The organism is Spirosoma pollinicola (assembly GCF_002831565.1).
GTDB classification, from domain to species: Bacteria; Bacteroidota; Bacteroidia; order Cytophagales; family Spirosomataceae; genus Spirosoma; species Spirosoma pollinicola.
Window position 1 is genome coordinate 1268773 of record NZ_CP025096.1, and the last position, 57671, is coordinate 1326443.

Below are 57671 nucleotides of genomic sequence, written 5' to 3' on the forward strand. Positions count from 1 at the left end.
CTTACGCCGTCCTCAAATCACTGTTCAGTCAATATGCGGGCTGGCAGGAATTTGGCCGATTGTTTGCCGAATATATAATGGTGGCTTTGGAAGAGCGAATGGCGGGCCTGTTGATGCTCAGCCCCGAAGAACGCTATCTGGCCCTGCTGGAAGGCGATCAGCGGCACCTCCTCCAACGAGTACCCCAGCACTACATTGCCACCTACCTGGGCATTACCCCCGTCAGCATGAGTCGAATTCGTAACCGAATCATCCCTAAATAACGTAAATAGGGGGCAAAATGGAAACTAAATCGTTAATAGTTAAGAGGTTGATTTGTTGGCTATTTTTTGTCATCCCGAGGAACGAGGGATCTTCGGTGAAATGGAAAACTTAGCCTCACCCGAAGATCCCTCGTTCCTCGGGATGACAAAAATCAGCCTTTCCTTCATCACCTAAGTTCCATTATTCACGTTAAATAAGGGATGGCCGAACCGGTTGCCGGATGATCCGACTACGGGCGAACCGGCGGCCTAACCGAACTGACAGCCCGACCGAATCGCAACGGCGAACCGGCAACCCAACCGAATCGCGGCCCGACCCGTTCTTATCTTTTGTTATCGTCCTGGCCCGAGGTGGTCCGGTAGCTTTGTTGCAGACAAAAACACAAAGCTATGCAGCCGATAAAAGAAGACAATCAGACAACATTCGTTAGCCAGGAAGTCGAGTTGCCGGGTGTCATTGAACCCAGTGGATTCATCGTTCGCAATACCCCGCTGAACAAACCAGCAGCCGGTCAGGTGATCGTTCGGGTAGAAGCCAGTGGCATCTCCTTTGCCGAGCAGGCCATGCGCCGGGATCGCTATCCGGGCCAGCCGGCGTTCCCCTTTGTGCCGGGTTACGATCTGGTCGGCACGGTAGTAGCTATTGGGCCGGACGTTGATGCCTCGTTGATGGGCAAACGGGTGGCCGCCCTGACCAAAACCGGGGGCTGGGCCAGCTATTCCCTGCGTGCGGCCAACGAGTTGCTGCTCGTTCCGGCTGGAGTTGACCCGGCCGATGCCGAAACACTGGTTGTCAATGGGCTCACGGCCTGGCAGATGTTGCATCGGAAAGCCCGTATTCGCGCGGGTCAAACCATCGTCGTGCATGGCGCCAACGGCGGTGTCGGTACCACCCTTGTACAACTGGCCCGGCACGCTGGCGTACGGGTCATCGGACTGGCTTCGCGTCGACATCACGCCACCCTGAAAGAACAGGGCGTTGAACCCATCGATTATAACGACTCAAACTGGGCCCATCAGATTCGGGAACTGGCGCCAGATGGGGTCGATGCCGTTTTCGACAATGTAGGTGGTGCCGGTATTACGCAATCGTTTCGCTTGCTCAAACAGGGTGGCACCCTGGTTAGCTACGCCATTGCTTCAGCCATGCTGACTCAAAAGTCGATGCTCCTTAACTTCATCGACCTGATTGCGCACCTTACCTGGTGGAACCTGATGCCCAATGGTCGCCGGGCCTTGTTCTATGACGTCATGGCGGGTCGGGGTAGTCAGGCGTTTCAAAGCCGCGCACAGGACGATTATGCCCAGATCATGAGCTTGCTGGCCAGTGGTGTGCTTTCCCCCCGCATTGCCGCCCGTTTTCCGCTTGACCACATTCGGCAGGCCATGGAACTGGCCGAATCCCGAACCGCATATGGCAAGGTAATTCTCATTCCTAATCATTCTCAAAACGCCTGAATCAGCCGACGTCATGAAAAACACATTCCTACAAAAACACCATATCTTGATTACCGGCGGCAATGGCCTGGTCGGTAAGTCGTTAACGCAGGACTTGCTCCGTGAAGGGCACCGGGTTAGCCACCTGAGCCGTACCCCATCCATCATTCCGGACGTCACGACCTACGGCTGGAACGTGGTGGATCAGCAGATTGATGCGCATTGCCTGGACGGGGTCGACACGATCATCCATCTGGCGGGCGCGGACATCGCCGATGAGACCTGGACGCCCGCCCGCAAGCTGGAAATCAGCCGCAGCCGTACCGAATCGATCCGGCTCCTCTACCGATTGATGGGCCAGCGGCCTCATGCCGTCAAATCGGTTATCTCGGCCTCGGGCATCGCGTTCTACGGGGACCGATCCGATGAAATCCTGACTGAGCAAAGCGATCCTGCCCCCGATTTTCTGGGTACGGTCTGCCAGGAATGGGAGGCTGCTGTTGGTGAAGGGAAAGCCCTGGGCCTGCGCGTGGTTATATTTCGTACGGGGGTCGTCCTCACCAAAGAGGGTGGGGCGTTGGCTTCGTTGGTGCCGATGATCCAGTCGGGTTTTGGGGCAACTATCGGCAGCGGTCGCCAGTGGGTTCCCTGGATACACCTGCAGGATGTGGTGGGGCTGTATGGTCTGGCGGTTCGGGACAGTTCACTGGCGGGTGTGGTCAACCAAACCGCTCCGGGTCTGCTCACCAACCGGCAATTTATGGAAGCTCTGGCCCGGCACTTTCACAAACCGCTTTGGATGCCTTCCATTCCCGCTTTTATGCTCAAACTGATGATGGGGGAGCGCAGTGCTTTTGTGCTCAATAGTGCCAGGGCTGTCCCACCCGAACGGCTTCTGCAAGCCTACCGCTATCAGTATCCTACTCTTGATCAAGCACTAAGCGCCATGTATGCGTAACAGGCGGAGGATTCAATGGGCCCAGGATCTAACCCAAAAGACTACTGGAACGGGCTGGCCATCTTCACCCTAAGAACCACGTTTGCCCATTTTTTTTTCGTCGTATGACTCGACTCGTTCGTATGCTACTAACTTCATTTGACAGATAGTAAAAAGTCAGTGTCTCGAAAAAAACTCCAAAGTGAGACCTGGGAGAGTATCCACGTATAGGCCGTTTAGTAGAACGGCTTATTTTAAGAACTGTCAAAGGCCCACAGTAGGTGCCGCACCGGCGGACCGTGCCGACCCGGGTCTGACCGTCGCCAACGCGGTACTAACCGTAGCATACAATTAGCGAGGCATTTCAGTTTACTTCTTAAATTTACAAGGGTAATCTTAATCCCGGTTAAGTTGTCCCTTATTTGCTTCAAAAGAGTTATATCTGAATGCCGAATTAACGTATAAGGATCTTGCTGAGGTAAAAGCTGACCTACTTTCTCCAGGCTTAAGGAGTCCGTTGATTCTTTTAAGAATTTGGCAAATATCAACTGTGCCAGCAGGGGACGTATCGACGGTAGCTCTTAATTAAGCGTTGATAAACAATACGCTTGCTGGAGAGTTAAAATTCAGAGCTGGACAAGCTCAGACTTATAACTCGTTACCAATAATGAAAATAGGAATCATTGGCGCTGGCTTCATCGGCAGTGCCCTTGCCGTTCGGCTCACGGGCCTCGGCCATTCATTGGAAATTGCTAACTCCCGTGGCCCTGAAACATTGGGTGAAGTGGCCGAAAAAACCGGTGCTACTCCCGTTACCTCCCAGGAAGCGGCTCATTATGGCGAAATCATCGTGGTGACCATTCCTCTGAAAAATATTCCCGATCTACCCAAAGACTTATTTGAGGGTGTACCTGCTGAAGTGCCCGTCATTGATACCAGCAACTACTATCCCCTGTTGCGGGATGGACATATCGCCGAACTGGAGCAGGGTGAGCTGACTGAAAGCGAATGGGTACAGCAGCACCTTGGCCGGCCTGTCATCAAGGTGTTCAACAACATCTTAGCTGACCACCTTGAAAAATTGGGACAGCCCGTTGGGACACCCGGCCGTATCGGTCTGCCGGTGGCTGGCGATGACCCTGTAGCCAAGCAAAAAGTAATGGCCCTGGTGGAGGAACTGGGCTTTGATGCGGTGGACAATGGTCATCTGCATGAATCATGGCGGCAACAGCCTGGCACACCCTGCTATGCAGCCGATCTACCCGCCAATGAGCTACGGCAACAATTAGAAAGTCTGGGCACAGAGCGTACGAAGGATCAACATGCGCAATTTTTGGCCAACCACGCTGCGCTGGAAAAGCAAATGGCAGCGCAGGGCATCGAGCTGAAATAGCCACCGATCAAACCCGCTTCCCTTAATGCATTGACTTTCATAGGAAGCCGCACACAGTTCTTACTGGTGCGGCTTTTTACTAACCGGAATTTTAACTACAGTCAATGGTAAAGGTGATGAAACTCCAGGTTCTCACCCTATGCTACTGATGACGTTGGGCAGTTATTAAAAACACCCGTCTCGCAATAACCCTCGTGCTTGAGACTAAGGAGCGTTTATGTATCTGCTTCTTAAATAGGGCGTTTAGGGAGATTGACAGATTTGCTCTATTTTTCACACAGCAAACATGAACTTGATGACAAATGCAGTTTGGAATGATTGTCTTCCTGCTATGTATAGGGAGGCCTTGCTTGGCTCAAACTCAGCAAAGCGTCAGTTTTACCAACGGTAATCAGGTATTAGCGGGCACGCTCACGATGCCTCCAGGAACGGGCGTTCATCCGGCGGTACTTATTGTCTTGGGCAGTGGGTCTAGCAACCGAGATGGGGAGGTAGAGGGACTTAGGCCCTTCCAGGCAATGACGACCGAACTGGTCAAAAAGGGGTTTGCTGTGTTACGCTATGATAATCGGTCTAAAGGTCGCTCACCAGGTAAGCCAATTGACGAGTCTACTACTACAGAATTGGCTTCAGATGCTCAAGTAGCTTACAGATTCTTAAAGGGTCGTAAAGAGATAGATTCAGGACGAATTGGAATTATCGGGCACAGTGAAGGAGCGACTATTGCCGCTATCGCTGCGTCAAGGATTCCGAAAATCAGATGTTTGCTCGCTCTCAATGGGGCTGCTTTGCCTGGCTATGAAGACATTTTACTAACCACCGAGGAGCGGCTACGAGAAGCAGGTACATCCGATGATACGATTCGTTCCTATCTAACCAACATGCGGCTTTACTTAGGTCGTCCTGCTTCTACTCCATTGGGAAAAAGAAGGGTAGCCACCCGGCATATCGTTCGGTTTGAGATTAACAGACTACCTGTCGACCAACGCGCTAAGATTACAAAAGCCGACATCGAATCGGCAGTAGATAGCCAACTGCATGAGGTGCTATCTCGTTGGGAACAGCACTACTTAAGCCTGAATCCTGCCAATTATTATCAGAAATTGCGTTGCCCAGTCAGTTTAATTTTTTCAGATAGTGAAGTGGAAGGTCTGCTCTCGAAGCGACTGTCCGAATTCAGAAAAGTGTTTAACAGGGTTAATCAGGCTCCTCCAATACGGCAAATCAAGCACGCAGACCATAACTTAATTACAACAGATCAGCGACCCAAAGCAGTCTCATCGGCCTTTATTAAAGCAGTAGTAGAGGAGGCAGGCAAATTGATTTAGCTCTGTAGTTATCTCAGTTAAACGCTCCCCAGTGAGACGATATAACTTTAGTCTTTCCTCAGATGCAACAATAGCCAGCATCTCCGCTGGCTATTGTTGCATTATCCTTTTCAACGTCTTTCTATCGCTGACCAAAAACAAAGTAGACGCCTGCACCTAGCAAAAGCATCTTCCCCGTATCCCCTTCGGTAAAAACAATATGGTACCCTGCATCCGCATTTATACCAAAAGAAGGTGCAACAGCATACTGTAATCCGACCTTCGGAGCTACGCCAAACTTACTATCATTGTCTGCTGATTTTAAGGTCTGAATTCCGTTGGTAATTTCAACGGTAGCAGCCGCTCTATACAACCCGGCTTCCAGACCGACATAGGGACGCAAAGCTGACTCGGAGAAAAAGTACTCTGCCTGACCGGTCACCATTAGAAGATTCCCAGAGGCTTTGACCGATCCATTTGTCCCACTCCCGGGATCAAAAACGAAACTTGCCGAATTACTTTTGGTAAAGTAGCGACCATTCAATCCAATGGCCAAATTCGGGTTAACAAAGTAGCGAACCGTAACGCCACCCCCCCAAAGGCCGTCAGAGAAGGAAGACCCTTTTTCGGTCGCGGCTAAAAAGTTACCATTCACGTTCGCTTGAAACTGAGCCTGAGCATTATTGGACAAAAGCAGAGCCCCAACAACAAGTAAAGTGGATGTAATTACTTTCGTAATGTTTTTCATGATGAGTAGATAACGTTGATTAAAAATAGATTAAAGTTTGCGAAGATAGACGGCAATACTTATATGGCCAAAGACTTTTCTCACTTTAACGCTCCCCAAAATGAGATGCACCAAGGCTCATGACTTAGTGGTAAAATTGGCTGCTTGGATAGTTGCGCAGGGCAAATCCATGGAACGCGACCTGAAAACGGGCGAAACCCACCACGGCAAAGTCGCTCTCAGGAAAGGACAATTTCCGGATGCCATGAATCAGCACGGCATCGACGGTTTACACATTCAACCAGTAAGAAAGCTTGACGACCAGGGCCCGGTTTTTGCTGGCCAACGAACCGGGAAGGTAATTTTCCTGGTACACAACAAACAGGTCCGAAACGGGTGCGTAACGCCATTGCAGCCGGGCATTCAGGTTGATGTTGTTGGTCTGGTTATTGAACTGCATAAACGTGGTCAGAAATACCTGGCGGCTGAAAGTCAGATCGGCGCGGGGACCAAGCAGTAAGTAACGCACTGATTTGTAAGGTTCCGGCAAGCGAATGTCATTGTACTCTGCCGATAGGCTTAAAGTACCATAGGGCTGGAACCGGTACTGGGTCGTAGCCACAATGTTGGCGTTGGTACCATTAAAGTAGCGACCCATGTTTCCCTCGATCTGGGCGTTCAGGCGTTTGCGCTTGTCGGAGCCATAGTGCCAAAAAAATCCCCGAACCTGATAGCTTGTGTTTTCGGCTAATTGGCGACCATCGGAGTTGGTTGGATCGTAGGCGAAAAACAGGTACGTGTAGCCTGTAAAGTACCCGGCATAGGCATCGGCTGTATTCCTGAATTGTACCGAGTAACCATAATTTGTTTCACGGTCAGTAATACGGCCACCCAGATTCTGGATCAGGCTACCGCTCAGGTAGGTTCCATGCGAAATGACTCGGCGCGTTCCCGGGACGTAAAACGTCGTTGTCGTTTCACCGCCGTACCGCCAGTAGCCCAGGCGAGGCACGTAGCCAATATCATTAATCAGGTAGTTCGTGCCGACATAATCATAGGAGCCAATGGCCGAAAAATTTCGACTGGTGTAGCCCAGGTTAGCCCCGTAGGTATGGGCATCCATGAGTTTATAAGGCTTGATGGCCTGGTGATAAAAGAGCTTTCCCGTCCAGCGGTTGTTGGCCGTCTGGAGCGTATAGTCCAGTCCGCCGATGCGCGTAAACCGGCTGCTGTCCGATTGCTGGCTCATGCTCTGGCGGTTCACTAAAATCGCGGCTATATTCGATCGGCCCAACACCTGGCGTTGGACCACACCCACCGTATAGTTTTCGCCTGGAATGCCTTTTTCGGCTTGGCTAGCCGTTTGGGTGTTCAATAGCCCAACGCGCCAGTTTTTACTCACTTTACCGCTAAGCCGGACCCCATAAAATAGCGGATTTTGCACGATAATGCCCGCGCTTGTGTCGCGCCCGATGCCGATCCGCCGACTGAAAAACGGCCGTGACCGCGTCGAGCCAAAGTTGGCAAACAGATCCTGATTCTCAATAAAAAACTGCCTTCGTTCGGGGTAAAATAGTTCGAATCGACTCAGGTTTGTGACCTGCTGATCAGCTTCTACCTGCGAGAAATCAGGGTTAACGGTTAAGTCCAGGTTCAGCGAGGGGGTAATTCCGATTTTAGCGTCGAAGCCAATGCCCCCGGCAAAATTCTGCGTTCCACCTTCATTGCGGCCGTCGATGAGACGGCCACTGAGGTAGGGAATAATAGACAGATTGGGACCCGGCGCGGGAAGTGGTGTGGCGAAACGAATGGTATCGGCGAAGGCCAGTGACGAGGGCGATTGCGCAACGGGTACCCGTTTCCAAGCCGATCGCTGGTTGTTTTTGACATCGTTTCGGACAAAGTTGGCCAGAAAATAGCGCGCCCCGGCTCGGTATCGAATTGTCTTAAGCGGAATCATCATTTCGCCCTGCCATCGGTCGGCAAATACTTTCACCGCCGATCGCCATTTGTTGTCCCATTCGGGTGCCACCTGTTCGCCGTTGTAGATTTGCCCTTCCCGCTCCACGCCCAAGGGTGTCAGCTGAAAAGTAAAGCCATTAACGCGATCGCCGAAAGAGTCGAAATAGACGGAAAAATTGTCATTGGTATCCCACATAAAATCCCGTTTCAACGAGCTGGCAATAAACGATTTCTCCCGATTTTTATCGTAGCAGACAACGGCCAGATATAAAAAATGAGTATCGTAACTCATCCGGACTTCGGTCCGGTTGTAAGCCGGAAGGGTATCGTTGGGGAAATTCTGTGTGAAATTACCGGCGATAGTGGCCCGTTGCCAAGCTGCTTCAGACAGGTCTCCGTCGATGCGGATCAGAGAATCGGTAGGTGCGACAAGGAGGGACTGGCCCGAACTCTTAACTGACAATAGTAGAGCCGTGAACAGCATAAAAAACCTGCCGATAGATGGAATCATAAAATGGAGTTTATAATGCAGACAAAGCTACGGCGGTTACCGCCATTCGCAAATCGCTCCAGATGGAGTGGAGTCTGATTTGACTCATTACTTCAACTCGATGACTTCAGCCACGTCCAGTTCTTGTTCCGGCTTAGTCACTCTGGCTCGCAGTTCACGGGCTTGATCCACACGCTGTGACGGAGGGCAAGGGACAGCTGGGTTCTTTTAAATGGGCGGTCGATTGGGTTGTTCAGCGGCCGGTTGTTAGTTTAATCAATCGGGATTACTATATATATGAATCTGCAAAATTTCGAGCTAGTTGCATGTTCGTTTATTGATAAAATATAATAATCAACCTAATGTCGAACGCTACTTACTGATTTAAATTTTTGAAATATTTCTAGCAAAACATGGAAAAACTAAGGTGATTGACTCGTTGGCAACGTTCCCGGTAACGATTGCATAGAAAAGAACAATAAAATATTTGTTAAATTTAATAAATGGATGGACATTAAAAGAGGAAATATCATTCTGCTGAAAGGCATAGAATACGGTGTTTATTGTAAAAGTACAAAAACGAACACTATCGTATTTTTGCTTGCTTTTCCTGGGTACTAGTTGAATCCTGTAATATCTTTCCTCCAACTATTGTGAATTATAAATCGCTACCTGACGAACTATTGGTTATCTATCTCAGGAACGGAGATCAGATGGCCTTTCGAGAGATTTACCAGCGCTATTGGAAAAAACTGTACAATGTTGCCCGACGCAAAGTTCAAGATCTGGAGGCTGTGGAAGAGCTTGTCCAGGATATTTTCCTTCGCTTATGGGAACGCCGTGGGTCGTTACGAATCGATCGGTTAGATGCCTATTTGTTTACCGCTATTCGATACGCTATCATTAATCATATAAAGGCAACGCTGGTTCAGGAAAAATACGCGGGCTATGCGTTTGCCTCCTACAACGAAGCATTATTTACGACAGACGATCAGATGGATCTGGACGAATTGATGAATGCCGTGGAGCAGCATTTGACTGATTTACCAGAAAAGACCCGTCAAATATTTCGCCTGAGTCGCCTGGAATGCCAGACCGTCAAAGAGATTTCTTCCCAACTGAAAGTTCCGGAGCGGACGGTCGAATACCACATCAGCAAGGCCATCAAAACGCTCCGTCATTACCTCCGCGATTACCTGTTGATCGGTCTATTTATGAATTTGTTTCTGTGAGACTGGATGGTGACGCCTACCGCCGTATCATTATGTACTATAATTTTTTCTAGGAATATACTCTTTTTTAAGCTCTTATATTGCATTTTTTAACTAATTAATAAAACTATTTGCGGCATTCGACCTGTCTGGTTGACTTACTCAGTAGAAACTAGGACTACAGGTCAAATGAGCCGGAAGAAGTTTGGGCAGCTTTTACAAAAGTATCTACGCGGTGAATGTACACCCCGGGAAAAGCTTTTTGTTGAACATTGGTACGGCCTGCTGGAGACGGAAACCGGTGAGTCAGGTCAGGAAATCGATTTAGCTGAGTTGGAAGGTCGTCTGTGGAATCAGATACAACAAAAAATGGATACCAACGAACTGGCTGACGAGACGCCGGTTATACCAATCCGAACAGTTAGCTATCGTTGGCTAGGTATTGCGGCATCGCTCATTTTGGTTGGTATCTGGTTCTATGCGAAGAATCCCATTGATCTGAAATCCATTTATCCGCTCACCGCCAATTCGCAAACGGACTGGATTGAACGGTCGAACAAGTCGGCCCAACCTCTGGCGATACGCCTGGAAGATGGGAGTACCGTTCAACTGGCGCCTAAAAGTTCGCTTCGATTTCCTAAACGCTTCGCCGTCGAAAACCGAACGGTGTACCTGACGGGTGATGCATTTTTCTCGATTCAAAAGATGCCATCCCGCCCGTTCTATATCCACACCGATAAGGTTGTGACAAAAGTATTGGGCACCAGCTTCTTCATTCGAACGCTGCTGACTAACAGCCAAGTACGAGTGGAAGTCGTTACGGGTCGGGTTACGGTCTACAAAGAGGAAGAGGAGAAGGAAGCCTCACCAAATAGGGTTGTTCTGAGTCCCAATCAGACGGCTACGTTTTACAGTAGAGAGGATCACCTGGTAACGGGACTCGTCGACTCCCCCAAACTTATTAAGCCAGTAGTCAGTGACCAGAAACCATTGACGTTCCAGTTTGACGATGCACCGCTGGCGGAGGTTCTGGCAACGCTCGAACAAGCGTATGGAATCAATATCGACGTTGTAAACGATCAGCTGAAAAACTGTCCGCTTACCGCCGATCTGACTAATCAGCCACTCTACACGCAACTGGATATCATCTGCGCAGCACTAAAATCCACGTACGAAATTAAGGGAACCACAATCCTGATCAATGGGAAGGGGTGTATCTAGGAACCAATTCATCAGTACAATAAACGACTTTTTCGTAATCCACTTGCCTATGACCTGACTGTCTTCAATACACGCGTTTTCATAAAAACGCTGGTCATGCGATCAACATGAACCAGCGCCGAATTGCTCCAAATACGATCGGCGGACAGACTGCGAATCATACGCCGATTGAATGGATTATTTTGTCGATTGACCATCTAACAAAACCCTTAAAGGTATGAAAAAAAGAGAACCTGTACGTACAGGCTACTCGCCGAGCCGACCTGCTACCCGGCTGATGCGGTTTCTGAATTTATCGCTTGCTCAACTCTTTCTGCTGGTAGCCTGTATGAATTTTTCGTTCGCCTTCAATAGGGATGGACAGGATTTGATGAACCGAACGGTTACGCTCAAGGTCGAAAACCAGCGGCTCCGCGTAGTGCTATCGCAAATTGAACAGCAGACGGCTGCCCGTTTCGTGTATAGTTCGAAGTCGATCAACATCAATCAGCCGATAACGATTGCCGTTACCGAAAAACGCCTGAACGAAACGTTGATCGATTTACTTAAGCCGCTGAAATTGACGTATCGACTGGTGGGTGGGCAAATTGTGCTGGAAGCCGATTCTGAATCACACACACGTATCGGCGTAGGTAGCGAAGCGGCTGACCGCGCGATATCGGGTACCGTAACCGACGAGAAAAAAACAGGGTTACCGGGCGTAAGTGTTGTTGTAAAAGGGTCTAATCGCGGTTCGACAACGGACGCAAATGGACAATTCAAGTTAACGATACCGGATGGAGATGGCATAGTACTGACCTTTTCGTTTGTCGGTTATCAAAGTCAAGACGTGCCGGTGGGTAGTCAGGCGAGCATCAGCGTATCAATGACCCCCGACGTTTCTGCACTGGACGAAGTTGTCGTGATCGGGTATGGTGCTGTTCGTAAAAAAGATTTGACCGGCTCCGTTGTTCAACTCAAAGGCGAGCAACTTAAGGAAGTGCCGACATCCAATGTTCTGGAAGCGGCTCAGGGAAAAATTGCCGGTGCCGACATCACCCGAAGTAGTGGTCAGGCGGGTGCCCGGGTGAACATCTCGATTCGCGGCAACCGCTCCATTGGTGGCAACAACTCCCCGCTGATTATTGTGGATGGTATTCAGTACAGCAATCTGGAGGATATCAACTCCAACGATATCGAGACGATGGATGTGCTGAAAGATGCCTCGTCTACCGCGATCTACGGTTCGCGGGGGTCGAACGGGGTTATTTTGATCACCACAAAAAAAGGTCGTTCGGGCAAACCAGACATATCGTTCAATGCCTATTCCGGAATTTCGCAGGCAACGATGTATCCGAAGGCGATGGACATCACTGCGTTCCGGGATTTCAAACGGGAAGCCTGGCGGGCGGGTGGCGTCTGGAAAAGTCCGGCCGATGATGCCGCTATTTTTACGAATGTGGCTGAATATGATGCGTTACAAAAAGGCCTCTGGACTGACTATCAGGATGCGCTGATTCATAATGGCCTGCAACAGGATTATCAGGTCGGAATTCGGGCCGGTACCGACCGATTAAAGTCGTATGTATCAGTTGATTATTTCAATGAAAAAGGAATTCTGAAACTGGATGAGCTGAAGCGCTATACCGGACGACTCAATGTTGATTTTACGATTAACGACTGGATGAAAATCGGTCTGCAAAGTCAATTGACCTATTATAACCAGAGCGTTCGGCGAGATCCGCTTAACCAGGCCAATAAAATCAGCCCGCTTGGATCACTGTACGATGCCAATGGCAATTTTAACTACATCATGCTGGATGGCCAAACAGCTAATCCACTCTCCGACGAACAGCCCAACGTATTCAATAACACCGTGTTGACAACCCGGGTGTTAACGAACGGCTACCTGGAGTTGACGCCTTTGAAAGGCCTGATGATTCGGAGTACTCTAGGTGTGAATCTGTCTTCTATTCGGGATGGAGCGTATTCATCGCCGAAATCCATTGACCGCTCCCTCACGGGTAAATCACTGGCGACTTATAACACCAGCAGCAGCCGGAGCCTGAACTGGGAAAACGTAGTGACCTACCAGCGAACGTTGGGCCAACATGCCGTTACCTTAACAGGTATTGCCAGCTACCTGAGTAATTCATCCGACAATTCATCGGCATCGGGTGTTAACCAGTTGTTGCCGTCGCAGTTGTTCTATTCCATCGGCAGTGCCACGGAGGAAATCAAGATCAATTCAGCTTATACGCAAAACAACCTGGTGTCGTTTGCTGGTCGGTTAAATTATGCCTACCGGGATCGGTACCTGCTCACGGTGACGGCTCGTGAAGACGGTTCATCGAAACTGGCCCCGGGTAACAAATGGACGTTCTTCCCATCGGCGGCCCTGGCGTGGCGCATCATCGAAGAGAAGTTTATGCAGGGTGTCAAGGGGTTTAGTGATCTGAAGCTACGGGCTAGCTACGGTGTGGCCGGTAATGATCCATCGGGTCCGTATGCTACGCAAACGACGCTGACCCGGATCGCCTTTGGTTATGATGAAGCGGCAGCCCCCGCCTACACGTTCTCCCGGAACGTGGGTAATATGGCCCTGGGTTGGGAACTGTCGTATACGAAAAATATAGGCCTTGATTTCGGATTGTTCAATGGTCGAATCAACACCTCCGTCGATTATTACGATACCCGCACGCAGGACCTATTGCTGGACCGTGGTCTGCCGCCAACAACCGGGGTGACGACGGTGAAGCAAAACATTGGCAAAACCCGCAACCGGGGTGTCGAAGTTACACTGGGAAGCACCAACATACGAACGTCAAGCCTAAGCTGGACCAGCAACGTCACCTTCACCAGAAATAAGGAAGAGATTACCGAACTGGTGACGGGCAGCAATGACATTGGTAATGGCTGGTTTGTCGGTTCGCCCATCAGCGTGTATTACGATTACGAAAAACTGGGTATCTGGCAAACTTCCGAAGCTGATCTGGCCACGAAACTCTCGCCAACCCAGCTACCCGGCGAAATAAAAGTCAGAGACCAGAACGGCGACGGAAAGATCGACGCCGTCAATGACCGGATTATTCTGGGAACACCCCGGCCCAAATGGAGTGGCGGTTTCGACAACACCGTCAAATTCAAAGGATTTGATCTGAATGTATTCCTATATGCCCGTATCGGACAGATGATTAACTCCGATCGCTCGGCCCGCTTCGATCAACAGGGTGTTGGCAACAGTACGGCAGGTCTGGACTATTGGACACCCGAAAATCCGACCAATGCCTACCCACGGCCCAATAAGAATGGTGGTCTGAAATACCTGTCGACTCTAGGCTACGTAGATGGTACTTTCGCCCGGATTCGGAATATTACGCTGGCCTACAATGTGCCGGTTAAAGTATTGCCAAAGGCCATTCGTGGGGTACGGCTTTATGTGACGGGCAAGAACCTGTTCACGTTTACCAGGCTGAACTACGACCCGGAGCGGGGTGGTTCTGAAAACTTCCCTATGACCAAGCTCTATGTATTTGGCCTGAACGTCAATCTATAACCCGAAAATAGTAAATCGATCATGAAGGCATTCCTAAAAAAAACGGGGTTATTGACATTGTCTCTGCTAACCCTTTTCTCGTGTAAAGACGCACTGGAAGAATATAATCCCAGTGGGTTGACCGCCGAAACCGTGTATACGACACCCGAAGGATTCGAAACACTAGTCAATGCGGCCTATTCATATCAACGCTGGTGGTATGGGAAAGAAGAAGGGTATAATATTGCTGAAACGGGAACCGATATCTGGACGAGTGGAACAGGGGAAGTTTACCGCGATTTGACCCAATACCTCAATCTTCAGGGAAGCAATACTGCTTTGGCTAACGAATGGCGGGAGTTTTACGCTGCGATCAATCTTTGCAATGGCGGCATAAGCCGGATCGACAAAGCTGGCCTGTCGGCTACGTTACGACCCATTCGTGAAGGCGAACTGCGGTTTCTTCGGGCCTTTTATTACTGGCACATTGTTGAGACCTGGGGTGGTGTACACTTCACGACGCAGGAAACGAATGGCATTGTCTCTACGGCTAACCGGACACCCGTAGAAACGTTTTACAATCAGATTTTTGAGGATTTAAAGATAGCCGCAGCCAATCTGCCCATTACACAGCCACAGTACGGCAAAGTGACGAAAGGGGCCGCACAGGCGTTTCTTGCCCGTATGTATCTAACGCGCGGCATGAATAAAGAAGCGCTGGAAATGGCGCAGGCTGTCCTGGCGAATACGAACTACAAGCTGGAAGCCAACTACGCCGACCTGTGGAAAATGAGTAATCTGAAAACCAAAGAAGCCATCTATGTAGTGGATTACTCGGTGAATCTGGCGCTTAATGATCTGGTCAACACAACATTCAATCCCTACGGTCACGGGCGGGGAAGTAACAACGCACACCTGCTGTTTCTGATGAAGTACGATGACCGGCCCGGCATGACGCGTGACATTCAGAACGGGCGGCCGTTCAACCGCTACATGCCAACGCGCTTCCTGCTCGACCTCTATGGCGATAATGACGCCCGCTACGAAGGTTCATTTAACGAGGTTTGGTTTGCCAACGCCACTACGCGCCCGGCGGGTATGAATCTGGGTGATACGGCCGTTTATTGCAGCCGAAAAGAAATTCCGGATGCTTTTGAAGCGACACGTAAATACCAGACATACGATCGGAGCAAGATTTATAACGCCAACGGAACGGCAAAAGATAATTTGCGCTACCCCAGCCTGTCGAAATTTATGGACCCTACCCGCGCCAGTCTGAACGAAGCTCAGAGCGCCCGCGATGTGTTTGTAATCCGGCTGGCCGAAGTTTACCTGATTGCTGCCGAGGCTCAGATGAAACTTGGCAACTTGCAGGCTGCGGCTGATTATATCAATGTACTGCGCACCAGGGCCGCAAAATCCGGTAAAGCAGCCGCTATGCAAATTACGCCCGCTCAGGTAACCCTCGATTTCATTCTGGATGAGCGCGCTCGTGAGCTGGCTGGCGAGCAAATACGCTGGTTCGACCTGAAACGTACCGGTAAATTGCTGGAACGCATTCGGGCCAATGCTCCCGACAACGCGGTCAATCTTCAGGATTTTCAGGTGTTACGGCCAATTCCACAAACACAGTTGGATGCCATTACCAACAAGACGGAGTTTACGCAAAATCAGGGCTATCAATAGGATTTATCTGGAAGCGTACTGGCAGGCCAAGCCGCCGGCACGCTTCTTTTTTTCGAAAAGTGCAGGTAGACTATAAAAGACAATGACTAGACGTTATCAATTTCTCAGCCTCGTATTCGCCACTCTGGTTCCGTTTGCTACTCAGGCCCAATCAACACCAACCTATAGCTGGGCGAATCTCCCGAAGATTGCTCAGCCAACGTTTCGGAAAGACACAATATCGATTCTCTCGTATGGTGCCAGACCCGATGGCGTGACGCTGAATACGAAGTCGATAAACACGGCCATAGCCGCCTGTAGTCAAAAAGGAGGGGGCGTTGTCGTGGTGCCGGGTGGCTTGTGGATGACCGGTCCCATCGAGTTGAAAAGTAATGTCAATCTGCATCTGAATAAGTCGGCTTTGTTATTGTTTACCCCCGACAAAAGCCAATATGCGTTGGTAGAAGGCGTATACGAAGGAAAGCGCGCGGCCCGGAATCAATCGCCGATCTCAGGCACGAATCTGGAAAATATCGCTATCACCGGACAGGGAATTGTGGATGGCAATGGCGATGTATGGCGGGCCGTCAACAAAGGGCAACTGACAGAAAATCAATGGAAGGCGAAAGTAACCTCAGGCGGGGTGCTGAAAGACGATGGCACGACCTGGTATCCCAGCGAGCAGTTCAAAAAGGTGAGCACCGAGAGCCGGAGTATGCTCTTATCTTCTGAGAAGCCGCTATCGAGTTTCGAGGACATGAAAGACTTTTTACGACCAAATCTGGTCGTGCTGACCAGTTGCAAAAAAGTGCTGCTGGAAGGCGTTACGTTCCAGAACTCGGCCGCCTGGTGTATGCACCCTCTGATGTGCCAGGATCTTACGATACGGAATGTAACCACCAAAAACCCAGAATACGCCCAGAATGGCGATGGGATGGATATCGAGTCCTGCAAGAACTTTCTGATCGAAGGCTGTACGCTTGATGTGGGCGATGATGCCATCTGTATCAAATCCGGTAAGGATGAGGAAGGACGCAAGCGGGGCATGCCAACCGAGAATGGGATCATCCGCAATAACACGGTCTATAACGGACATGGCGGGTTTGTGGTGGGTAGTGAAATGAGCGGTGGAGCCCGATACATTTTTGTGTCGAACTGCACGTTTATGGGTACCGACAAAGGGTTGAGGTTCAAATCAGTACGTGGTAGGGGCGGGGTGGTAGAGCATATCTACGCTAAAGATATTTTTATGAAGGATATCGGTGGGGAGGCCATCTTCTTCGACCTGTATTACTTCGTCAAATTCGCCACAGACGGACAGCGCGATGAACGTCCGGTCGTCAACGAAGGAACGCCGGTTTTTCGGGATATGAAGTTTGAGAACATTGTCTGCAATGGCGCGAAGAAAGGCGTATTTATTCGCGGACTGCCCGAAATGGCGGTTAAAAATATAACGATGGAAAAGATGGTGCTGGAAGCCGATAAAGGGGTGGAGCTGATCGATGCGAGCGGTATCCGTTTTACCAATGTCCGGCTTATCACCAAAAGCACGAAGCCCGTTATTCTGGTCGATAACAGCAGTAACTTGACTTTCGACACCATTCAATACGACCCTCAGGCCAGTCTGCTGTTTTCTGTACTTGGCGAACGTAGCCAGAACATTCAGGTAAAAAATACAGATGTAGCCAAGGCCAAAACCAAAGCCGAGTTTAGCAAGGGCGCGCTGGAAAAAAACCTGATTCTGTCCTCGATCAAATAAACTATTGACTATGAGATTATTTGGAAGGGTATGGACGTTGTTTGGCCTGCTGACGCTTTCCGCGTACACCCCACCACCCGGCAAGATTACCGTGTATCTGATTGGCGACTCGACCATGTCCATAAAACAGGTGAAAGCCTATCCCGAAACGGGTTGGGGAATGCCCTTCGCCTATTTTTTCGATGAGAGTGTAACCGTCGACAATCGGGCGCAAAACGGCCGTAGCACCCGAACGTTTATCGAAGAAAATCGCTGGCAACCGGTGGTCGACAGCTTACACCAAGGCGACTATGTGCTGATTCAGTTCGGCCACAATGACGAGGTGAAAACCAAGAAAAGTTATACGACGGAAGAAGAGTTCAGGAAAAATCTGATTCGATTCATCACCGAAAGCCGGGCCCGAAAAGCAATTCCCGTACTCATCACACCCGTTGCCCGGCGGCAATTCGACGCGAGTGGAAAGATTGAAGGAACGCATACCGTCTACTCTGAACTAGTACGTGCAGTGGCAACCGAGTCCGCAACGCCATTGATCGATTTAGACCGGCAAAGTCAGGAGTTGCTGCAAACATTCGGTGTCGAAAAGTCCAGACTTCTCTTTCTCCAGTTAGAGCCGGGAGAACATCCTAACTATCCTGAAGGGAAGGAAGATAACACTCATTTTAGTGAACTCGGTGCCCGTAAAATGGCCGGATTAGTGCTGGCCAGTATGAAGTCTCTGAAACTGGAGCTGGCCAATCGAATTGTAAATCGTCAAACGAAGTAATTCAATGTCAAATAGACTCCGTTTACTAGTTGCCCTGTTGCTAATGGCAAAAGTTGCTGTTTCCCAGACAGCCCCGCAGGCTTCCCCTACGTCTCCCGCTTCGGTTACCGTGGCCCAGGACGGGAGCGGTAACTTCAAAACCATTCAGGAAGCCGTCAACAGTTTCCGCGATCATATGCAGGTGCGGGTTACACTCTACGTCAGGAATGGAGTATATACCGAAAAGCTGGTCATTCCGTCCTGGAAACCGAACATCCATATCATTGGCGAAAGCAGGGAAGGGGTGATTATAACGGGCGACGATTATTCCGGGAAAGCTTTTCCGGGCGGGAAAGACGGGACTGGCAAGGACCAATACAGCACGTACACATCGTATACGGTCTTCGTCGATGCGCCGGACACGAAACTGGAAAATCTGACCATCCGCAACACGGCCGGAAGAGTTGGCCAGGCCGTGGCACTACACGTTGACGGGGATCGGTTTACCTGTAAAAACTGCATTTTGCTGGGTAATCAGGATACCCTTTACGCGGCAGCCGAAGGCAGTCGTCAGTATTACGAAAATTGCTTCATTGAAGGGACAACCGATTTTATTTTTGGCAAATCGATATCCGTCTTTCAGTCCTGCACCATCAAGAGCCTATCGGACTCGTTTATTACGGCGGCTGCTACGCCCGATTATCAACGCTACGGGTTCGTTTTTCTGGACTGCAAACTAATCGCTGATGCAGCTGCCCAAAAAGTTTATCTGGGGCGTCCCTGGCGCTATAAAGCCAGAACTATTTTTATACGGACAGAGATGGGAAGCCATATCCTGCCAGTAGGTTGGGATAACTGGGGTAATGCAGCAAACGAACAAACGGTGTTATACGCCGAACAGGGTAGCACAGGTCCGGGTGGGAATTCGTCGAAGCGGGCCGTGTGGTCAAAGCAGCTCTCGTCGAAAGAAGCCCAGCGCTACACGTTAACAACCATCTTTTCAGGACCGTCGGCCTGGTTGCCGACTGCCAAATAAGCTTGCCTTTATGAATTCGATCCCACTCGCCGGACTATTTTTCCTGTCAACACTTCCGGTTGCTGCACAGGCCATCCGGTCCAAACCCGTTTCAATAACGCCATCGGTGTCGAACGTATGGGTTTCCGATCAGGGCAACGGTACCTATAAGAATCCCGTTCTGAACGCCGATTATTCGGACCCGGACGTATGCCGTGCAGGCAACGATTTTTATCTCGTAGCATCCAGCTTCGATGCCATTCCCGGCTTACCCATTCTGCACTCGAACGATTTGGTAAACTGGACTATAATCGGTCATGCCCTGAAACGCCAGCCGCCAATTGACCATTTTGAGCAAACGCAGCATGGCAACGGGGTTTGGGCACCGTCTATCCGATACCATAACAATGAGTTCTATATCTATTATCCTGACCCGGATTTTGGTATCTATCTAACCAAAGCGACCAATCCGGCTGGTCCCTGGTCGGATCCGGTTATAGTTGAAGGGGGAAAGGGGCTTATTGACCCGTGTCCGCTCTGGGATGATAATGGCGATGTGTATCTGGTACATGGATGGGCGGGCAGCCGTGCCGGTATCAAGAGTATTCTCACCGTCAAAAAGCTGAATGCCGCAGGTACTGAGGTTCTGGATGAAGGCGTCGTTGTGTATGATGGTCACGAAACGGACCCAACCATCGAAGGACCAAAGGCATACAAACGCAATGGGTTTTATTATCTGTTTGCGCCAGCCGGCGGTGTTTCAACGGGTTGGCAACTGGTGTTACGGTCAAAAAATATCTATGGTCCTTACGAACGGAAAGTTGTGATGGATCAGGGGAAAAGCCCGATCAATGGACCGCATCAGGGAGCCTGGGTGACAACGAATGCTGTCAATGGCAAACCCGCCGAAGACTGGTTTTTGCATTTTCAGGACAAGGAAGCCTACGGTCGGGTTGTACATCTGCAACCCATGAAGTGGGTAAATGACTGGCCGGTTATTGGCATAGATATAGATGGTGACGGCAAAGGAGAACCGGTACTAACGTATAAAAAACCGACCGGTCCGCCGGTACGGGTTTCCATACCCTCGGTTAGTAAAACCTATCCCATGGCTACCCCCGCCGAATCGGATGAGTTCAACAGCCCAAAGCTCGGCTTCCAATGGCAGTGGCAGGCGAATCCAAAAGGTATCTGGCATACGGTCGGCCGGCGATCCGGGAGTGACTATGGATTTCTGCGGTTGTATTCCTATAAAGCACCGGAAGACGCGAAAAACAATTGGGATGTGCCAAATCTGCTGATGCAGAAATTTCCTGCTGAAACGTTCATGGCTACCACGAAGGTGCTTTTCAAGCCAAACCCAAAACTAGAGAATGAAAAGGCTGGCCTGATTATCATGGGATTGAGTTACGCCAATCTGGTGCTAAAAAGTAGTAAGGAAGGTCTGACCCTGGTGCATGGCGTCTGTAAAAAAGCCGCCGACGGAAAAGCGGAAGTCGAGACAGTGATTACGCGAATCAATCCGGGTACGCCCGTATACCTGCGGGTGGAGGTGGCCGAAGGAGCGAAATGCCAGTTCAGTTATAGCCTTGACGGCACAAGTTTTACGAAAACCGGTGATGTATTTCAGGCCGAAGTTGGCCGATGGATTGGGGCTAAGATGGGCATCTTCTGCACTCGGAAAACGCAGATCAATGACTCGGGCTACGCCGACTTCGACTGGTTCCGGGTAGAGGCAGTTTCCAGCACAAAGCTCTGATAGTAAGTATATATTGGATTCGTTAAACAACAACCTGTCGAATGAAACAAACGGTAATTACCACAACCCTTTTACTGGTTCTATTGACGATTTCTGTTTGGGCACAACCCACGAAAAAAACACCAGTTTCCGATAAACCCTGGTCGGTCCGGATGGCCGATTCAGATATGATACGCAACCCCAAAGGATGGATGCTCGACTTTTCGAAAGTGCCCCGCTGGAACTACTGTCATGGTCTGGTATGTAGTGCGCTCGAACAGGCATGGAAAGAGTCGGGCGATGAAAAATATTACGCATACATTAAGGAATACGCCGACGATATGATCAATCCAGACGGTACGATAAAGACCTACACGCTGGAGCAGTACAACATCGATGCCGTTAACTCCGGCAAGTTCCTGTTTGCGCTATATGAAAAAACGCATGACCCAAAATACGAGAAATCCCTTCGATTACTGCGGAGCCAGATGCTGACTCATCCGCGCACAAGCGAAGGTGGATTCTGGCATAAAAAGCATTATCCTCACCAGATGTGGCTCGATGGATTGTATATGGCCTCACCGTTTCTGGCTCAGTATGCACAGGTCTTCAACGAACCTACGTTGTTTGCCGACGTAGCCAATCAAATTCTCCTCATCGACAAACACAACAAAGACCCGAAAACGGGGCTGTATTACCACGGCTGGGACGAAAGCAAAGAACAGCGCTGGGCAGATAAGGAAACCGGAAAATCGCCCCACGTTTGGGGGCGTGGTATGGGCTGGTACGCGATGACGTTAGTCGACGTTCTGGATTATTTTCCTGAAGACCATCCGCAACGAAAACAAATTGTCGCTATTGCGAATCAGCTGGCACAAACACTGGCCAATTATCAGGACCCACAAACAGGACTCTGGTATCAGGTAATGGATGTAGGCAAACAGGATGGTAACTATCTGGAATCTTCCGGCTCCACCATGTTCGTTTATTTCCTGATCAAAGCTGCAAAAAAGGGCTACATTGATCAGAAGTACGCACGTGTTGCCCGGAAAGGATACGATGGTATTCTGTTGCATTTCATCAAAACGGAGCCTTCGGGGCAAATCACCATAACGGATGCCTGCGCAGGCGCTGGTTTGGGCGGTACACCCTATCGTGATGGCTCGTATGACTATTATTGTAAAGAAGCGAAACGGGACAATGATCCTAAATCTGTTGGGCCTTTTATCATGCTGGCTCTTGAGTTTGAAGAAATGAACGCGAAGAAGCAATAACAGTCTGTTCGTGAGTATTATCGATTTTAACCCAAAATCCTCCCGCATAAACAACGTTTTAATGCATGAACAAGAATCTCACCAGTAGCCTGTTGTCTGCCCTTTTTGTGCTGATTTATCTGCATGCTGCCGCGCAACCATCCTCCGATCAGTACCCGTCCCGGCAGTTGTTATTGCGCGACGAAGGTCTCTCCAAATTGAATTATATCGACCTGACTCATCCTGAACGAAACTATTTTGTCACCATTCCGGCGGGTCGGGATCTACAATTGGTAGGGAAAGGACGGGTGATGATTGGCACCGGCAAAGGGTATGAGGAGCGGGATATTAAAACGGGCGATAAAGTAGCCGAATTGACCACATTCGACGGAACCATTGCTGCCCGTCGCTTACGCAATGGTCATATAATGCTGGTTGGCCTGAACTGGCAGGGGAAGAAAGGCATTGTACTACTTGAACTGGATCAGAATAACGTGGTGCAACGAACCATCAATTACCCCGATTTCACCTATGTCCGACTGATACGGGAAACCATTGATGGTAATTTTCTACTTACGGCCAATGACCTGGTGTTTGAAGGCAAACCCGATGGAACTGTCGTTTGGCAGGCTCAGCTTACGAAACAAGTCAAAGCACAACACGCCTGGCAGGCCCAGCGATTGGGCAACGGTTATACGCTGGTGAGTGGAGGCTACTCGGCCAATTTCCAGCGATTCGACAAAAAAGGTGTTTGGGTAGATAGCATTAGCGGTCCGCCCATAGTAAATCCACATTTTTTTGCTGGTTTTCAAATACTCAGGAATGGAAATTGGGTCGTCGCTAACTGGCAGGGGCACGGTCCCGATCATGGAGCCGGTGGGACGCAAATACTGGAATATAACCCTGCCGGTAAACTGGTCTGGTCGTGGAAGCAGGACCCCAAACAGCAATCGTCAATACAGGGCGTACTGGTTCTGGATGGCCTCGATCTGAACCGTCTGCATGTGGAGGATGCTCAGGGTCGGCTAGTGCCGAATTGACGCGCTGCCCCAATCTATTTTGTCGGCAATACCCGGTTCAGAAAATCAGTTGTATACGTTAGCGTTGGCGTAAACCACGGATTGAAAAACATGAACGTATGGGGCGCATCAGGAAACGTATGCACGGCTGAATAGATGCCGAATTTGGTCAATTTTTTAATCAGATCGTCACGCCCGCCGTGCATACGATCTACGGAACTATTCAGAAACAAAATCGGGGGAGTATGCTTGTCAATGTGATTAAGCGCCGATGCTTCCTGCCACAAATCGGGACGTTGCGTTTTGGAATAACCAAACCAGTATGTAGCCGCCGAAATTGACTTCGAGTCATCACCCTCACCCGATTCTGGATGAATAAAAGCCAGCACACCGTCAATATCGACAATAGCCTGAACAGCACTTGAATAACGTTTATTGCCCCCTGATCTCTCAAAAGTCGCTTGTCCGTTTGTAGTGCCTGCCAAAGCCGCTAACTGTCCCCCCGCCGAAAAACCCAGCACCGCGATTCGGTTGGGATCAACACCGTATTTCTTCGCATTAGCCCGGACCCAGCGAATGGCCGCTTTTATATCCTGAACGGCGGCTGGATATAAGGCTTCCGTCGATAACCGATATTCGACCGGAATGGCCACAAAATCGTTAGCAGCCAGTTGTCCGGCCAATGAGTTATTGTGCGACCGATCCCCAGACCGCCAGCCCCCGCCGTGAATCATGACAATAGCCGGCCGGGTCTTTCCGGACACGGCTGGTCGAGTGTAAACATCCAGTTTAAGATTTCTTCCCGCACTGGGTGAACTGAACGTGATCTCTTTATCAATAAGAACTCCGGCTGGCAACGTTGAATTGGCCAGGGTGATGTTGGGATGGTATTTTTTCTCGCGCAGATAGGAGCCTAGCACGGTGAATGACGTATCCCGACCACCCGTTGGCTTTAATTGGGCATAGGTAACGTTAGTAGCCAGTGCTGTGATAAGGAGCAGGATAAGGCGTTGATTCATTGAGGTTTGCTCTAGGCGGTCAATAGTTGGTTTAGTAATTCTGCAATCTATTTTACATCGGTAAGCAGATTCATTTCGCGTAGCCAGCTTTCGCACAAGGTCGTCCATTGTTGCGTTGATCCAGGATTGTTACGCAGCGCAATGGCGTGACCACCCTGTGGAAATATGTGCAGACTGGCCGGAATTTTCTTGTCAATCAACGCCTGATAAAATAGCAGACTATTTCGTTGATCAACGACCGTGTCATTGTAGGCATGCGTCAAAAAGCAGGGAGGAGTGGTGGTCGTTACTGCGTTTTCCAGCGAATAGGTTTTCAACAAGTCGATCGACGGGTTGGGTCCTAACAGATTTTTTCGACTACCCGCGTGCGCATATTGGCCCATTGTTATGACGGGCGAAATAAGAAGTGCAAAATCGGGCCGGAACGACTGGCGGCTAATGGAATCGCTGACGGCCGATACATCGGTTGTATTTGTTGCCAGCAGTGCTGCCAGATGTCCGCCCGCCGATGAACCCATAGACCCAATCCGATCGGGCCTGATTCCCCATTTTTTGGCATTAGCGCGGATAAATCGTATCGCTCGCTGCGCATCTTGTAATGGCCCCAACTCCCGCTGCTTCAGGTCTGGCGAATTTGGTAGTCGATAATTGAGGACGAAGGCGCTTATCCCCATTGTGTTGAACCATTTAGCCAATTGCCAACCACTAATCACATAGGCCAACCGCTCGTAGCCACCACCCGGACAAATCACGACAGCCGCCCCTTTGTTCTCCTGCGCTGATGGGAAAAAGGCATACATTCCCGGCGTCCCAACCCGGTAAACCCGCTCATTGGCAATACTATCCTGTAGCGCCATACCTTTTGTATTCGGCATGTTACCGGCGGGCCAAAGCGGTATAAAGTCCTGTGCTGTAACGTAGTTCTCTGAGATTATCAGCAGGATAATGAGTAACCCAATGGTGCGCATACGTTCGAGAGAGGGTAAGATTGAAATCACTGGATTAACTAGATACTTTATTAGCTGAAACCTGATTCAGCCGCTTCCAACCTACTTTTCATACAATAACATTCCTGTATAATCAGTCCAATATGGCTTTTATAAAGCTTTGATTTAATCACTATAGATATAAAATTCTGTACTTTAGCAAGCAACTTTAAGCAATGCCTGTGTTACTATGGAGTATAAAACTCTTCCTGATGCTGTCTTATTGATTTACCTGAAACAAGGCGACGAATCCGCTTTTCAGGAAATCTATGTGCGTTACTGGAGGAAACTATTCACCATAGCAAGAAACAAGCTCCCATCAACCGATAGTCCCGAAGATATGGTTCAGGATTTATTTGTGAAACTATGGGAGCAGCGGCGAAACCTGCTTATCGAAAATTTGGGTGCTTATTTACACATGTCCCTCAAATATGCCATCATCAATCTATTTAAGGCGAGACTGGTGAGAGAAAAGTACGTGGAACATGCGCAAAGTTTTTTGCCAAATGAGCAATCGACAGAAGAGCAAATTGCCCTGAACGACTTGATGGCTACTATTGAACATCAACTGAACGATTTTCCGGAGAAGACCCGTCAGATTTTTCGACTAAACCGGTTGGAGTATAAGTCAGCGAAAGAAATTTCGGATCAACTGGGTATTCCCGAACGCACCGTCGAATATCATATCAACTTATCCCTCAAGTTACTTCGACCCTTACTACAGGATTACCTGGTATTGGCCATAGTATTTTATGTTTGCTAAAGCTTCGTTGAGCCATAAGAATTATTCTCCTGGCTGAAGGCTTTTTATTTCCTGCTTTAACCATAGTAAAATCCGAGATGTCATAAAAATCAGCCGGACCTCGGCGAGGATTTACTATAAGTCAACCTACCTGGTATTATTCCGCAACTCCACTGTAAAAAAATGTTATAACCTTTCGGCCATAGGAGGATCAATATAAAAAATATTGTATTATATGGAGAAATGTTTGCCTTAGTAGCGCTGGTAATATAAATATTTAACTATTTAATAAAATCATTTGCGGTCTATACGGGAGAAATATGTCGTGTATATGACGACTAACTCCATCAAGCATGAGCCGTAAGGAATTTGGGTTTCTTCTACAACAGTATCTGGACGGGAAATGCTCTGAAGATGAGCGGGCGTTTGTCGAACATTGGTACGGGATTGTGCAAAACAAAGACAGGGAGCCACTACAGGAAACGGATTTTCAGGCTCTGGAGCCTTTACTCTGGCAGCAGATTCAGAGTCGGACACAGTCGCCGAAGGTAATTCCGATGCCGGTTAGCAGCCCCCGTCGCCAGTTTTCTTATCCCTGGATGGCAGTTGCCGCTTCAATCGTACTGGTACTGCTGGCTGGCTGGTGGTTCTATCGTCAGCAAGGCGGATTGCTAACGTATGAGAATGAGATTTCGCAAGAGATTGATCATGCCGATTGGCAACAGCGGACAAACTCGTCGGACAAAGCCGAAGTGATTCAACTTTCTGATGGCAGTCAGGTCCGATTAGCGCCACAAAGCTCTATTCAATATCCTGCGAAATTTGCGGCTGATAAACGGGAAATTGCGCTAAAAGGGGAGGCCTTTTTCTCGGTTCAAAAAATGCCCACACGCCCTTTTTACGTGTACACTGGCACGGTTGTCACCAAAGTGTTAGGAACAAGTTTTTTAGTGAAAACGCAGGCGACTACAAAACAGGTTGTTGTTGAAGTGGCAACAGGTCGAGTGGCCGTTTACAAGCAAACGAAAGTTGCTGAAACCGCAACCGCAACGAATGCTATTGTGTTAAGCCCCAACCAGAAAGCGACCTATTCGCCCGAAAATCAGCAATTTGTGACGGGCCTTGTTGAACGCCCGCAAGTGATTTCGGCAGAAAAATCCGTTACGCAGCCTCGATCGTTTGAGTTTGATGATGTGCCGCTACGGCGGGTTATTGTTCAGCTGGAGGAAGCCTACGGCCTGACGATCAAACTTGAAAATGAGAATCAGAACGAATGTCCGCTCACCGCCGATCTATCTAACCTTTCATTGTATGCTCAATTAGATATGATTTGCGCAGCCACAAAATCCAGCTACACCGTGCAGGGAACAACTATTCTGATTAGTGGAAAAGGATGCGCTAATCTGTAAGTGTAAACGAACCTCGCTAACCCCCGAAGCCTATGTAAATTCACTACACCCCGCACAAAAAAAGAAGCTGATCATGTTTGCACCATAATCAGCTTCAGAATCTCCCCTCATGTAGCCTTGTGAGCTAGTCATTGCGGTATTGCACTGCCCAATGAACGAGGGACTTATTTGTCAAATCGTCCACTTAACAAACTCTCAAAGGTATGAAAATTTTTGATTCGGCTCTATTGAGCTGGTCATGCAGCCGGCGTATACCGATTTTTTTGCTGCTTATGAAACTATCCGTTATACAACTCTTTTTTTTCGTCACGTTTGTGGGCCTGTCATATGGCTTCGACGGTAACGCGCAGGAACTCCTGAATAAGTCTATCTCCCTGCATACTGAAGGCCAGCGGCTTCGGTATGTAATCGGGCAGATTGAGAAGCAGACGTCAGTGAAGTTCGTCTACAGTTCCAGAAACATCGGAGTCGACCGGCCCGTTACGATTCACCTGACTAACGTGAAGCTGAGCGATGCGCTGGAACAGCTGCTGAAACCGCTTAATCTAACTTATCAGCTTATTAATGGGCATATTGTTTTAGACAGTATCGTTCAGGATGCTGAATCAAAGGCAGAGGCAGCTTTACCCGAACCGGAAGCCGCTGACCAGGTAATTACCGGAACAATTAGCGACGAGAAAGAAGAAAAGCTGCCGGGCGTTAGCATCGTTATCAAAGGCACCACGCGGGGAACCACCAGCGACGCGAAAGGTCAATTTAAACTTACTGTTCCAACGGGTGAAGTCACGCTGACACTTTCGTTTGTTGGCTACAAAAGTCAGGATATCGCCGTGGGCAATCAATCGACGCTGACTATTAGTATGCAGCCCGACCAGAATTCGCTCAATGAGGTAGTTGTGGTTGGCTATGGGCAGGTTCAGAAGCGGGATTTGACCGGATCAGTCGTCTCAATCAAGGAAGCGCAGATTACGTCGACCCCGGTGGTGAATGCACTGGAAACCCTACAGGGAAAAGTAGCCGGTATGGACTTGACCCGGAGCAGTGGCGAAACGGGTGCCCCCCTCAATCTTACCATTCGTGGCAACCGGTCGCTCAATGACTCGAACCAGCCGCTGATTTTGGTCGACGGGATTCAGTATGGTTCGTATATCGATATCAACCCCAACGATATTGCCTCCGTTGACGTGTTGAAAGATGCGTCCTCAACCGCTATTTACGGGTCGAGAGGTGCCAATGGCGTAATCTTGATCACCACCAAAAGCGGGAAGGTCGGTAAGACCAAAGTAGAGTTTAATAACTACTACGGTATCAACGATCCGGTTGCCTATCAGCACGTTACCAATACTGATCAATACGTGGCAATGACGCGGGAGGCCTATCGGGCCGCTGGCCAGTGGAGCAGCCCTGCCGATGATGAGAAGATTTTCAATATTCAGATGGACAATATCCGCAAAGGTATTAATACCGATTGGGTTAGTTTAATGCTACGTAGTGGAAGTGTTCAGAATAACCACATTGCCATTTCGGGGGGTAACGAAAAAACGAAATTTCGCCTGTCGACGGAATATTTCAACGAGCGCGGCTTGCTTAAATATGATCAGCTTCGGCGCTTTGTTCAGCACCTTAACCTCGACCATCAGATCCTGAATAACCTGAAAGTTGGGATGGTTCTGAATTTCAATTCGTCAACTCAACAACGCCGGAACACGAGTTTCTGGAACCTTCAAAAAAACTCTTCACTGGGTATTCCCTACAATGAGGATGGCTCGATAAAAACCTATCCGTTTCCCGGTTCTCTGGTTTATAACCCCCTCCTCGACGAAAGTCCGGATAATTATTCCAACCTGACCACCAGCAGCCGGATTTTTATGCTCGGATTTGGTGAATGGTCGATCCTGAAAAACCTTTCGTTACGGTCCAGTTTTGGTATCGATATTTCCAACAGCCAGCAGGGCATTTTTGAAGGAAAGAATACTACCCTGGCAGGCGTGAACAGCGGGTATTCGCGAGCCGCATTAATTGATGGCAAGAATCGCAACTGGACTTGGGAAAACGTTCTGAACTATACCAAAACCATCAAGGATCATTCCCTTAACGCTATGGTCGGAACCAGTATGATCAGCTACCGAACGGTGAACTTTTCGGGAGAAGGAAAGGATCAGCCGTTTTCGTCCTCGCTCTTTTATAATCTAAATACGAACACAAAAGACATTATCACAACCAGTAGCCTGATCGAGAGTTCGCTCGCATCGGTTTTTGGTCGGTTAAACTATAAGTTCAAAGATCGGTATCTGTTAACCGCTTCGTTACGTGCCGATGGAGCGTCGGTGCTGGCAGAGGGGCATAAATGGGCCTACTTTCCATCGGTGGCAGTTGCCTGGCGTTTGCTGGATGAGTCGTTCATGACCAATACCGGAAACCTGTTTTCTGAAATGAAACTTAGAGCCAGCTACGGGATTTCAGGAAACAGTGCCATTGCGGCTTATCAAACGCAGGGTGGACTTGGCAAAATCGCCTATTCGTTCGATGAAACCCCCGCTTTCGGCTATTGGCCCAAGCTCCTGGCGAACAAAGATTTAGGCTGGGAGAAAACCGCAACGGTCAACGTAGGACTTGACTTTGGTTTCTTCAAAAATCGGCTGACCGGCACTGTTGACGTCTACAATACCAACACCAGCGATCTGTTGATGGATCGGATATTACCCTCGTTGACGGGCTACAGTACTACCGTTTCTAACGTTGGGAAAACCAAAACCCGAGGGGTCGATCTGACTATTTCTACCCGCAATTACACATCGTCAGCGTTCTCCTGGTCAACGGATCTGAACCTGGCGACCTATAAAGAAGAAATTGTGGCCTTGAGCGTAGGGGGCGACGACGTATCTAAAGCGTGGTTCGTTGGCAAACCACTTCGCGTTTTTTACGACTACGAAAAAACGGGCATCTGGCAAACGGCGGAAAAAGATGCAGCCGCTGTTTACAACAAAGTACCGGGTGAGATCAAGGTTCGGGATCAGAACAACGATGGGAAGATTACGGCCAGCAATGATCGGGTTGTACTGGGGCAGGCCTCACCGAAATGGTCGGGCGGTATAACCAACAACTTTACCTATGGCAATGTCAATCTCTCGGTACTGATTTATGCGCGGGTTGGCCAGACGATTTCCAGTCAATATCTCGGCTATTTTTATCCGGGTGGTACAACGGCTGTAGCCGACTACTGGACGCCTGAGAACCCCACCAATGCCTACCCCCGTCCATGGCTGAGTCATACCGACCAGTACCTGTCAACGCTCAGTTATGTCGATGGGTCTTTCTGGAAAATCAAGGACATCCGCCTGAGCTATAACCTACCGAAGAACCTGCTGAAAAAGAGCTCGTTGAGTAATGTAACGATCTATTCGACTGCGAAAAACTTTTTCACATTCAGCAAGCTGAAAGATTACGATCCTGAGCGGGGTGGCTCCGTCGATTTCCCGCTGACCAAACAGCTTATCATTGGCCTTAACGTTAGTTTCTAAACGCCTTAACAGACCTTGTTGATCAGCGACACTGTCTTTCCATAATCATGAAAAAGATCCTCAGCTACCTAGTTCTTTCCACGGTATGTGCCGGGCTTTTGAGCCTGAATGCCTGCTCCGATTTCCTGACTGAAAACAACAAAAATACAGTGACTGCCGATGCCTTTTATAAAACCACAGAAGGCATTGAGAGTCTGGTTAATTCGTGCTACGCACCCACGCGTATTTGGTACGGCAAAACCGTTGGCTATCTGTTGACCGAAGCGGGTACCGACGAAATGCTGTTCGGCAACACGGCCAACGGATCGTATCCCTATTTTGATTATAATTCCAACCTTCAGGCAACAGAAGGCGGGTTGATTTTTGTCTGGAAAAGCTTTTACCGGGGCATAAATGCCGCTAATACGGCTATTGCCCGAATCAAGGAATCGCCTTTACCTGCTAACCTGAAAGCTGTTCGGGAAGCTGAAGTACGATTTCTGAGAGCTTTTTATTACTACCATTTGGTGGAAACTTTCGGCCCGATCCCATTGCGTACACAGGAGACGACGGCCCCCGAAACAACAGCCCTTAGAGCACCAGTCGATGAGATTTATACGCTTATATTTAGTGACCTGGAAACAGCCCTTACCAATATAAAAGGGGTTGTAGGTCCGCAGGGCGGGCGCGTAACTGAACCAGCCGTGGCAGCTTTTCTAGCGCGCCTATACTTGACCCGCGATAAAAACACCGAAGCGCTGGCTATGGCTGACCGGGTTATTAAAAGCTATGACTTTAAATTGACAGAGAACTATAAGTCACTTTGGGATATAGCGAACAGCAATGGCAGTACCAGCAAGGAAGTTATCTGGTTTGTCAATTACTCCGAAAACAACACTCTTAATGACTTCGGCCGATATGATGATCTGGGCTACTTTTGGCTCTGGGAGGGAGGGCATCATGGGCATTTGATGTTTCTTCCTTATTTCAATGGGCTGAAAGGCTGGCAGTATGATCTGGAGTCAGGTCGGTCGTTGTTGCAGTACATGCCTTCTAAATATTTAGTAGATCTGTACGACGAAACGAAAGACGCACGCTGGGCAGGTTCGTTCCGGACGGTCTGGTGGGCAAACGATGCGACAACGCTGACAGGGGGTATGAAACTGGGCGATACGATTGCCGTGGTATCAAAGCGGGCGGTGTCTGATGCGTATCGCAAGTCGAAACCCTATACCATCTATGATGCCAACGATATCTATCAGGCCAACGGTACACCTACTACTCCTCGATGGCGTTTCGCCGGACTTTGGAAATTCGCGGATCCGTCCCGTTCGGCCAAAGATGTAGTGAATAGCAAACGGGATGCATTCGTTTTCCGACTCTCCGAAATGTACATGATTGCGGCAGAAGCTAGTATGAAGCTGGGGAATACGGGTGCTGCGGCCGATTACGTCAACGTAGTTCGGAAACGGGCAGCGTTACCCGGAAAAAGTGAAGAAATGACCGTGAAAGCTGCTGATATGACACTTGATTTCATGCTGGACGAACGGGCTCGTGAATTTGCTGGTGAACAGCTTCGCTGGTTTGATTTGAAACGAACCGGGAAACTAATCGAACGACTGACGAAGTATAATCTGGACGCGGCCGCCAATGTAAGGCCCTATCATTTGATGCGCCCAATTCCCCGTGTTGAAATCGACGTGCTACAAAACAAAACCGAATTTGTCCAGAATCCAGGCTATAACTAATAAGTGGTATTAACGTTACTGCCTAATACTGTACGTTGTCAAATGAAAGTGGACAAATGAGGTGAAAAGGGGAGAAGACAATTCCATACTCTCACTGGCGACCCAGTGGTTTCACCTGAAGAACCTTAGTAATGTCTACTTTCATTTGACGACGTACACTGGGCAAGGTTATTTATTGAGTAGATCTATTCGCATTTCGACAGTCAAGCCAAAATCATCCTTGGTAGATCCGGCTTGGCTTATAAGTCAAAGCTCAGTAGAGTTTATAAGAACGAGGCTAATCACTCCCCATCTATATCTATATACTGTGTAACCTAAGTAAATAAAGCTCCTGTTGACACCTATGAATTGTACAACATTCTACAGACCGCGATGAGGCTCAATAAACATGACCAAATATGTTGCAGTGAAACAAAAAAAGCACTTAACAGTGTTGTTAAGTGCTTGATTATCAAGAGCCTCCTATAGGACTTGAACCTACGACCCCTTCATTACGAATGAAGTGCTCTACCAACTGAGCTAAGGAGGCTTTTTCTGCTTTTGAGAGTGCAAATATAACAGAGTTGAATTTAAGAACGCAAGTATCCGTTCTATTTTTGGTAAATTTGCACCCATGATTTCCATTACGAACCTATCGTACTATCTCGGTAGCCGGGCTTTATACGAAAATGCCTCGCTACATATCAAGCCAAACCAGAAGATCGGCCTAATCGGCCTCAATGGTACCGGCAAGTCAACGTTACTCCGTATCATCAATGGTGAGTATCAACCCGATGGAGGAATTATTTCCAAAGCGGGCGATGTTTCGATCGGTTTCCTGAATCAGGATTTGCTGTCGTACCAAACCGACGAGTCAATTCTGGCCGTAGCCATGCAGGCATTTGCCCGGCAAAATGAGTTGCAAATCAAGATTGAGGAACTGCTCCAGCAGATGGAGACAAACTATACCGATGATCTGGTTGATAAATTAGGAAAGGCGCAGGAAGAGTTCGACGCGCTGGACGGCTATACAATCCAGTCGAGAGCCGAAGAGATTCTGGAAGGGCTTGGGTTCTCAACCGAAGAACTGAGTAAACCCTTGAAGCTATTCTCCGGAGGCTGGCGGATGCGCGTAATGCTCGCTAAACTGCTGCTTGAAAAGCCTTCTTTACTGATGCTCGATGAGCCAACCAACCACCTGGACTTACCGTCTATTCAGTGGGTTGAAAAGTACGTTCAGAATTACGAAGGGTCTGTCATTGTGGTCTCCCACGATAGAGAGTTCGTGGATAATGTGGTGGATACCATTGTTGAAGTGTCGGGCGCAAAATTGAATTATTATGCGGGCGACTACTCTTACTATATGGAGGAGAAGAGCCTGCGGAATGAGATTCAGAAGGGCGCATTTGAAAACCAGCAGGCTAAAATTCGCCAGACAGAGCGGTTTATCGAACGGTTTAAGGCGAAAGCATCAAAGGCGAAACAGGCGCAAAGCCGGGTTAAACAACTCGAACGTATGGAGCTTGTCGATGACGTGATCGACAGCAGCGCACGGGTTAACTTTAAATTCAACTTCTCTCAGCAACCCGGTCGGCATATTCTGCACCTGGATGATATATCGAAGGCTTACGGCCCCAAACGTATTCTGACCCACTCGACGGCCCGGCTCGAACGGGGTGATAAAGTGGCATTGATTGGTGCCAATGGACGCGGTAAATCGACGTTGCTGCGCATTATTTCCGGATCAGAACCTGTTGACGGTGAGCGTGTTTTGGGCTATAATGTTTCGTTTAGCTTCTATGCGCAGCACCAGCTTGAGTCGCTTCGGGTGGAGGATTCGATGCTGGAAGAGCTCAAACAGGCAAACCCATCGAAATCGGATGGTGAACTGCGGGGTGTATTAGGTTGCTTCCTGTTCTCGGGTGATGACGTATTCAAGAAAATCAAAGTGCTGTCGGGGGGAGAGAAATCGCGTGTAGCCCTGGCCAAAGTACTGCTCTCACAAGCGAATTTCCTGTTGCTCGACGAACCGACCAACCACTTGGATATGCAGTCGGTGAATATCCTGATTCAGGCACTGCAGCAGTATGAAGGTACGTATGTGGTTGTTTCCCACGACCGGTATTTCGTGTCGCAGATTGCCAATAAAATCTGGTACATCGAAGACGAGCAGATCAAAGAGTATCCGGGCACCTACGACGAGTATGAGTGGTGGCAGGAGGAGCGCAAAGCACAGGGAATAACGTCGTCCAAACAACCAGTAGACAATTCGAAACTACAACCCGTAACCAGCCCGGCTCCCGTTTCGAGCGGCCAGATTGCGAACGGGAAGTCTACGAATGGTCGGATATCGGAAGATGAACGGAAAGAGTGGCACAAGACACTGAAGGTATTGACCCGCCAGGCCGAAGAAGCCGAAACGAAAATTAGTCACTTGGAAAGCCGAAAAAAGAAGCTGGAAACCGAACTGGCTGATCCCGCAACTTATGGCGACGATAAGCTGATGCAGGCCAAGAATGATGAATATCGGCACGTAATGGCCCAGATCAATCAGCTTCAGGATGAGTGGGAAACCGCTATGACAGAAGCCGAAGTTTGGGAGAAGAAGCTGGCGTAAGGTTTACAGTATTCAGGTTGTGGGTTACGGTTGGCTAATAAATACCGTACACTAAATACTATAATTATTAATCGCTCATATCGTACAAATAAAATATATTATATTTTATTTGTACGATATGAGCGATTATCGTAAAGGGCGGGGAGCGCAGTTCAATTTGGCCAATTCATTTTTGGCTCATCAGTACGAACCCGACAATTTAGGAGATGCGTTCGATGATGATTTCCCTGCCCCAACAGTAAAGACACAGTTTTTTGAAGAAACTCCCAAGCAGATTATTAGTCGGCCAAACAGCCCTGATATTGGCTTTCAAGCATCTATTAACCCTTACCAGGGTTGTGAACACGGCTGCATTTACTGTTACGCCCGATCCACACATGAGTACTGGGGTTTTTCGGCCGGTCTGGATTTTGAGAGTAAGATTATGGTGAAGAAAAATGCACCTGCCTTACTTGAAAAGCAGTTTCAGTCGCGGACCTATAAACCAGTCACCATCCACTTTTCCGGCAACACCGATTGTTACCAACCCGCTGAACGAACGTATCAACTGACGCGGCAGATCCTGGCGCTTTGCCTTCGCTATCGGAATCCGGTTACTATTATCACCAAAAACGCGCTCATTCTCCGCGATCTGGATATTCTAAAACCATTGGCCGAACTCAATCTGGTGAATGTGGCGATCACGATCACGACGCTGAACGAATCGCTCCGATTACTGATGGAACCCCGTACGGTTACGGCTGCCCAGCGCTTAAAAACGATGGGTGCTTTGCATCAGGCGGGTGTCCCCGTGGGTATCATGACAGCTCCGATCATTCCCAGCCTGAACGACCACGAAATTCCAAAATTGGTTGAACAAGCTGCCGGACAGGGTGCTTGCTGGGCCGCTTATACCGTTGTGCGGTTGAATGGGGCGCTTGGCCCGCTGTTTACTGATTGGCTCAAGAAAGCCTTCCCAGACCGTGCTGACCGGATTTTGAACCAAATTGCCGACTGTCATGGCGGGCAATTGACTGATTCCCGATTTAAAACGCGTATGTCGGGCGAAGGAGCGTATGCCAACCATATTGCCCAACTACACCGCATTGCCTGTCAAAAATATCTGGCTAACCGAAAACCTGTCGAACTGACTACTACTTTGTTCCGACCTGCCGGGCAATTGGACTTATTTAACTAAGCAATACTGATAGACTATTTCTCATACGAGAAGCCCTTTGGTGTGACACTGATCTGGTCGGCTTGCGCCAGCATCTCGGTATGGTCGAATGACTGCGTTACGGTTTTCTGAATTCCTTTGCAGATTGTGTCGAGGGGAAGGTCATTATCATCGGTGCCAAATGGGTTCTCGATTTCTTCGGCAATGATTTCCAGACTGGCTAACACATAAAACACAAATACGACCAGTGGAATAACCAGGTAATGAAGATTCGATACGTAGCCCAGTGGTAGGGTAAGGCAGTAGATAAAAATGAATTTCTTGATGAATGAACTATACGAAAAAGGAATGGGCGTATTCTTTATTCGTTCGCAGGCTCCGCATATATCCATCAGCGATTGAATTTCCGAATTGAGTAGTAAAAGGTGCTCGGGCAACAAAATATGCTGTCGTTGCAGGTCATTTAGTTTACCAAAAATTGCCAGAGCAATCTGTTGAGGTACATGCTCACTGAGCCGAAGATTACGAACGCTAAATAATGAACTTTCGGTAAATTCAGGCTCAATGGCATGCTGACGCAGGTGATTTTTTAACGAAAAGGCAAAGTTGGGGATCATAGTCCGAAAAAACTGGCGGGCTTCGCTTTCTGATGTATCGAGTAACTGGTCCATTTTGAGGGCCATGTTTCGACTGTTATTGACCAACGCGCCCCATAATTTTCGCCCTTCCCACCAGCGATCATAAGCTGTGTTGGTACGAAAAACCAACAACATCGAAATGACAAAACTTAACAGCGTGTGCATGAGCGACAAGTTCTTAAGGTGAACATTATCACTCAATCCCATCAACTCAATGACATAAACAATAATTACAGAATAAACGCCTACCGCTACCAAAACAGGAAGTAGCTTGCGCACTGTATCGGCTCGGTTGAAGGTGATGATGAACCGAAACCAGTCCTTTGGATTATAATTGACCATAGATGCCCTTAGCTGAGTAGACTGTAATCATACCGTATTTTGCTTATGTTATCAACGGCTAAGCTGGATAAATGTTGATAACGTTGTGATAGAACACTGATTTTAAGCTACAAACATCAATCCTACACAACATAACAATCAGCGTTCTGTTGTAACATTGATGCTGTTTAAACTTTCTCTTTGGGTGAAATTTAGGGTGTTTTTTTGTCATCCCGACGCAGGAGGGATCTTCGGGGAAATGGAAAACTCTGTCTTCCCCGAAGATCCCTCCTGCGTCGGGATGACAAAAAAACGCTCGAAAGCAAAATTCTAAACAATCTTATTAAAAACTACATTGAATGATTGCTTCTTTCAGGCTTTTTATTGCTGTATTCCTTGGGTTAATTACTTCGCCTTTGCTGGCTCAGCAGCTTCAGACAATTGACCACATTTATGACCCTAAAATTGAAACGGTATTGCTGTTTCCGCAAGTTAGCACCAATCAAATCGACCCCGCCTTAACGCTCAATCCGCCAATTATTTCGCTCGATGAAGCCGTTACCCTACAACTTGAGTTCGATGATTTGACGGCTAATTATCGCTCATTTCGGGCAAAAGTTTTGAATTGTAACGCCGATTGGCAACGCTCTGTACTCAACGACATAGAGTACACCTACGAATACAATGACAACCCGATTACCGACTATCAGATTTCGATAAATACCAAAATCCCCTACTATCATTATCGGTTCACCCTGCCACGAGTGAAACTGCCGGGCAATTACCTGTTGGTTGTTTATGACGAACGGAATCGAAATAATATTATCCTCACCCGCCGATTCAGTACCTATCAGAATCGGGTAAACGTAGCCGCCGATGTGCGCTTCTCGTCGAACCCGGCCCGCCAGTTCTCGGATCAGCAGATTGACATGACGCTGTCCTACAAAGGGTATCAGGTTATTTCGCCCCAGGATGATTTTAAAGTAATTATCCGCCAGAATTACCGTGACGACCGTGAGATTCGCGATTTGCGTCCAACCAATGTGCAGGCATTTGACCAGGTGCTGGATTATCGGCTTGTTGATTTAAGCAACATGATGCCGGGTGGTAATGAGTTTCGGTATTTCGATACGCGCACGATTATATCCCGCGCCAATTACATCGACCGGATCGACCGTCCCGCCGACCGTAACATCGCGTATGTGCAGACCGATCAACCACGTAATCGGGGTGTTTATATTCAAAGCGATGACTTCAACGGGCAGTTTGTGATCGACCACCGCGAATCGGGCAATGGGGCTACCAATGCCGATTACATTGAAACCATTTTCACCCTTAAAATACCCGAAGTGTCGGGTTTCGACATGTATGTGAATGGGGCCTTCAATTTCTGGCAGTTGAACGACCGTAACCGTATGACATACGATCCGCTATTGGGTGCTTACCGGGCATCCATTATGCTGAAGCAGGGCGTTTACAACTACGACTATATTGTGGCCACAACCGGGCCACAACCAAAAGTGGATGAGAACTTCATTGAAGGAAGTTTCTCATCCACCGAAAATGACTACGAAATTTTTGTGTACCACCGCCCGCCAGCCTCCCGCGCCGACCAACTGATAGCCTATAAACGGGTAGGGGTGAACAAACGGAAGTAAACGTAGGGCGAACATCTTGTCCGCCTTTGTAACAGAAAAAGGCGGACAAGATGTCCGCCCTACTGGCTACGCACTGTGCAGGAATTCCATAATGTCGCCATCCTGCACGACGTATTCTTTTCCTTCTACGGCTAATTTACCGGCTTCACGAACGCCCGCTTCGGTTTTAAACTGTGCAAAATCGGGAATCTTCATGACCTGCGCCCGAATGAACTTTCGTTCAAAATCGGAGTGGATAACGCCAGCCGCCTGGGGTGCTTTCCAGCCCCGGTGAATGGTCCAGGCACGAACTTCCTTCACACCTGCGGTGAAATAGGTGATCAGGCCTAATAATTTATACGATGCTTTGATAAGTTGGCTTAACCCCGACTCGGTTAAACCATATTCGCCCAGGAACATTTCACGCTCTTCTGGGTCTTCCATTTCGGCAATCTGCGATTCGATACCCGCGCTGATAATAATGACCTCTGCGCCTTCATCTTTCACCGCTTCCCGAAGCATGTCAGAATAGGCATTTCCGTTTGGTAGCGATCCTTCATCTACATTGGCGACGTAGATAACGGGCTTCACAGTCATCAGCGAAATGTCGCCGATGGCGGTTTCCCGTTCTTCGAGTGATACTTGTACCGTGCGCGCGCTTTTACCGGCTTCGAGCGCCGTTTTGTACAGTTTCAGGATTTCCAGTTCGCCTTTTGCTTTGGCATCACCAACACGGGCGGCTTTGTCGATCCGCTGAATTTTCTTGTCAACCGATTCTAAATCTTTCAGTTGCAACTCGATGTCGATAATTTCTTTATCCGACACAGGGTTAACTTTGCCTTCAACGTGAACAATGTTGTCATCGTCGAAGCACCGAACCACGTGAACAATGGCATCGACTTCCTTAATGTTAGCCAGAAATTTATTGCCCAGACCAGCACCCTGGCTGGCTCCTTTTACCAACCCGGCAATGTCAACAAATTCAATAATCGTTGGCACCACGCGCTGCGGTTTTACCAGCCCTTCGAGCGCGTCAAGGCGTTCGTCGGGCACGGTAACAACCCCAACATTGGGTTCTATTGTGCAGAACGGGTAATTAGCCGCTTCGGCCTTTCCGCTCGATATTGCGTTAAACAGCGTTGATTTACCTACATTCGGCAAACCCACGATTCCACATTGAAGTCCCATAGTTCAATTATAAAAGAACAAAAGAGCGTAAGAGTGAACTTGTCTGTCCCGCTCTTTTACTCATTCACTCTTTAGTTTTTGTGCAAAAATACAACCGCGACGGCGGACCGCAAAAAAAGCCTTCGGCAGGATGGGCCGAGGGCTAGCTGTGTGATGAAGAAGAAACTCGTTTGATTTATTACGTAAGAGTCAGGTAAAGTCTAGATCATGCGTGAGATGTCGATTGGATATTGTGAATTAACTACTCCCATTTTAGCTCACTGGCGAAGTCATCCTGTTCGTCCCGTTCACGCTGAACGAATTGGGCGAAGTCTACTTCGGGCATAAGCTCTGTTTTCACGTGGTCGACCGTTTCTTTGAGGGCTTCAACAAACTTGTCGAAGTCTTCTTTGTAGAGAAACATTTTGTGCTTTTCATAGACAAATCCCTCGCCTTGCGGGTGTCGGCGACTTTCGGTAATGGTTAGGTAATAGTCGTTTGTGCGGGTTGCTTTAACGTCAAAAAAATACGTTCGTTTTCCCGCCCTAACCCGTTTCGAGTAAATCTTCTCCCGGTCTCTCTCTTCCACAATTAAATAGGTTTAGTCAGTTAATAGCCACTAAAGTACGTGCAATCAGGCTATAACAAAAAGAATGCTGTTAATATATTTTGGGGCTATTTGACCCCAAAAACGAGTGACTTTGTGGAGGCCGTTCTACAGTTTTTTGGCTAAAGGCTTGGTTATAAAGCCCCTCTGGACTATCTTTGCTTTACAGGAATTGCACTTTTTGGGGGCGGATGGTATGTGGAAAGCGATTTGACATATCTCCCGCCTATTTTTTTCACGTAACCAAGAGCTGTATGAGTTTAATCATGTCCATTATGTTGTTTTTTAGCAACATAAACCCGGCGGAGGCTCTCCCGAGCCTCATACAGAAAGGCAAAGCGTCTTTTTATTCCAAGAAGTTCAATGGTCGCAAGACCGCTTACGGTGAGCGCGTTAGCGCCGAATCCCTAGAAGGTGCCCACCGCCAATTCCCCTTAAACACGTTGGTTGAAGTCACTAACCTTGACAACCAACGTTCAGTAATTGTACGAATCAATGATCGGGGGCCTTTTGCAAAAGGTCGTGTCATTGATCTCACCCTTGCAGCAGCGCATGCACTTGGTATGGTTTCTAAAGGAATCGCTAATGTATCGCTCCGGGTTGTTGGCAAAGGTCATGCTATCGCATTATCGACGTCTGCCTTTACAACACCGATTGCTTTTCAGCCGATGCTGGAGCCAGTTATGTAAGTCGGTTTAGCCGCATTATCAGAACCGTTCGATATTTCCCTGTGCAATTCCTGCCTGAGATGTCGAACGGTTCGTTTTTTGCACTAAATTCAAAAAGCGTAAGAATGAAAGAGCGAAAGAGCGAAGAGCTGGCGCAAAATTTTTCACTCTTTCGCTCTTTCACTCTTTCGCTCTTTAGAGTTCATGAAACAACCCCTTAATCTGGGCCAGGTGCGTTCGTTTGGAAACGTCGAGTTTTTGGCCCGTCAACTAGTCGAAGGATTCATTACAGGGCTGCACAAATCACCCTTTCATGGGTTCTCTGTCGAGTTTGCCGAACACCGTCTCTACAATACCGGCGAAACAACACGGCACATCGACTGGAAAGTGTTTGGCAAAACAGAAAAACTGTTTGTTAAACGATATGAGGAGGAAACGAATCTGCGGTGTCATCTACTGATCGACACGTCGTCGTCAATGTATTATCCGGAAGCCAATTATGGGAAAATGACGTTTAGCGTAATGGCGTCTGCCTGTTTGGCTTATATGCTCCAACGGCAAAAAGATGCCGTAAGTCTAACCACGTTTGCCGATCAAATTGACCTGCAAACTCAGGTCAAATCGACGCCTTCGCACGTTCATAAGTTATTTACGCAGTTAGACCTGCTGATGCAGCAACCTAAGCCCCTGCGCAAAACCTCAGCCGCCGAAGTAATTCACCAGGTAGCCGAAAAGATCAACAAGCGCTCGCTGGTGGTGATTTTCAGCGATATGTTCGACAATAGTGAAAAAGCCGATGCGCTGTTTTCGGCTTTGCAACACCTGCGTCATAATCTGCACGAAGTATTGCTGTTTCACGTAACGGACAAGAAAACAGAGGAAGATTTCGATTTTGATGAATGCCCTTACGAATTTATTGACCTGGAAACGGGCGAGAAGGTGAAACTTCAGCCGGGACAAGTGCGCGAAACCTACCAGCAAGCCGTAAAGACATATTTCCAGGAACTGAAGATGCGCTGTGGTCAGTATAAAATCGACTTCATCGAAGCCGACATTGCGCAGGGATTCGACCAGATTTTGAATGCTTATCTGGTGAAGCGGACAAAGATGAGGTAACGTGGACCTCTGGTCCGCACAGCCGAAGGCTAACCTTTTAGGAGCTAGTGTGTCTCTGTAGCTTAGCTTTCGGCTGTGCGGACCAGAGGTCCACGTTACTTCTTCACACTTGCTTTAGCCGTGGTAGCCGCCGTCTTTTTGGCGCCTTCCTGCCGTTTGTGAAACAGCATAAAATCTTCTACTTGCTCGGCGGGTAGTTTGCGGGCAATGATCTTTTTGTCCTTATCAAGCACATATACCGTTGGCGTTGTCCAGACGTCATATTGATGTCGATAGTCTGTGCGGTATGTGTAGTCGTAGCCATTGATGGCGTTGCCTAGTTTAAATTCTTTAATGAACTTCTTCCAGTCTTCCGGGCTTTGGTCGATGGCAATGGCCACAACTTCAACGCCTTTGCCTTTGTAGTCGTCTACAAACTTCTTGAGCTTAGGCGCACTATCGCGGCAATGCCCGCAGGTGGGTGAATAGAAAAAGACAATCGTGTAGTCGGCTTTGATGTTCTGAAAGGCAATAGGTCGGCGGAGGGTGTCGCTGATGACAGGTGCAACCAGAATTTTACCTACCAGATTGGGCTTTAGCGTGGCAACCCGTTCGCCAATGCTTTTCAGCGTCGATGAATCCGAAACCGTCATGACACCGGTCTTGTAATACTTCTCGAACATGTGTACAAACAAGCCATCGGTACCCATTACTTTGGGTTGCTCATACTGGCTTGTGATGTAATAGATCGTGTAGTATTTAACCTCTTTACTTTTACCCGCCAGGGCCTTATTCACCATGAAGTCGGCCTCTTTGATGAGCGAATCGGGTACCTGAACGGTCAGTTCTTTAATGTAGCGCTCAATCTTACGTTGCAGGATGGGCGTCCGGACAAAGCGTTCGTCGGCGAAGTCGAAATCATCCCAGAAATGCCCTTTAAAGTAGTTAAATACCCAAAGCGAATCGGGCCGACCGTTGGCGAGTTTGGGCGCGGGTGGAACCTCGGGCTCGGCAGTGGCTTTGAGAAGCTTTACGGCAAACGAACCTGAATTTTCTTTTAGAAACTGACTGCGGTATTCGGTGGCCTGTTTCTGCAAATCGCTCATTTTCTTGTTAACCATAGCGGTTGAAACGGCATCATTGCGCATTTTCCGCTCTACATTCAATGCCTGAGCTTCTTCTGAAAGTTTACCAAGCTGTTGCTGATAGCCGTAAAACAACTCGTTTTCTTTCGAGCCCGACACCTTCATATTCTTGATAACATCTGCCGTATCGGTCTCGAATGAGAACTGCTGATCGTCGGTAATTAAAAATTCGATGTATCGATTCTTAGGCGTTACAACAATAAATAGGCCTTCGGGCAGCGTTTTTTTGCCTTCAAAAACCATGTTGCCCACGCCATCGACGCGGGCAGTGTCTTTGGTAATGTATTGAGTAGCCCCGAAATAATGAGCTAGCACGCAGGTGGTGTCCTTCAGTCCTTTAATACGACCGGTAATTCTGAAGCCATCATTGGCGGTTGGGGTGGTTGACTGCGCCCAGGCTTGCGGTAATAAAGCCAAACCGAGTACAGCGGCTAAGAGGAGTTTTTTCATACAGGGTGGTATGTATCTTCGTAACAGAATAAGGTCAAATTTACGGTATTTTGCTGGTACGTTAGTTCCCTATCAAAACGCTTGCCACGTCTCCTATAGTCTATGTTTTATTTCTTTTCTAAAACGATTACCTACCTGCTCACCCCGGCAGGTTGGCTTATAACGGCACTACTGTTCGCATTTTTTGTAAAAAAAGCCCATTACCGTCGTATATCGATTGGTTTTGGGCTTTGTGTCTTCTGGCTCTTTGGTAATTCCTTTCTAATGAACGAGCTGGCTTTATGGTGGGAATATCCCGTTCAGCCTAACCGACTGGCCTTTACCGATTCAACGAACCGGGTGGCGGTTGTGCTGACAGGTGGCATGATAAACGGGCAGAAAGAAATTCCCGCAACGGCGCCTACGCAATATGGCACCCAACGTTTTTTATTAGGTCATGAAGCCGACAGGGCCGGACAGGCACTCTATCTGTATAAAACCGGTGCTGTGCAGAAAATTCTGATTAGCGGTGGTGCGGGCGACTTACCTTTTCAGCCCACAGCAATTAGCGACGAAGGCCAGATGACAGCGCAATTTTTGATCGTAGCCGGTGTTCGGCCAAACGATGTAATTCTGGAAAACAAGTCCCGTAATACCCATGAAAACGCGCTATTTACTGCTGATATGCTCAGGAAGCAGTTCGGTACAAATCGGTGTGTGCTGGTAACGTCGGCCTGGCATATGCGCCGGGCAATGGCCTGCTTTCGAAAAGAAGGTGTTCAGGTAACACCCTTCCCCAGTAGTTTTATGAGTACCAGCCGGTCGTTTTCGCCGGGCGAGTGGCTGCTCCCACGCGAAGAGTCCTTCAGCGAATCCTATTTTCTAATTCGCGAACTGGTTGGGTATATTACCTACAAAGTTGCAGGCTATCTGTAGACCTATAAGGTTTCGAAAAACCTTATAGGTCTGACGGAATGGGTTATACGGACAGAATTTTAACCATCCTGAGTAAGTCTTCGCTAATGGGTTTGGGCAGGCGAATCGTATCGCGGAAGGGCGTATAAACCAGCTCATTATTAACGATACCCGCCATTACATTCTGCTCGCCGTTCATGAGGCCTTCCAAAGCGCCAAGCCCCAATCGACTGGCCAGAATCCGGTCGTAGGCAGTAGGAATACCGCCCCGCTGGATGTGCCCCAGTGTTGTAACCCGCATGTCAATATCAGATTGTACCTGCTGACGGATTTTTTCGGCGATCTCAGCCGCGTTTCCTGCTTCTTCACCTTCGGCAATGACAACGATAGACGACGATTTCTGACGACTCCAACCGGCTTTCAGCGTTTCGACAACCTCCGAAATAGGCGTAAGTACTTCGGGCACCATAACCATTTCGGCACCACCGGCAATACCCGACTGAATGGCAATATAGCCAGAGTCGCGGCCCATCACTTCGATCAGGAAGATCCGGTCGTGTGAGTCGGCGGTGTCACGAATTTTATCAATCGCTTCGAGTGCGGTATTTACGGCGGTATCGAAACCGATGGTGTGGTCGGTTCCATAAAGGTCGTTATCGATTGTTCCGGGAGCGCCAACGGTTGGAATGCCGTATTCATCGAAAAAGAGTGTAGCGCCCGTAAACGTACCGTTGCCGCCGATGGCTATGAGGCCTTCAATGTCGAACTTCTTTATTTGTTCGTATGCCTTTGCACGGCCTTCGGGCGTCATGAATTCTTTGCTGCGGGCCGATTTCAGGATGGTGCCTCCGCGTTGAACGATATTGCTCACCGAATGCGAAGACATTTGAAAAATATCGCCATTTATCATTCCGCTGTATCCCCGGCGGATACCGAATACTTCAAGACCGTGATAGACCGCCCCCCGAACAACAGCCCGGATGCAGGCGTTCATACCCGGTGCGTCTCCACCCGAGGTAAAAACAGCTACTCGTTTCATAGGTTAAATCAATTTTTTAAGGGAATTTCACAAAAAGGTAACGAGGGTAACGTTTTTAACCCCGCAAATTTATCCTCATTTACCAATCTAAAGGCATGCAACTGGGAATTATCCCATTATTTTCACACAAATTTCACAAAAAGGCCAAAACAGTCGGTATAAGACCATTTAATTTTCATTAAACAGGCAATGCTCATCACCTGCCAAATTTTATTTTTTAATTTGTGTTGAAATACAAATTAATTATTGCTTTTAAATTGAGTTGCCCGCCATACGATCTGAGCATGATTCATAATCGTTGATAGTAGACCGAAATGCGACACAAGTACTTTGAACCGATCTATAAGCGAGCGTCGGTGTTGTTGAACAGATAATCCACCCAGCAAGTACTTGCACAACACAAAAGGGAGAAACGCAATGGTAGTAGCTGCCTTCAAACAGCGAATTTCCCAGTCAAGATCGGCACTCAGGTTATTGGTCAGATAATCGGGTGCAACAGCTCGTTTCACAACAAAAGCCTGATGGCATACTTTCATGCCGAGTGCCATGTCGCGCCAGGTCAGGTTGTGCGGCAACGTATGGGGCGTTACCTGACTCCGCAAACCGACTGGCCTGACTATGCCCTGTTCTTCACGGACAAATAAGGCGTCGCTATAGTAAACATCGACCGCTTCGGCTTTGATCCGAGCCAGCAGGTTTGGCAACGTTTGTGGGTCATGGATTTCGTCGCCCGCATTCATAAACCAGACATACTCACCTTTGGCGAGGTGCAGCCCTTTATTCATGGCATCGTACAGTCCTTTATCGGGTTCCGATATCCAGGTAGTAACGTTGGCCTCAAATCGTTTAATAATGTCCAGCGTCCCATCTGTAGAAGCCCCATCAACAACAATATACTCGAAGTCGGCGGCTTGCTGAGCGACAATACTATGTATCGTACGCTCCAGAAACCGCTCGGCATTGTAAGTAATAGTGATGATAGAAATGGTTGGCATGGGTGAAAGAGTGAAAGTGCGAAAGAGTGAATGATTGAAGAACCCGCCGTTTGATTGCGCTCTTTCACTCGTTCACTCTTTCACTCATTAATCGACTGTACAGTTCTATATGCTGCCGGGCTACGACTTGTTCAGAGAAACGGGTTTCTGCCGATTGGCGGGCTTGTTGGCGTAATTCGCGTGGATTTGGGTGCTTTAGTATAAAGGCCAGTCCGTTGGCGAGTTGCTGGGCTGAGCCAACATCGGCCAGATAACCGTTTTGCTCGTGGTCGATCATTTCGGGAATCCCCCCCGTTCGGAAGCCAACAACGGGCGTGCCGCAGGCCATTGCTTCAATAACGGTGTTGGGCAGGTTGTCTTCCAATGAGGGCACAACCATCGCATCGGCTGCGTTGTAGGCCGCCACAATATCGTCTTCCGACGTGAGCAAGCCAAGGTGTCGAACCGTGTAAGGCAACTCATTAAACAGATAAGAGCGGCCTTTGCCAAATATCAAAATTTCGGGAGTTAGTTCCGGGTATTGCCGGTGAAGTAACGTCAGGGCCTCCGCAAAATAGGCAAATCCTTTGCGCGTGTCGGTCACGTTGGCGCTACCAAACAGGAGCCGGGGCGAGCCTGTATTGGGCAGATCCAGGTGTGTATCGGCATTCGTTCGCGTAACAGGCTGAAACACGGTCTGGTCGATGGCGTATGGAATAACCGTGAATGGAAACTTACGCAACAATGCACTTCGTTGGGCTTCATCAGCCAGCCATTGGCTAGGTGGCGTAAAATGCACATTGGCCTTACCGAAGAGCTGCTTCTTCTGCTCAAAAACTTTGTATGACAGGTCGTGTTCACCCGGTTTTTTCAGGTAAGGGCAGTTGCGGCAATGGCTTAAAAAATGGTCGCAGCCGCGCGAATAGTGGCATCCACCCGTAAAGGCCCACTGGTCATGTAGTGTCCAGACGATAGGCTTGCCCAACTCGAATAGGGATTGCAGGCCACTGAGGGATAAAAAACCAAAGTTGATCCAGTGCAGGTGTAACAGATCGGCCTGTTGAATTGCCGGATGAAAGCTGAGGTTCGCACCAAACTTAGCGGGCGAAAACTGAAACCGCACCGATGAATCGCGCTCGTAAGGCAGAAAATACAATCGCTCGGCTACAAATCGCCCAAAGGCCGTTTGCTCGGCCAGGAAATTATTGGCCAGATACAGTACCCCCGGTTCAGGTTTATGCGTTTCGAGCCGGTTTGGTACGCCAACGAGCATCGTACTCTCTACGCTGCGATCTGTCCAGACCTGTTTTTGCAAAGCCCGATGGAGCCGGTTGGCCGCCACAGCCGCCCCGCCAAACAAATGGTAGTTGCTCAGGTGCGTAACTCTCACCGACCGAACAGTTTATCGAACTTTTTGACAACCTCGGGCCAAAATCCCAACCCGAACACACGCCCCCAAATCCGCCGACGCGAATAGGCTTCCATCTCGGCGAAGATTGCATCTGTAAAAAGGCTTTTTCCTTTTTGCGTCAAGATCAGGGCAAAACCATGCTGCTTAAGCGTTGTGGCAAAAACCCAACCCAGCAACAGGTTTCGTTGTGTAAGTGTGGCTTGGTCGGCAAAGCGGTTCAGGTAAGTCATTTCGCCCCAAACGGCGCTGTTCTTCAGCGAAAACAGGACGAATTTTTTTAGTAATGGCTGATTCGTAAAACTGTCCAGCAAGGCGGGTGTAATGCGGGGAGAGCCTTTGGGCAGAAGCTCGGCGAGCCAGTGACTGCCTGTTTCGTCCATGAACTGCAACACCTGGTGTAGCTTATCTTCGCCATCGTAAATAGACGCAATACCCGGTTCAAACTCAGCGGTAATAACCTGCTTTGCCCGCTCTGTACCGAGGTTACGAAACAGCCGGAGGTCGGTGCCCTGCGAATCGGTTTTGAACCAGTCTACCTGCTTTATGTTCAGGCTGTCGAGCGTTGACCGGAGGCTGCGCGTTTTCAGTTGAACGACTTTGGTTGGTTCAAACTTGGGTGCAAAGGCGTACTCCTGAATCAGGTCGGGGCGAGGGCGTAGCAAGCTCGAACAGTGGGGCGATTCGGTCAGGTAAAAGTCTGCCGTTTCGGTATCCTGTTCGGCGGAGTCCGGGCCGGTAACGATATTGTTGAATGTGTACAGCTTCCGAAAATGGCTGGACTCACTTTCGACATAGCCAAAATCACGGTCGTCGGCATCGAACGCAATGCAAACGGCATAGTTGGCAAAGGCCTTCCAGCGACCATGCAACTGCCCTGATGCACCAATGTCGACCAGCACGGGCGGTTCAGTCTGGAATTCAGGGCGGGAAAGTATTTTGTCGATCATTCGTAGTTGGTACGTGAAGTTGGTGGAGTTGGTGAAGTCGGTGAAGTCGGTGGAGTTGGTGAAGTCGGTGGAGTGCACATGGAATTATTCACTTCACGTATTTCACTTACTTCACTCACTCCACTTACTTCACCTACTCCACCAACTTCACTTCTTTACTAGTTTCTGTACGCAAAGATATTCAATTGTAAATCCATGCTGTCGTTGCCTTTGTAGCGATGGTTCACCAGGGGCGCGTGGCGGTACTGGCTGGTGTTGATGTAATACCGAAAACCACTTTCTTCCAGCACCTTCATCACCTCGGCCAGCGTTTGCGAATGGTCGAGGTAGGCATGAAATTCGACGAACAGATTTTGAACGTGGGCAAGTGCATCGTGGCAATCGGTTAATACGGCGGTTTCGGCCCCTTCGATGTCCATTTTGAGCATATCGATGCGGGTTTCGCGCAAGAGAACATCCCGCAGCCGGACAGAGGGCACCAGCTTTTGGTCGGTTTGCGAGAAAATAGAGGCCGAGTCGGCCTGATCGCTGCCAAACAAGATGCCTTCGTCATTTGTCCAGACGGCTTTCGTAACGACCTCAATACCCGTAATCTGGTTTTGCTGTAAGTTATTCTGCAAAATGGCGCTGATCTGCTCGTCGGCCTCAAACGCGACAATACGAGCGTTGGGGTAGGTCTGTCGGAAATACACGACACTTGTACCAATGTTCGTACCGCAATCGAAAATGACGGGTGTTAAACTCGTGGTATCAAATCGGTAAAACTCATCCACGAAAATCTCCCGAAACTGCCAAACGAACGAAAGCGCGTCTGGCACCCGGAATTTGTAGTTCCCAAACGAAACATCAACTGGCTGATTGCGCGGTTTGCTACCATAGCGCAAAGCTAATCCCAGTAGCCGACGGCCCTCTGCCGAGCGCAAAAGCCGGGCTGTTTCGGTAAATAAAAATCTAAAAACCCACATTCGTTATTCGTCGATTTTTTGTCATGCTGACGAAGGAAGCATCTTCGGATGAGCAGACATAATTTTAACTACCGAAGATGCTTCCTTCGTCAGCATGACAAAAAAAAGAAATTAGAAAAAACGTTTCCATACACCTGCCACCGTCTGGTTAATGTCGGATGACAGTTTGAGCGTTACGACCAGCCCACCAAATAATGCCGTAATGAGTGCCGACCGCCACGCAATGTCCAGAATAACCTGCCATTTGGATGATGTTGGGGCGGGGTAGGGTAGTTGAATCGCCACCCACCAGACACCAGCGGCTACCAGAATAACCGCGATGTTTCGCCAGGTAAAGGGCTGCATTTTAAACGCAAAGCCCACAAACAGCGTCCGGCTAAGATTATACAGCATAGTGGCGAGCGCGGCTCCAATAGCCGCGCCGTTGATACCGAAACGAGGTATCAAATACAAATTGGCCCCAATGGTGATGAAAACAAGCGCGACAAAAAACAAGGAGTCGTAGGTGTAATAGCGGGATGTATTCAGGATCGTTCCGTTTACACCGGTGCCCATGTCGATGAGTTTGCCAAGTCCCAGCCACAAGATTACGTAGTAGCCTGCTTCATAGCTTGGTGGCAAAAAACGAAATACACTGGATAAATTGGCTGCTACACCCACAAACACCAGACAGCCCGCAATCAACTGATTTAAACAGCTTTTGCGGTAAATTTTCGCGATGTTTTCCAGGTCGTTTATTTTCCATGATTCGGCAATAAGCGTACCGGAAACTTTATACAGGGCCGTAGCAGGAATGGCAATAACAGCGGCAAAATACGAGGCCGTTCCATAAACACCGGTATCGCCCAAACCCTCCGAACTATTGATCATTACTTTATCAATCGTAGAGATAATCTGTGTTGAAAGGGCTGAGGTGAGCGTCAGTCCGGCGTAGCGCATCATGTTTCGGCGCAACGTAGTGTCGACCCACACAAAACTACGGCTGAAAAACAGGGCTTCGTCGCGGGCTACGCTGATAATCATAATCACTAATGGCAGAAAAAACGCCATCAGCCAAACACCCATAAATTGTGGAAACGTAACCCATCCGAGCCAGTATAAGCCACCCGCTACGGCAATCAGAATGCGTTGAACAAACTGTTGCAGGAGTGTTCCCGTAACGGGGTCGTAGAGCAGCCGGGCATAGTTGTCGAAAACAGTAAAATAAACTGTAAAAAGAGTCAGTGGAATGAGGAGATAATAATATTCGACAAACAGGGACGAGTCTTTCTGGTAAAACTCAATGACCCAGGGGCGTGCCAGCCACAACGCGAGTACACAAACGCAGAATCCAACGAATGTGGTCAAACTGGCGATGAGTAAATAACCGTTATGCTGTTTATCGGCGTTGCGGAAGTATGGGAAATAACGCCCACCTGCGCCGTTTATGCCCAGATTTGAGGCTTGCGACAGAACCATTGCCAGCGAAATCAGCAAGGTTAGCAAACCAATTTGCGCTGTGCTGAACATATTCGGAAACCAGATGCCCTGCGTCAGAAAACCAACAACCACACCCGCATAGGCGTAGAGTGAATTCTGAATGGTTTGCCGTTTGATGATACCCACGTGGTGAAAGAGTAAAAGAGTGAAAGAGTGAAAGAGTGAAGAGCCAGCCGTTAGATTGCGCTCTTTCACTCGTTCACTCTTTCGCTATTTATTAAACCCCACGCCAGTGCCGTGCCCGCCGTAATGTCGGTGGTGGCGGTTTTGCCGAGGATGTCGTCGTAGTAGCGGGTGTGCAAACCGTTGGCCGGGCGTATGCTGCGGACGTTTTCGGGCGTGAAGGATTCGCCCGCTTTTACGTCGCGCACAATGTATAACGACCGCTTGAATTGCAGACTTTTGGCCTCCTTGGGCGTAAGTGTGTAACTCACCTGCCCCATAGCCAGATGAGCCCGCTCGGTTTCGATAACTAGGTTTTTTAACTCATCCGGCTCCAGCGAAAACGCAGAGTCTACACCACCATCGGCCCGGCGCAGGGTAACGTGCTTTTCGAGGACAACGGCGCCCAAAGCCACAGCGGCTACAGCGGCTCCAATGCCCATTGTGTGGTCAGACAGGCCAACGGGCACATCGAACAACTGCCGCATGTGCGGAATGGTAAGCAGATTTGTCGTTTCAGGCGTGGCGGGGTAGGTACTGGTACACTTCAATAAAATGAGGTCTTTGCACCCGTTTTTCCGTAGCACCTTTACCGATTCGTCGAGGTCGGCAACAGTAGCTACACCCGTGCTCATGATGACCGGTTTACCGGTGCGGGCTACTTTCTTGAGCAGGATATGATCGGTATTCTCAAACGAAGCGATTTTATAGAGCGGTACCTCCAGCGACTCCAGAAAATCGACCGCCGTTGTGTCGAATGGTGAGCTGAAGGCAATCATGCCGCGCTTTTTGGCATGCTCAAAAATGGGTTTGTGCCACTCCCAGGGCGTATAGGCGTCCTGATATAGTTTGTACAGATTTTTGTCGGCCCAGAGCGACTTGGCATCACGAATGTAAAACTCCTCCGATGCGCCATTGAACGTAATGGTGTCGGGCGTGTAGGTCTGAAGTTTGAGTGCATGGGCACCGGCATCAGCTACGGCATCGACAATTTCCAGCGCCCGCTCCAGCGACTGGTTGTGGTTGCCCGACATTTCGGCGATAACAAATGGCCGATGCATCGGACTAATGGTATAATGGGCAACCTGAATGGGTTGATCTTGTGTCATAATCAGTCAAACCTTGTAGGGTTTTGAACGCAACGCTCAGCCCTATAGGGTTTTAGTATAAAGCAAACACGGCTTATCCTGGCCGGAGACACCAAATTTACCGCTTTCGCCCGACAATCTGAAACCAGCCCGGTCAAAGGCATGTACGGAGGCCGCATTCTCGGGCTTGATGTAGGCATGAATCGTTACGGCACCCCAGTTCTTACGACATATGGCACAGCCCTGAGCAATAAGCTGAGCGGCCAGACCTTTGCCCCGATAATGCGCATCGACCGATACGCCAATAATAATTTCGTCGGGCATATCGGCAATGGGTGTTCGTTCAAAGCGCACTTGCCCAACAGGGTGGCCAGCTTCATTGGTAAACACAAGCAGCAACGCATTTGGGTCGGTCAGTTTTCGGGTAAACCAGGCGGTGTGTGTCTCTAACGAAATAGGTGTCGAGCTAAACGACTGCCGCCGGGTATCGGGATCGTTGGCCCAGTCGAAATAAAGCCGAGCGTCGGCAGGTTGGGCAGTTCTGTACGTGAGCATGGTCGTTGCGATAGCCTGTTAACGTATCGAATTACGCATTTAATTGTTGCAACTCACTACTCCTGCGCTACCTGTTGAAATAAAGTCCGAAATCGTTCGGGGGAGCGACCATCAAAAAAACGACGCTGGTTCACTAACGACTCCGCTACTGTTTCGGGCGAAAATTGAGCGCCCTGAATAGACAGCTTTACCATCTGATCCAACGCCAGAACAGGCGTTAAGCGGGTCAGCAACGTTGGGAAATTGACGGACAAGGCCAGCTTTTCGTCAGACAGAAACTGCGCCAGCCGCGCCTGATTGTCGGCAGTTACTACCGTAATGAGGGGGCGATTTATGGCGCAAACTTCGTAAGCAATCGTGCTGCAAGCCGTAATGGCCAGATGACAGGCCTTTACTTCTTCCACCATTTGCGTAGCACTGAGATTTTGTAAAATCGTCAGGTTTGGCAGTTGACGACTGAACGCTTCGACAGCAGCCCGATCTGGATGAAATGGCCCAAGAATAATATGGACTGGCAATTGAGCATCGACCTGCCGAATTGCTTCCAACACGGTAAGCGATGTGTTGTGTGGGTCGGCCCCACCCAGGCTAACGAAAATCGTCCCGTTGGCGGGGGGCGGACCAAACACCTCCGGCCTTAAAAACTCGGGCCGAAGCAGGGCGTAATGTGGGCCAAAATAGAATTGTGTATAGGGTTCTGCCTCGTAATCCGTTTCGGAAACGCCACCCGCATGATTAATGATCAGGTCGGCTACCTGATGGCCGCTTACCAGATCATCGATAAAAACCAATTTTTTTGCCCTCGAACGGACTGATTGCTGAAACGCTTCATCGAAGGCATAGCCATCCAGAACGACGACTTCCTCCGGCTTGATTTGCTCCAGAAAGGTGGCTTGCTGCGTGGTTTCTGGTAGCGAGATGATGGCTAAACCCGCTCGCTCGATCAACAAACGAACGTCTGGACTGGGATCAACGAGGGCAAAGCGCATGGAAAATTTGCCGGTCAGCATGTTGGCGAGTGCCAGGCATCTCATGATGTGCCCTAAGCCAATTTTAGCGTTGCCATCGGCACGAAAAAGTAGTTGGTTCATTTGGCTTTACAGCTTGGCTCTCAATTGAAATTTCATCTCTGCCACTTGCCAATCTATCTCATTATCAATATCATGGGCTTCCAATTCAGAAATGATAATGCCTCCCGAATTATCGCTTATCAAGCGTTGACTTCGCTGGAATGACTTGACCTGGAAAAAATAAAATTGCCCTGCATCATGGTAAGCCGGTTCTAAATCTTGTGAACGCGTCAGGGCATGTTCGGGCTGGAACCACTGGACTTTCGCATCACGCAGTAAAACGGCTCGCTGTATTGGGAAGCTAAAGGGCTGAACGGGATATACCGAGTCGAATTGCCTGTCGGTTAGAGTCGTCAACGCATGCCGCAATAGCTGGGGCGTAACGAAAGGCGCGGTAGGGTAGAGGCAACAGGCATAATCGAAAACCAGTCCCTGCTGCTCGTACTGGGATAATACTTCATGCAGAACCTGGGCCGTTGTCGCGTAATCATCGGCGGTTTCAGCGTTCCGAAAAAACGGAACCGACGCCCCGTATTGCCGGGCAATGGCGGCAATTTCGTCGTCGTCGGTAGACACCATCACCTCATCGAATAAGCCCGATTGTTGGGCTGCATCGATGACGTAGGCCAGAATGGGCTTGCCCAGAAAAGGACGAATGTTTTTTCGGGGAATCCGCTTGCTGCCGCCCCTTGCGGTGATGATAGCTATGTTGCTCATAATAGGCTGATATGGAATCCGGCTGTGCAGGTTCGCTTACTGACAATAAGCCAGCACTGAGTCAATAACAAACGTTTGTTCGTCATCGGTCAACGTCGGAAACATGGGTAGGCTCAAGCAACGAGCGTAGTAATGCTCTGCGTTCGGAAAGTCGCCGGGTTTCCAGCCGAATTGCCGATAATACGGCATCAGGTGAACCGGAATGTAATGCACCTGCGCCATGATGTTTTGGGTTCGCAGCGAGTCATATAATCCTTTGCGGTCTGCCACCTGAATTACATATAGGTGATAGGCATGGGTTACACTAGCCGGTGGAATAATGGTCGTAACGGAGGTTCCGGCAAACGCGTCGTCGTACCGTTTCGCGATCTGCTGCCGACGGGCCAGCATGGCGTCTACACGGGTCAACTGGCTGTTTCCCAGCGCGGCCTGCATATCGGTCAGGCGGTAATTGTAGCCAAGCTCTTGCAATTCCATGTACCAGCCGCCCCGTTCGGGCTCGCCGGGATATGGCTCCGTAAACTCAGCGGGTTTGTTGGTGATGCCGTGGGTTCTGAGCCGGAGCAGGTGTTTGTAGAGGGCTTCGTTATTGGTGGTAATCATGCCGCCTTCGCCAGCCGCAATGTGCTTAACCGGGTGATAACTGAATATAGCAAGGTCGGCCAGTGAGCCATCGCCACACCGGTGGTCAATAGTCTTCGTATCGGTAAATGAACCTCCCGGTGAGTGGCAACTGTCTTCCAGAAGCCACAATCCATGTTCATCGGCCAATTCACGGAAGGCAGCCATATCGACCGGGTAGCCCGCAAAATCGACCGGAATAATCCCCGAGAAATAGCCTTTAGGGTGCTTTTCGATCAATGTCCGAACGGCATTAATGTCGAGCAGGGCGGTTGCGGGGTCAATGTCGGCGAAGAAAACGTCGCCCCCGCAGTAGCGCACACAGTTGGCCGAAGCCGAGAAGGTGATGGGCGTGGTAATGACCCGTGTACCTTCTGTTACGCCGAGCGCCATGCAACACAAGTGTAAGGCAGCCGTGCCATTGGCAACAGCTATAGAATACTGGCAGCCGATGTAGTTGGAAAAAGCAGTCTCAAACGCGCCAATATGTGGCCCCTGCGTCAGAAACGGCCCGCGCAGCACTTCGGCAACGGCGGCAATATCTTCGTCGGTAATGTGCTGACGACCGTATGGAATGTTATTAAATTGTTTCACTGGCCCCATCGATTATTTGATCTGCCGGTATAACAGGTAAATAGCATTTAGCTAAACCTGTGCCCGCAGTTTTTGTAAATAAAATGCCTCGAATTGTCGGGGTAATTATGTCAAGGAGAAAACGGGCAAGGTCTCTGTCAAATATGTACTTGCCATTCTCTAGCCTGAAGTTCTCATCAAAATTGTCAATGTAAAACGTCATTTCGTTCAAATACCTCAATACTAACTCCGCATTTTCTGTTTCGTAGTTTTGAACATATTTAACTTCAGTTGTCAGCGTAACCGTTTTTGAGTCCCCATAAGCAACCATGTCTTTTCCTTCGACTTGTATGCCAAGTTGTGCTAAGTTTATCGTGTCTGAAGCATGCAAGAAAAACTCTATATCACGAATGGAGTCTATTCTGAAATCAATCTGACCTTTCATAAAGTGGAGTTAAGCAATCTGTAGGTTTGCACTATAGTCTGCTCGAAATGATTTGCTAAACCTATATGGTGAATTGTTCTCGCTACGGTTTTCTGCGTCGATATATTCCTGCACATCCATATAATTTATCTGAGGCACCTTTCCCATCGCCAAAGCTAGGTCAACCAGTTTACTAATCTTGTGGTCGAAAT

46 protein-coding genes and 1 tRNA gene (2 of these 47 only partly in view) are annotated in these 57671 nt (G+C 48.9%); 25 read left to right on the forward strand and 22 right to left on the reverse strand.

All coding sequences use genetic code 11. The features are described 5' to 3' along the window. The 5 genes from CWM47_RS05555 to CWM47_RS05575 all read left to right on the forward strand — a co-directional run. A protein-coding gene (locus CWM47_RS05555; protein WP_100986971.1) for a Crp/Fnr family transcriptional regulator crosses the window boundary here: on the forward strand, positions 1 to 263 show its 3' end. It extends 337 nt beyond the left edge of the window; the window shows 263 of its 600 coding nt (coding positions 338-600); its start codon lies off the left edge, out of view; its stop codon occupies positions 261 to 263. A 390-nt stretch (positions 264 to 653) separates the two neighbouring features. Further along, positions 654 to 1721 (forward strand): medium chain dehydrogenase/reductase family protein, encoded by a 1068-nt coding sequence (locus CWM47_RS05560; RefSeq protein WP_100986973.1) that lies wholly within the window; start codon positions 654 to 656, stop codon positions 1719 to 1721. A 13-nt stretch (positions 1722 to 1734) separates the two neighbouring features. Then, the gene (locus tag CWM47_RS05565; RefSeq protein WP_100986975.1) at positions 1735 to 2658 is read left to right on the forward strand and encodes a TIGR01777 family oxidoreductase; all 924 of its coding nucleotides are present in this window, start codon (positions 1735 to 1737) and stop codon (positions 2656 to 2658) included. Between the two features lie 571 nt (positions 2659 to 3229). Beyond that, the gene (locus tag CWM47_RS05570) at positions 3230 to 4030 is read left to right on the forward strand and encodes an NADPH-dependent F420 reductase (RefSeq protein WP_262512007.1); all 801 of its coding nucleotides are present in this window, start codon (positions 3230 to 3232) and stop codon (positions 4028 to 4030) included. A 350-nt stretch (positions 4031 to 4380) separates the two neighbouring features. Continuing rightward, a complete protein-coding gene (locus tag CWM47_RS05575) occupies positions 4381 to 5358 on the forward strand; it encodes an alpha/beta hydrolase family protein (RefSeq protein WP_157815906.1) in 978 nt (325 codons plus the stop codon). Between the two features lie 121 nt (positions 5359 to 5479). Here CWM47_RS05575 and CWM47_RS05580 read toward each other — a convergent pair whose 3' ends face one another. Together CWM47_RS05580 and CWM47_RS05585 are read right to left on the reverse strand one after the other, a co-directional pair. Then, positions 5480 to 6085 (reverse strand): outer membrane beta-barrel protein, encoded by a 606-nt coding sequence (locus CWM47_RS05580; RefSeq protein WP_100986981.1) that lies wholly within the window; start codon positions 6083 to 6085, stop codon positions 5480 to 5482. 268 nt (positions 6086 to 6353) lie between these two features. Continuing rightward, the gene (locus CWM47_RS05585; RefSeq protein WP_240625724.1) at positions 6354 to 8537 is read right to left on the reverse strand and encodes a DUF5916 domain-containing protein; all 2184 of its coding nucleotides are present in this window, start codon (positions 8535 to 8537) and stop codon (positions 6354 to 6356) included. Positions 8538 to 9169: 632 nt separating this feature from the next. Here CWM47_RS05585 and CWM47_RS05590 point away from each other — a divergent pair. From CWM47_RS05590 to CWM47_RS05635, 10 genes are all read left to right on the forward strand, one after another. Then, a complete protein-coding gene (locus tag CWM47_RS05590; protein ID WP_100986983.1) occupies positions 9170 to 9748 on the forward strand; it encodes an RNA polymerase sigma factor in 579 nt (192 codons plus the stop codon). 168 nt (positions 9749 to 9916) lie between these two features. After that, positions 9917 to 10948, forward strand: a complete 1032-nt coding sequence (locus CWM47_RS05595) for a FecR family protein (RefSeq protein WP_100986985.1) — start codon at positions 9917 to 9919, stop codon at positions 10946 to 10948. A 217-nt stretch (positions 10949 to 11165) separates the two neighbouring features. After that, positions 11166 to 14483 carry a TonB-dependent receptor gene (locus CWM47_RS05600; RefSeq protein ID WP_240625725.1) on the forward strand — a complete coding sequence of 1106 codons (3318 nt, stop codon included), beginning with the start codon at positions 11166 to 11168 and terminating at the stop codon, positions 14481 to 14483. 21 nt (positions 14484 to 14504) lie between these two features. Then, complete coding sequence (locus tag CWM47_RS05605) at positions 14505 to 16148, forward strand: RagB/SusD family nutrient uptake outer membrane protein (protein ID WP_100986987.1); 1644 nt, start codon at positions 14505 to 14507, stop codon at positions 16146 to 16148. Positions 16149 to 16230: 82 nt separating this feature from the next. Next, positions 16231 to 17886, forward strand: a complete 1656-nt coding sequence (locus tag CWM47_RS05610; RefSeq protein ID WP_100986989.1) for a glycoside hydrolase family 28 protein — start codon at positions 16231 to 16233, stop codon at positions 17884 to 17886. 10 nt (positions 17887 to 17896) lie between these two features. Further along, positions 17897 to 18652, forward strand: coding sequence for a rhamnogalacturonan acetylesterase (locus CWM47_RS05615; RefSeq protein ID WP_100986991.1), 756 nt, complete (start codon positions 17897 to 17899; stop codon positions 18650 to 18652). Between the two features lie 4 nt (positions 18653 to 18656). Continuing rightward, entirely contained in the window at positions 18657 to 19667 is a 1011-nt protein-coding gene (locus tag CWM47_RS05620) for a pectinesterase family protein (RefSeq protein WP_100986993.1), read from the forward strand. A gap of 10 nt (positions 19668 to 19677) precedes the next feature. Further along, complete coding sequence (locus CWM47_RS05625) at positions 19678 to 21405, forward strand: glycoside hydrolase family 43 protein (protein WP_100986995.1); 1728 nt, start codon at positions 19678 to 19680, stop codon at positions 21403 to 21405. A 41-nt stretch (positions 21406 to 21446) separates the two neighbouring features. Next, on the forward strand, positions 21447 to 22658 hold the full coding sequence (locus tag CWM47_RS05630; RefSeq protein ID WP_100986997.1) for a glycoside hydrolase family 88/105 protein: 1212 nt from the start codon (positions 21447 to 21449) through the stop codon (positions 22656 to 22658). A gap of 65 nt (positions 22659 to 22723) precedes the next feature. Then, positions 22724 to 23677, forward strand: a complete 954-nt coding sequence (locus CWM47_RS05635; protein WP_100986999.1) for a hypothetical protein — start codon at positions 22724 to 22726, stop codon at positions 23675 to 23677. A gap of 14 nt (positions 23678 to 23691) precedes the next feature. Here CWM47_RS05635 and CWM47_RS05640 read toward each other — a convergent pair whose 3' ends face one another. Together CWM47_RS05640 and CWM47_RS05645 are read right to left on the reverse strand one after the other, a co-directional pair. Continuing rightward, on the reverse strand, positions 23692 to 24675 hold the full coding sequence (locus CWM47_RS05640) for an alpha/beta hydrolase (protein WP_100987001.1): 984 nt from the start codon (positions 24673 to 24675) through the stop codon (positions 23692 to 23694). A 47-nt stretch (positions 24676 to 24722) separates the two neighbouring features. Beyond that, the gene (locus CWM47_RS05645) at positions 24723 to 25643 is read right to left on the reverse strand and encodes an alpha/beta hydrolase (protein ID WP_100987003.1); all 921 of its coding nucleotides are present in this window, start codon (positions 25641 to 25643) and stop codon (positions 24723 to 24725) included. Between the two features lie 208 nt (positions 25644 to 25851). Between CWM47_RS05645 and CWM47_RS05650 the strand changes: the two genes are divergently transcribed. The 4 genes from CWM47_RS05650 (at position 25852) to CWM47_RS05665 (ending at position 33060) form a co-directional block, all read left to right on the forward strand. Next, a complete protein-coding gene (locus CWM47_RS05650; protein ID WP_100987005.1) occupies positions 25852 to 26424 on the forward strand; it encodes a sigma-70 family RNA polymerase sigma factor in 573 nt (190 codons plus the stop codon). A 332-nt stretch (positions 26425 to 26756) separates the two neighbouring features. Continuing rightward, a complete protein-coding gene (locus tag CWM47_RS05655; RefSeq protein ID WP_100987008.1) occupies positions 26757 to 27812 on the forward strand; it encodes a FecR family protein in 1056 nt (351 codons plus the stop codon). A gap of 203 nt (positions 27813 to 28015) precedes the next feature. Beyond that, positions 28016 to 31333, forward strand: a complete 3318-nt coding sequence (locus CWM47_RS05660; RefSeq protein WP_100987010.1) for a TonB-dependent receptor — start codon at positions 28016 to 28018, stop codon at positions 31331 to 31333. 47 nt (positions 31334 to 31380) lie between these two features. Then, positions 31381 to 33060, forward strand: coding sequence for a RagB/SusD family nutrient uptake outer membrane protein (locus CWM47_RS05665; RefSeq protein WP_100987012.1), 1680 nt, complete (start codon positions 31381 to 31383; stop codon positions 33058 to 33060). A 456-nt stretch (positions 33061 to 33516) separates the two neighbouring features. On the opposite strand, the gene CWM47_RS05670 is transcribed toward CWM47_RS05665, so the two are convergent. After that, positions 33517 to 33589, reverse strand: a tRNA-Thr gene (locus tag CWM47_RS05670). 84 nt (positions 33590 to 33673) lie between these two features. On the opposite strand from CWM47_RS05670, the gene CWM47_RS05675 reads away from it, so the two are divergent. Then, positions 33674 to 35656, forward strand: coding sequence for an ABC-F family ATP-binding cassette domain-containing protein (locus CWM47_RS05675; RefSeq protein WP_100987014.1), 1983 nt, complete (start codon positions 33674 to 33676; stop codon positions 35654 to 35656). A gap of 118 nt (positions 35657 to 35774) precedes the next feature. Further along, the gene (locus tag CWM47_RS05680; RefSeq protein WP_100987016.1) at positions 35775 to 36833 is read left to right on the forward strand and encodes a PA0069 family radical SAM protein; all 1059 of its coding nucleotides are present in this window, start codon (positions 35775 to 35777) and stop codon (positions 36831 to 36833) included. Between the two features lie 14 nt (positions 36834 to 36847). On the opposite strand, the gene CWM47_RS05685 is transcribed toward CWM47_RS05680, so the two are convergent. Beyond that, entirely contained in the window at positions 36848 to 37792 is a 945-nt protein-coding gene (locus CWM47_RS05685) for a bestrophin family protein (protein ID WP_100987018.1), read from the reverse strand. Positions 37793 to 38130: 338 nt separating this feature from the next. On the opposite strand from CWM47_RS05685, the gene CWM47_RS05690 reads away from it, so the two are divergent. Next, positions 38131 to 39429, forward strand: coding sequence for a type IX secretion system plug protein (locus CWM47_RS05690; protein ID WP_100987020.1), 1299 nt, complete (start codon positions 38131 to 38133; stop codon positions 39427 to 39429). Between the two features lie 66 nt (positions 39430 to 39495). On the opposite strand, the gene ychF is transcribed toward CWM47_RS05690, so the two are convergent. Together ychF and CWM47_RS05700 are read right to left on the reverse strand one after the other, a co-directional pair. Further along, complete coding sequence (ychF, locus tag CWM47_RS05695) at positions 39496 to 40596, reverse strand: redox-regulated ATPase YchF (RefSeq protein ID WP_100987021.1); 1101 nt, start codon at positions 40594 to 40596, stop codon at positions 39496 to 39498. A 241-nt stretch (positions 40597 to 40837) separates the two neighbouring features. Next, complete coding sequence (locus tag CWM47_RS05700) at positions 40838 to 41164, reverse strand: DUF3276 family protein (protein WP_100987023.1); 327 nt, start codon at positions 41162 to 41164, stop codon at positions 40838 to 40840. Between the two features lie 272 nt (positions 41165 to 41436). Between CWM47_RS05700 and CWM47_RS05705 the strand changes: the two genes are divergently transcribed. Next, positions 41437 to 41871: a septal ring lytic transglycosylase RlpA family protein gene (locus CWM47_RS05705; RefSeq protein WP_100987025.1), complete on the forward strand. Its 435-nt coding sequence runs from the start codon at positions 41437 to 41439 to the stop codon at positions 41869 to 41871. Positions 41872 to 42054: 183 nt separating this feature from the next. Then, the gene (locus CWM47_RS05710) at positions 42055 to 42966 is read left to right on the forward strand and encodes a DUF58 domain-containing protein (RefSeq protein ID WP_100987027.1); all 912 of its coding nucleotides are present in this window, start codon (positions 42055 to 42057) and stop codon (positions 42964 to 42966) included. Positions 42967 to 43061: 95 nt separating this feature from the next. Here the strand turns inward: CWM47_RS05710 and CWM47_RS05715 are convergent, their stop codons facing one another. Then, positions 43062 to 44540 carry a TlpA family protein disulfide reductase gene (locus CWM47_RS05715; protein ID WP_100987029.1) on the reverse strand — a complete coding sequence of 493 codons (1479 nt, stop codon included), beginning with the start codon at positions 44538 to 44540 and terminating at the stop codon, positions 43062 to 43064. A 102-nt stretch (positions 44541 to 44642) separates the two neighbouring features. On the opposite strand from CWM47_RS05715, the gene CWM47_RS05720 reads away from it, so the two are divergent. Then, the gene (locus CWM47_RS05720; protein WP_100987031.1) at positions 44643 to 45455 is read left to right on the forward strand and encodes a YdcF family protein; all 813 of its coding nucleotides are present in this window, start codon (positions 44643 to 44645) and stop codon (positions 45453 to 45455) included. 43 nt (positions 45456 to 45498) lie between these two features. Here CWM47_RS05720 and pfkA read toward each other — a convergent pair whose 3' ends face one another. The 13 genes from pfkA to CWM47_RS05785 all read right to left on the reverse strand — a co-directional run. Next, complete coding sequence (gene pfkA, locus CWM47_RS05725) at positions 45499 to 46473, reverse strand: 6-phosphofructokinase (protein ID WP_100987033.1); 975 nt, start codon at positions 46471 to 46473, stop codon at positions 45499 to 45501. 239 nt (positions 46474 to 46712) lie between these two features. Then, positions 46713 to 47468, reverse strand: a complete 756-nt coding sequence (locus tag CWM47_RS05730; RefSeq protein ID WP_100987035.1) for a glycosyltransferase family 2 protein — start codon at positions 47466 to 47468, stop codon at positions 46713 to 46715. A gap of 64 nt (positions 47469 to 47532) precedes the next feature. Beyond that, positions 47533 to 48837 (reverse strand): glycosyltransferase family 4 protein, encoded by a 1305-nt coding sequence (locus tag CWM47_RS05735; RefSeq protein WP_100987037.1) that lies wholly within the window; start codon positions 48835 to 48837, stop codon positions 47533 to 47535. After that, positions 48834 to 49883, reverse strand: a complete 1050-nt coding sequence (locus CWM47_RS05740; protein ID WP_240625726.1) for a hypothetical protein — start codon at positions 49881 to 49883, stop codon at positions 48834 to 48836. Before CWM47_RS05740 ends, CWM47_RS05735 begins: the two co-directional genes overlap by 4 nt. A gap of 80 nt (positions 49884 to 49963) precedes the next feature. Next, positions 49964 to 50770 carry an FkbM family methyltransferase gene (locus CWM47_RS05745; protein WP_100987041.1) on the reverse strand — a complete coding sequence of 269 codons (807 nt, stop codon included), beginning with the start codon at positions 50768 to 50770 and terminating at the stop codon, positions 49964 to 49966. A 111-nt stretch (positions 50771 to 50881) separates the two neighbouring features. Continuing rightward, positions 50882 to 52375: a lipopolysaccharide biosynthesis protein gene (locus tag CWM47_RS05750; RefSeq protein ID WP_100987043.1), complete on the reverse strand. Its 1494-nt coding sequence runs from the start codon at positions 52373 to 52375 to the stop codon at positions 50882 to 50884. Positions 52376 to 52440: 65 nt separating this feature from the next. Continuing rightward, positions 52441 to 53520 (reverse strand): pseudaminic acid synthase, encoded by a 1080-nt coding sequence (gene pseI / locus CWM47_RS05755; protein WP_100987045.1) that lies wholly within the window; start codon positions 53518 to 53520, stop codon positions 52441 to 52443. Between the two features lie 42 nt (positions 53521 to 53562). Further along, positions 53563 to 54054, reverse strand: coding sequence for a GNAT family N-acetyltransferase (locus CWM47_RS05760; RefSeq protein ID WP_100987047.1), 492 nt, complete (start codon positions 54052 to 54054; stop codon positions 53563 to 53565). 56 nt (positions 54055 to 54110) lie between these two features. Beyond that, positions 54111 to 55145, reverse strand: coding sequence for a UDP-2,4-diacetamido-2,4,6-trideoxy-beta-L-altropyranose hydrolase (gene pseG, locus CWM47_RS05765; protein ID WP_100987049.1), 1035 nt, complete (start codon positions 55143 to 55145; stop codon positions 54111 to 54113). Positions 55146 to 55151: 6 nt separating this feature from the next. Continuing rightward, a complete protein-coding gene (gene pseF / locus CWM47_RS05770; protein ID WP_100987051.1) occupies positions 55152 to 55841 on the reverse strand; it encodes a pseudaminic acid cytidylyltransferase in 690 nt (229 codons plus the stop codon). Between the two features lie 36 nt (positions 55842 to 55877). Further along, the gene (pseC, locus tag CWM47_RS05775) at positions 55878 to 57056 is read right to left on the reverse strand and encodes a UDP-4-amino-4,6-dideoxy-N-acetyl-beta-L-altrosamine transaminase (RefSeq protein ID WP_240625727.1); all 1179 of its coding nucleotides are present in this window, start codon (positions 57054 to 57056) and stop codon (positions 55878 to 55880) included. Then, positions 57043 to 57480, reverse strand: a complete 438-nt coding sequence (locus tag CWM47_RS05780) for a hypothetical protein (protein WP_100987055.1) — start codon at positions 57478 to 57480, stop codon at positions 57043 to 57045. The genes pseC and CWM47_RS05780 overlap by 14 nt, the downstream gene beginning before the upstream one ends. A 9-nt stretch (positions 57481 to 57489) precedes the next feature. Then, positions 57490 to 57671: the 3' portion of a helix-turn-helix domain-containing protein gene (locus CWM47_RS05785; protein WP_100987057.1), read on the reverse strand. The gene runs 169 nt beyond the window's last position; 182 of the gene's 351 nt are visible here — the last part of the coding sequence; the start codon falls outside the window, past its right edge — the gene reads right to left on this strand; its stop codon occupies positions 57490 to 57492.

Coding starts and splice junctions, on each gene's coding strand:
- CWM47_RS05635 (WP_100986999.1), top strand. CDS start 22,724: ATGAACAAGAATCTCACCAGTAGCCTGTTGTCTGCCCTTTTTGTGCTG.
- CWM47_RS05690 (WP_100987020.1), top strand. CDS start 38,131: ATGATTGCTTCTTTCAGGCTTTTTATTGCTGTATTCCTTGGGTTAATT.
- CWM47_RS05730 (WP_100987035.1), bottom strand. CDS start 47,468: ATGCCAACCATTTCTATCATCACTATTACTTACAATGCCGAGCGGTTT.
- CWM47_RS05565 (WP_100986975.1), top strand. CDS start 1,735: ATGAAAAACACATTCCTACAAAAACACCATATCTTGATTACCGGCGGC.
- CWM47_RS05685 (WP_100987018.1), bottom strand. CDS start 37,792: ATGGTCAATTATAATCCAAAGGACTGGTTTCGGTTCATCATCACCTTC.
- CWM47_RS05620 (WP_100986993.1), top strand. CDS start 18,657: ATGTCAAATAGACTCCGTTTACTAGTTGCCCTGTTGCTAATGGCAAAA.
- CWM47_RS05625 (WP_100986995.1), top strand. CDS start 19,678: ATGAATTCGATCCCACTCGCCGGACTATTTTTCCTGTCAACACTTCCG.
- CWM47_RS05745 (WP_100987041.1), bottom strand. CDS start 50,770: ATGTGGGTTTTTAGATTTTTATTTACCGAAACAGCCCGGCTTTTGCGC.
- CWM47_RS05595 (WP_100986985.1), top strand. CDS start 9,917: ATGAGCCGGAAGAAGTTTGGGCAGCTTTTACAAAAGTATCTACGCGGT.
- pseG (WP_100987049.1), bottom strand. CDS start 55,145: ATGAACCAACTACTTTTTCGTGCCGATGGCAACGCTAAAATTGGCTTA.
- CWM47_RS05660 (WP_100987010.1), top strand. CDS start 28,016: ATGAAAATTTTTGATTCGGCTCTATTGAGCTGGTCATGCAGCCGGCGT.
- CWM47_RS05720 (WP_100987031.1), top strand. CDS start 44,643: ATGTTTTATTTCTTTTCTAAAACGATTACCTACCTGCTCACCCCGGCA.
- CWM47_RS05605 (WP_100986987.1), top strand. CDS start 14,505: ATGAAGGCATTCCTAAAAAAAACGGGGTTATTGACATTGTCTCTGCTA.
- CWM47_RS05560 (WP_100986973.1), top strand. CDS start 654: ATGCAGCCGATAAAAGAAGACAATCAGACAACATTCGTTAGCCAGGAA.
- CWM47_RS05680 (WP_100987016.1), top strand. CDS start 35,775: ATGAGCGATTATCGTAAAGGGCGGGGAGCGCAGTTCAATTTGGCCAAT.
- pseI (WP_100987045.1), bottom strand. CDS start 53,520: ATGACACAAGATCAACCCATTCAGGTTGCCCATTATACCATTAGTCCG.
- ychF (WP_100987021.1), bottom strand. CDS start 40,596: ATGGGACTTCAATGTGGAATCGTGGGTTTGCCGAATGTAGGTAAATCA.
- CWM47_RS05705 (WP_100987025.1), top strand. CDS start 41,437: ATGAGTTTAATCATGTCCATTATGTTGTTTTTTAGCAACATAAACCCG.
- pseF (WP_100987051.1), bottom strand. CDS start 55,841: ATGAGCAACATAGCTATCATCACCGCAAGGGGCGGCAGCAAGCGGATT.
- CWM47_RS05640 (WP_100987001.1), bottom strand. CDS start 24,675: ATGAATCAACGCCTTATCCTGCTCCTTATCACAGCACTGGCTACTAAC.
- CWM47_RS05650 (WP_100987005.1), top strand. CDS start 25,852: ATGGAGTATAAAACTCTTCCTGATGCTGTCTTATTGATTTACCTGAAA.
- CWM47_RS05715 (WP_100987029.1), bottom strand. CDS start 44,540: ATGAAAAAACTCCTCTTAGCCGCTGTACTCGGTTTGGCTTTATTACCG.
- CWM47_RS05655 (WP_100987008.1), top strand. CDS start 26,757: ATGAGCCGTAAGGAATTTGGGTTTCTTCTACAACAGTATCTGGACGGG.
- CWM47_RS05610 (WP_100986989.1), top strand. CDS start 16,231: ATGACTAGACGTTATCAATTTCTCAGCCTCGTATTCGCCACTCTGGTT.
- CWM47_RS05780 (WP_100987055.1), bottom strand. CDS start 57,480: ATGAAAGGTCAGATTGATTTCAGAATAGACTCCATTCGTGATATAGAG.
- CWM47_RS05580 (WP_100986981.1), bottom strand. CDS start 6,085: ATGAAAAACATTACGAAAGTAATTACATCCACTTTACTTGTTGTTGGG.
- CWM47_RS05760 (WP_100987047.1), bottom strand. CDS start 54,054: ATGCTCACGTACAGAACTGCCCAACCTGCCGACGCTCGGCTTTATTTC.
- CWM47_RS05675 (WP_100987014.1), top strand. CDS start 33,674: ATGATTTCCATTACGAACCTATCGTACTATCTCGGTAGCCGGGCTTTA.
- CWM47_RS05630 (WP_100986997.1), top strand. CDS start 21,447: ATGAAACAAACGGTAATTACCACAACCCTTTTACTGGTTCTATTGACG.
- CWM47_RS05615 (WP_100986991.1), top strand. CDS start 17,897: ATGAGATTATTTGGAAGGGTATGGACGTTGTTTGGCCTGCTGACGCTT.
- CWM47_RS05710 (WP_100987027.1), top strand. CDS start 42,055: ATGAAACAACCCCTTAATCTGGGCCAGGTGCGTTCGTTTGGAAACGTC.
- CWM47_RS05600 (WP_240625725.1), top strand. CDS start 11,166: ATGAAAAAAAGAGAACCTGTACGTACAGGCTACTCGCCGAGCCGACCT.
- CWM47_RS05645 (WP_100987003.1), bottom strand. CDS start 25,643: ATGCGCACCATTGGGTTACTCATTATCCTGCTGATAATCTCAGAGAAC.
- CWM47_RS05665 (WP_100987012.1), top strand. CDS start 31,381: ATGAAAAAGATCCTCAGCTACCTAGTTCTTTCCACGGTATGTGCCGGG.
- pfkA (WP_100987033.1), bottom strand. CDS start 46,473: ATGAAACGAGTAGCTGTTTTTACCTCGGGTGGAGACGCACCGGGTATG.
- CWM47_RS05585 (WP_240625724.1), bottom strand. CDS start 8,537: ATGATTCCATCTATCGGCAGGTTTTTTATGCTGTTCACGGCTCTACTA.